Source organism: Syntrophorhabdaceae bacterium, from assembly GCA_035541755.1.
GTDB lineage: Bacteria > Desulfobacterota > Syntrophorhabdia > Syntrophorhabdales > Syntrophorhabdaceae > PNOF01.
This window is the reverse complement of the sequence record DATKMQ010000167.1, coordinates 1-57,671: the sequence shown is the minus strand read 5'-3', so window position 1 is coordinate 57,671 and position 57,671 is coordinate 1. Positions and strand designations below refer to the sequence as shown.

Genomic DNA, 57,671 nt, shown 5'->3' with positions numbered 1-57,671 from the left:
AGTCGTCGTTCTTGAAAAGCGCAAGGTCTTCGGAGGTAACACGGCGCTCGCCAGAGCCCTGTTCGCCGCCGAAAGTCCTGTACAAAAGAGGCTGCGCATCGACGCACGTAAAGAAGATCTCTTCAAGGCGAGTATGTCCTTTTCTCACTGGAAAATCAATCCGGAGATCATCCGGACTTTCATAGACAAATCGGGCGATACTATCGCCTGGCTGGAAAAGCTGGGGGTCACGTTCGAGGACGTTCCGAACGGATACTTCAACCAGGTACCGCGCGTCTACCACTTACCTAAAGGCTATGGTGCCGCTCTCATAAGAACGCTCATCGACAAGTGCGATGAGTTGGGAGTTACGCTCATGAAAGAGACACCGGCGAAGAAGATAGTTCTCAACAAGGGCGAGGGTGTTTCAGGTGTTGTCGTCGAAACCAAAGGACGGGAAATAACGATCCCGGTGAAGAGTGTCATTATCGCCACCGGGGGCTACTCCGGCAACAAAGAAATGCTCAAACGTTACTGCCCCAACTATACCGAGGACGCCCACGTACATGGTATCCCGCTTATGGGAGACGGGTTCGTGATCGCAAGACAGGCAGGGGCCGCCTCAGAGGGCTTAGGCAACCTTCTCAGCATGGGACCCTTCTATACGGGGACGTTGCAAGTCGGGATCGTTTCCGTGGAGGCGAATACCATCTGGGTGAATAAGCGCGGTGAGCGGTTTTGTGACGAATCAACCTACGTTCCTTCGGAGAGCGCTAATGCCCTCGACAGGCAGCCGGGCAAAGTTTGCTACACCATCTTTGATGAGAGCGTTAAGCAGAGCTTCATTGACGATGGGCTTATCAGGGGCCATCACCGGCTGTATCCCCCCGGAACCCGAATGGTAGATATAGACAAGCAGTTGCGAAAAGAAGTACAGGAGGGACGGGTCAGGATCGAGAACTCATGGGAAGGTATCGCGAGATGGATCGGGGCTGACCCCAAGAAGCTCTTACACGCTATTCAGGTGTACAACGACGGCTGTGCCAAAGGGTTTGACGAGCTCTTTTACAAAGACCGCAGGTATCTGCAACCGCTCGTGAGGCCACCCTACTATGCCCTCATATGTCATCAGGCTTTTCACGGGACGACCGGCGGGATCAAGATCAATGAACGCATGGAAGTGCTCGGAAAGGACGAAAAGGCTATCCCGGGACTCTTTGCTGCCGGAAATGACACGGGCGGGTGGGCCTCAGACACCTACAACTATGTGCTCACGGGTACCGCATTTGCTTATGCCGTGAATTCCGGCAGAATTGCGGGCGAACACGCCGCATTGTACATATCGCACACATAAAAACGAAAGGAGATCTCACATGGCGGATATGACAAGCTTCGATAGACTCATGGAACCGGGACGTATCGGGAGTCTTAGAACCAAGAACCGGATCATCAAGACAGCAGCGGGCTCCGGCTATGCGCTCGACGGCAATCCGACGGATGAGATGGCAGGATACTACTCGGCATTTGCCAGAGGCGGTGTCGGGCTTATCATAATCGAGAACTGTGGAGTGGAATGGCCGAGAGGCACTCATTTTATACCCAAAGGGTTCAGGTTTCATGATGACAGCTGTATCCCCTACCATAGCCGAATGGTGGATGAGATACATAAATACGACTGTCCGGTCTTTGTCCAATTCATGCACGCCGGGCCATGGCTTGAGAGATTCGAAGGCATGGGTAATCCCGAGCGGGTGGCCGTCTCCCGCATCGAAGAAAAGGACCTGCCGGGAGATGCCTGGGTGCCGGGCCACGAGCTTACGATCCCTGAGATCCATGAACTCGTAGAGGTCTTCGCCAAGGGAGCGCTGCGAGCCAAGAAAGCGGGTTATGACGGGGTGGAAATCAACGGTTCCTATTACCATTTCATCAACTGTTTTCTCTCGCGTTTCTGGAACAGGCGTCACGATGAATACGGATGCGACAGTCTGGAAAATCGGACGAGATTTTATTGCGAAGCGATTCGGGAGGCGAAGAGACTCTGTGGGAGCGATTATCCCATCGCAACCAACATTAACGCTGTGGAGTTCGGGCTCACAAATGGCACAACCCTTGAGGAGGCGGAAGGAATGGCACCGCTCATCGAAGCCGCGGGTGCAGATCTTATTCAGGTGAGGGTCACGGGCTACGGTGATTACCTGAGTATGCTCCTTCCCGAGCACCTTCTCTTCCCTGAGCCGCCGAAACACCTCGATCTCGGGCTGCTCGATCTGAGCAAGGGTGGAAAAGGGATTATTGTGCCTCTCGCGGCGGCGATTAAGCGAGGTGTTAAAGTGCCGGTCGCTTGTGCGGGCAGACTGGACCCGATGCTGGGAGAAGAGACCTTGCGGCAGGGAAAGCTTGACTTCATCGGCATGACGAGACGCCTCGTAGCAGACCCGGAGCTGCCGAACAAGGTGAAAAGCGGAAGACTCGACGACATCGTGCCCTGTGCGGGATGCGGGTACTGCGTCCACTCACGCAGGGGTGATAACCCGCAAAAATGCCGGATGAACCCCGCAGCGGGCAAGGAACGCGAGTATGCGATCACGCCTGCTGAGAAGAAGAAACGGGTGTTAGTTATCGGTGGGGGCCTCGCCGGTATGGAGGCCGCTCGTGTGGCCGCGCTCAGAGGACATGAGGTGACGCTCTGTGACAAGGCGGGAAGGCTCGGAGGACTCGTCCCTATTGCGGCTACGGTGAAGGAACGAGAGCTTGAGTCGCTTCTCAACGCGATACGTTATTATGAAGGGCAGTTGAGAAAAGCGGGTGTCGTGCTGAGACTTAGCGAATCAGCTGACCTGTCTACGATCAAGAATCTGCACCCTGATGTCGTGATTCTCGGCACGGGTGGATTGGCGGCTATCCCTGGCATACCGGGCATCGACAATCGGAAAGTGGTAAAGAGCGATAACCTCCATCGAATGCTCAAGCGTATCCTCAAGTTTGTAGGACCCGGGCTTCTCTCCAGGTTAACAAAGGTCTTTATGCCACTCGGGAAACGGGTAGTGATCATGGGCGGGGGCATCCAGGGCTGCCAGCTCGCTCATTTCCTTGTGATGCGTGGTAGACAGGTGACGATCGTGGATACAGCGGAAACCTTGGGAGATGGGCTGCCCTTCCAGACACCCCTGCGTTTTTTCATGTGGTGCGACAAGGTGGGTGTCACCAGAATGGCGGGGGTTACCTATGAGAGGATAACCGACGAAGGCCTCGTTGTAACGACCAAGGAGGGCACACGCAAGGTCCTTGAAGCCGATAGCATCATCCTGGCGTTACCGCTTTCGCCTGACAACGGCCTCTGTAAAACACTGGAAAAGGATGGAATGGTGGTATTTCAAATAGGCGACTGCAGGGAGTTCGGGCTTATGCACGGGGCGATCTCAGACGGAGCCCGTATAGGTCGTGCAATCTGACCGCGCGAGACCGAGAGAATATGGAACAAAAGTGAACAAGAAAGAGAATAAGACGGAGATGAGCCATGGATGATACTAAATACGGCAAGCATATCGTGACAGACCTGAAAGTCCCCAAAGGCTACGGGGGCCCCGAAAGTGCAGATAAATCAAGAGCAAGGCTACTTTTCCTGGACGATTCCGTTGTGAACGGCGCGTTCTATCTGTCCGCGGCATGGTATCTGAAGGAGTCGGATGCGCATGTACCTCCGCCTTCTCATACGCATGAGTACGACGAGGTCATCGCCTTTTTCGGGACAAATCCCGAGGATATACATGATCTTGGGGCAGAGGTGGAGATCTGGCTCGGAGGAGAACAGCATTTCGTCACGAAAAGCTGTCTCATTTTCGTGCCCAGGGGCTTGAGCCACTGCCCTTATTGGGTGAGACAGATCAAACGGCCGATCCTTCATTTTACGACGGCGCCTATGGGTTCGTACGTGAAAAAAGAGGAGTAGCGAAAGCGGTCTAAATCCAGCCCTCATTTTCTGCTACTAGCTTTTGCAGTTTAGTGAGGTCTGTAATAATTATGCCTCCCCTCTCGGCCGTGCCACTGATGATCCCCTGTTTCTTGAGACGTGAGAGGACCCTGATTGCGGTTTCTGTGGTTGTTCCCGCGCAGCTGGCGAGCTCTTCCCTGGTCAGAGACAGGCTGGTGCCGAATTTTCGTGCGAGCGTGAAAAGGGAGATAAGGAGTCGATGTTCTACGTCCTCTCCCAGGAGCCCGACAACCCTGTCACATTCCCTGTTGAGGCGACGCGCGAGCATTGCGATAAGCTCAAGGGCAACCGTGTGATGCTTGGATAAAAAAGCGAGATAAGGCGTTCGTCCGATCCTAAGCAGAACAACTTCGTTTAATGCCTGGGCCGACATGAAGTAGTTGTCCCCTGACACCGCTGTGGCATTCAACGTATCGCTTGGACCTGCCACGGTGAAAGTAAAATGCTTGCCTGAGAAGGTCCCTTTGTAAAGTTTTACCAGACCCTCCTGAACCGCATAAAAGAAGTCCGCGCGATCCCCTTCCTTGAAGATCGAAGCCCCCTTGTCGTAGCGCACTGAAGTTGAATAGACGATCAAATCCTTAAGCTCCGCCGGCAAGAGACCTCCAAACAGCCGGCTTCTCTTAAGCACATCCAGCCTGATTTGCTCCTGTGCTTTCATATCATATGTCTTGAGATTGTCCAAGGGTTCCCGAGAGGTATTAGATACTATAAAAATTCTTCCTTGTCAAACCGTAAAATAGCGAGTCCAGCCAACGACAAGGCTGGTCATCGGTGTTTCAGGGATGTCTTGAAAGCGACTCATGACCCATCGTCTTCAAGACCGCTTTCACCAGTTGTATCCGGAGCGTATTCGACAAGATTGTCGCGACAGGGATTCATAATAGACTTTTTTGTCGAAACGCATATCACCCTATGAGAAATCAAGGCGCGTAAACAGACGTCTTACCCGCGATATGTGACTGGCACAATGATTGCAAAAAAGGTCTACATTGTGGTAAAACCTATTCATATTTTTCCGTTATGTAACCTTGGCAACTCATATACGCCGTTACTTCGCGTTAAGCCACTCTTTAAGGGAGAGACTATGCGGTCAGATCTCACATGCCTTCGCACGAGTCCACTAAATCCAAACAGTCAGTCGGGAATCAAAGATGTGTCGCAATTTTCCCGGCAACTCGGGACGCTATTAGCCTTCCTGCTTTTGCTCTTTCTTTTGTTGCCTCTGCCGGCATCCGCGCAGGCGATCACCCCCGGGACAGAACTGACGTTAGAGCAGGCAATCGACACTGCGCTTAGGATTCAACCAAGCATACTTGCAGGGCGGTTCACGGTCAAAGCCAACGAGGCTACCATTGGGCAGGCTCAAGCAAACTACTACCCGCAGATCGCCGCATCCGGCTCCTATAGCAAGATCTACCCGGGCGCAAACAACTCGGGCATCGACACCCCGGGGAAATACGATCAATATACGAGCACTGTGGGTTTAAACCAGACAATCTTCGATTTCGGAAAGACGCCCACGCAGGTGACTATCAGCAGTTTGAACACAGAGTCGTCACGTTTCGATCTGAATAACCTTCTGGACACGGTCGTGTTTAACGTGAAGCAGGCGTTCTACAATGTGCTCCAAGCCCAAAGAAACAGGGACGTGGCCGCCGAATCGGTCAAGCAATTCCAGCAGCACCTCGATCAAGCCCAGGGTTTTTATAATGTGGGAACGAGAGCACGGATCGACGTAACGAAAGCTGAGGTCGACTTAAGCAATGCGCGACTCAACCTTATCAAGGCAGAGAATCAAATCAGGCTCTCCCGGGTCACTCTGAACAATGCCATGGGAATATCAGGTTCGCCTGAGTATACTCTTAAGGACAATCTCTTCTACGTAAAGTATGGACTTGCCTTTGAGGATGCCCTCTCCAGGGTTTACGCCCAGAGGTCCGATCTCCAGTCTCTCATAAAGAAAGGGGAGGCGGCCAAGGCATCGATTGATCTCGCCCGCAAGGGATACCTCCCGGTGCTGAGCGGAAATGCGAACTACAATTACTCCGGCACCAATTTTCCCTTGACCGACAACTGGAGCTACGGGGTAAATCTCTCCGTTCCTTTGTTTACCGGATTCTACACCAAATACCAGGTAGCCCAGGCGCAGGCCAATTACGATGCTCTCAAGGCCAACGAGCAGTCGCTTCGGCTCGACATATACTCCCAGGTGCAGCAAGGATACCTCACCCTTCGGGAAGCGGAGGAAAGAATCGGCACATCGGAGCTTACGGTGAAACAGGCCACAGAAAATGTCGATCTTGCCACGGGGAGATATCAGGCCGGTGTGGGCAGTCCCCTGGAGGTGACCGACGCGCTCGTCAACTTGAGCAATGCCCAGGTGGCGTACACGCAGGCACTCACGGATTGTAAGAATGCCCAGGCAACCATTGAAAAAGCAATAGGGGTAAGATAATGAAGAAAATAGTGATTGCAGCAGCCTGCCTCGTACTCGTCGGTATGGGTTTGTTCATCTTTCTTCGCAGCAAGGATAACGGGGTAAAATTCAAAACTGTCGCCATTCAGAGCGGCTCGCTTAAGGCCACTGTAACAGCGACCGGCACCATGAATGCCGTGACCACCGTGCTTGTGGGTACTCAGGCTTCGGGGACCATCAAACAACTCCACGTGGATTTCAACTCGAGGGTGAAGAAAGGACAGATCATAGCGGAGATCGATCCTGCAACTTTTCAAGCGCAAGTGGACCAGGCCAAGGCCAATTTGCTGGCGGCACAGGCGAACGTGGCCAAGGCAAAAGCAACGCAGACCGATTCCAAAAGGACCAGGGACCGTAACAGACAACTCTTTGCAAAGGACCTGATCGCCAGAGCGGACCTTGATACATCAGAGGCAACTTATGACTCAAACGATGCCCTGTTAAGCGCGGCTTTCGCCCAGGTATCTCAGAATGAAGCAGCCCTGCGTTACGCTGAGACCAACTTGAGATACACCAAGATCATGTCGCCCGTGGACGGCGTGGTTGTATCCAGGGCCGTGGATGTGGGGCAGACGGTTGCAGCGAGCTTTCAGACCCCCACACTTTTCACGATCGCCCAGGACCTTACGAAGATGCAGATCGATACGAACATAGATGAAGCCGACGTGGGAAAAATAAGGGTAGGCCAGAATGTGGAGTTTACGGTCGATGCGTACCCGGACAATACCTTTCGCGGCATAGTGGATCAGATACGCATAGCGCCTATTACGGTTCAGAATGTTGTCACCTACGATGTAGTGATCAAGGTGGACAACAACGATTTGAGACTCATGCCCGGCATGACGGCAAATGTTTCCGTAATCGTTGCGAGCAAGGATGGGATCCTCAAAATCCCGAACGTGGCGTTAAGGTATAGGCCATCCGAAAAAGACGGCACAACCCCGACGAAGCCTGCTAACGATAAGGCCGTGAGCAGGTCACAGGGGACGTCAGACAAAAGCGGTAAGGGTAGGGATGGGGGAAAAGGTGATGGTCGCTCTGATCCCCCACAGATGACCAAGGAAGCGAGCCAGCCCGCACAAAAAAGCTATGCAATCTATCTATTGGAAAACGGCAAGCCGAGACGGAGCATGGTAACCATAGGTATAAGCGACGGATCCATGACGGAGATTACATCGGGAGACGTGACCGAGGGGCAGCAGGTGATTGTCGAATCGGTAAGCAAGACGGCTGCCAAGACCAACGGCAACTCCACGCCTCCCCCACCGAGGTTCATCAGATAATGAAGCTCATCGAAGTAAAGAACATCTCGAAGATCTATCAGCTGGGCGATATCGAACTGAGGGCCCTGGATAAGGTTATCGTGGACATCGAGGAAAAAGAGTTCCTGGCCATAATGGGACCCTCAGGATCGGGCAAATCCACCTTCATGAATATCATCGGCTGTCTGGACATACCCACTGGCGGCCAATACCTCCTCGAAGGCATTGACGTAGGGCAATTGACACGGGATGAACTCGCCCATATACGCAACCAGAAAGTTGGTTTTGTTTTTCAGGGATTTAACCTCTTATCCAGGACCTCGGCGCTCGAGAATGTGGAACTTCCCATGTTGTACAGCGGGGTCCCCGCCAAAGACCGAAGACAGAAGGCACGCGCCGCATTAAAGACGGTGGGGCTCGAGGGCAGGGAAGACCACCATCCCAACCAGCTATCGGGAGGCCAGCAGCAGCGGGTGGCCATAGCGCGCGCCATAGTCAACGAGGTGCCCATCATCCTGGCGGACGAGCCTACAGGAAACCTGGATACCCACACAAGCATAGAAATTATGGAGCTTTTTCAAAAGCTGAACAATGAATCGGGAATCACCGTCATCCTCGTGACACATGAACCGGACATAGCCGCCTACAGCCGGCGCATCATACGGTTTCTCGACGGAAATGTGGTGAGCGACATGGCCACGGCAGACGACAAAGGCATGCGAGGTGAGGTAAGAAAATGATCAGTATTCCCTGGACCGTACAGATAGCGCTTCGTGCCCTGCGGGTGAACAAGATGCGCTCCGCCCTCACCATGCTCGGCATTATCATCGGGGTAGGGGCGGTCATCGCTATGCTCGCGGTAGGTACCGGGGCAAGCCGTCAGATATCGGAACAGATGGCATCAATGGGGAGCAACCTGCTCATCGTGCTGCCCGGCAGCCAGACGTCGGGAGGGCTCAGGATGGGCTTCGGGAGCCAGCCCACACTCACCCTCAATGATGCGGACGCTATCCAGAAAGAGTGCCCGTCAGTCCAGGACGTGGCGCCCATCCAGAACGGGGTGGCCCAGATCGTGTACGGAAACCTTAACTGGTCTACCGGTGTTTATGGAACGTCACCGGGTGTTGTGAGCGTGCGCGATTGGCCTGTGGGCTCGGGCAGGGCCTTTACCGACGAAGACATCAGAAGCGCAACCAAGGTGGCCATTCTCGGACAGACTGTTGTCGATAACCTTTTCGGCGGCATCGATCCGATCGATCAGATCATCAGGATAAAAAAGGTCCCTTTCAGGGTGATCGGCGTTATGGCGGTCAAAGGGCAGTCGGTTATGGGACAGGACCAGGATGATACGGTCTTCGTACCGGTGACCACAGCACAGAAGAAACTCTTCGGCACCGTTTTTGCCGGTTCGGTGAGACAGATCATGGTCAAGGCGAAAAGCGCCGATGACCTCGATTCGGGTGAGAAGCAGATCACAGACCTGTTAAGGCAAAGACACCACATCGGCGCAAAGAAAGATGATGATTTCTCGGTGAGAAACCTGACCCAACTCATGCAGGCTGCAGAACAGTCTACAAAGGTCATGACGCTCCTGCTCGGCGCCATTGCATCCGTGTCGCTCCTTGTGGGGGGTATCGGGATTATGAATATCATGCTCGTCTCGGTGACGGAACGGACCCGCGAAATCGGCATACGGATGGCCATCGGGGCCAAGACGTGGGACATCAGGCTTCAGTTCATCATGGAAGCCGTGATACTCTCTCTGATCGGCGGCGTGATCGGGCTTGTCGCCGGAATTACCGGGTCGGAAGTAATTTCCATGTCCGCGGGCTGGCGTACCGATGTGTCCGTTGTTTCTGCCGTGCTTGCCTTTGCGTTTTCAGGGATAGTGGGGATATTCTTCGGTTTCTATCCGGCATACAAGGCGTCGCTACTCAATCCCATAGACGCCCTGCGGTACGAATAACAGGGGTGTTAAGGAGAATGCGGTGGGTCTTTAATCGCGCGAATTGATTAGGGAGCGCCGGGTTACTTCTTTTCTAAGTGTTGAACGGCTTTTTCGGAGAGTGCTTTGAGCGTCGGACTTGAAGCGCCCTTCGATACCTCTCCGTAGAGTCTTTTGGCGTCTTCAGTCTTTCCGTTCATGTAATCGATCTTGGCGAGATAGAGCTTGGCAACGTAGTACGTTTGCCCCATATTCTTCCGGGCAACGTCATTAAAGGCAGTCTCAGCTTTTTCAATGTCTTCCTTTTTTCCATTGACCTCGTACGCATCAAACGCCTCTATACCCTGGGCGAGACGAAACTCGACCTTGTCACGCTGGCTTTTTGCGTGAAGGGCATAGGCATAGCCTGAGGCGATGGCCACAACGAGAACCACAAGCCCGATGATGCAGAGCCTTACGTTCTCGCGCATGTAACGCGCGGTTGCTTCAAAGGCCGTAGCCATCAAGTCCGGCTTTCGCGTGAGTTCCTTGTCTTTCTTTTTGACCATGGCTCGTATTTCACCACATAACGGTGCGATATGTCAATAATTACCTGTTACAGGAACGCGCGGCGGCCGTGGCCGACCCAAAGGAGCGGACCGAGTAGCTGTCTATGAGAGGGAACGATACGATGGAACAGAGGAGGGAGGCGGCCAGCACGAGATGGTACCATCTTCTCTTTCCGGGGACTTCAATCCCTTTGACAAGGTTCGTGAAGGCTGCAGTTTCAAGCCCGAAGGCTATGAAGCCGAGGTACCCGGCAAGGGGCATCTCAAAAATCTTTCCCTTTGTAAAGAAGGGAACCGTATAGACCCATTTAGACAAAGACCAGAAATTCCAGAACTCCCACAAAAAGCCGCAGATAAGACCCGCTATCGCCCACGACAATAGTTTCTCCATGCGGCCGTGCTCGAGATCCCGGCCGAAAGAGTCAAAACCCCACCGATAGTTGAGACCGTCAAGCAAGAATATGGCGAATACCCAGGCGAGACAGAAACAGTACCGGGGCAGAGCAACGGTCAGGATTAAAGCCGCGGTGCCTATTGTCAGGGCGTATAGGGCATAATGGGGAATGTGGGTCGGTTTCACGCATACTTTTCGAAAGGCACCTCCCAGAGATTGCTCAGTAAGGCAGATGGCCGGGACCACCGTGCCGAATGCAAGAAAATAACCCAGGTATCTGTATACCGGCTCGCGGGGAAGCCGGACATAGGACCAGTTATTAAGCCACAGGTTCATCAGCTCGAAGAAACACCAGTATCCCGATGAAATGACCACCGCAAAAAACAGGGACCGGTTAAGCACGAAAAACCGTTTGTATTTCAAGAAGAGTACTGTGTCGATGAAGATGATGTAGGACCACCAGGAGGTGATGTAGAAGAAATACTGAAAAGGGTCTATCCTGCGGATAAGCGTATAGAAACCCGAGAGATAGAAAGCTATGGCAAGGAGGAAAAGAAGATGTTCTTTTTTCACATACTATAGATTGCGGGAAGATCTGTCGGAGGTGGTGGCTGCTTCGGGGACTTCTTCGAAGGAGCTGTCTTTGATTCGGGTCGCCCCAATGTAAGCTTTCGCATAGTATTCAGTAGAGAGAGAATCTATTTTGACACCGATCCTTCCGTGCCCTGACGAAGAGTGAATGAAATTGTCCTCGCCGATATAGATGCCCACATGGGTTGGATATTTGGCATATCGTTTGGTTTTAAAGAAGACGAGGTCGCCGACGGCCAACGCATCCCTTGCCACCTTGGAGCCGATCTTGAATTGGTCCCTGGCACTCCGCGGGAGCTGTATATCGAATATCTCATAAATCTTTTTGACGAAGGCAGAGCAATCGAGCCCCTTCACCGTGTTTCCGCCGTATTTGTAAGGAGCACCCATAAAGCTCTTGGCCACCTTGACGAGCATGTATTTTTCATCGCCGTCCTTCCACGGTTTCAAGGGTTTATTGGTGAGTGTGACAATTTCTTCTTCGCCCTCTTCGATCATCCTGGGTATGAGAATGGCCCTGCCCGGTGAGAGCCTTTTAATACCCTTGGCGCTCTGGAGATTATTCGACTCGATGAGCTCGTCTCTGTCTACATTAAACCTTTTTGCCACCGTGTCGACGGTATCCCCTCTTTTTACCTTGTACTCGATAAATTCGCCGTCGTTCTCATTGTCGCCGACCTGGATCTCCTGAGTCTGACTCTTTTTTCCGGTATATTGTTTGTGAAGCTCTTTTTTGGCGGTTTTGTCCGGCTCGCTATCCTTCAGGAGCAAGGTTTGTCCGAGGGAGAGCTTTGCCGACCGGAGGTTGTTGAGGTTCTTGAGATCGACCACCGACACGTGGTACTTCTTCGCGATACTGTACAAATTCTCGCCCTGTCTCACCTTGTGCGTTAGTGGTGAAGCGGCTGAAATCGACGGTGTCGTCAGGTATGCCAATAAAAAAAACAAACCTATGGCGCGAATGGCTCTTCTCATAACACCCCTTGTGCTGTAAAGAGTACCTTATCAGAAGAACGAAAAACCTGTCAAGAAAAAAGTTCGGAATATTATACTTGACATACCTACAGGTGGGGGCGTAAGATGATCTATAAAGCCCCTACCATAGAGGAAATTAGGGAAGATCGAAAAAAGCGGTGGGTGATCGCCATGTTAATCGTGTTCGGGGATGAGAGCCATGACGAGAAAGAACAACGGGTTTTTGCTGTAGCTGGTCTGGTTGGAACGCAAGAAGAATGGGACGCCTTGGCAGTTAGCTGGAATCAACGCACGGGGGGGATTCCATTCCACGCGGCTGATTGCGAGTCGGGTCACAGGAATTATAAGGGCTGGCCCAAAGAAGATAGGGATTCCCTCTATGCCGATTTGGTTAATATGCTGGTTAATACCAAAATAATGTGACGAGCCGCTATATTTGATATCCAAAATTACAAAGAAGTTTTTCCCGATGAAATACAACACATTCCTTATCATCATTGTTTTCTTAACGTGATCATGGATTTCGGTGATTTAGTAAGTATATCCGTTCCACAGCAAAAGGTAAGGTTCGTTTTCGACAGAAACCCAAAAACAAACGCAAGTGCCGAGGTTTTGTATTCGTTCTTGACCGAGACCTCTGGTTGGGAAGGGGCTTCATACTTGGATAGCATTACATTTGCGTCCAGGAGTGAAGTTGGAATTCAAGCTGCTGATATCTTAGCAAGAGAGGCCATGAAGCATGCTGACAACTTATTTATTGGCCCCAAAAGGAGACCAGTTCGTAAGTCGATGAAACCATTTTCAGCAACACTTGAAACAACGGGCCGATACAAATTTCGTTGGTTTAGCAGAGAGTATTTTGAAAACACAGATGAAAAGTAGGACGTTGTGTATGATCAGTACGTTGGCTGGCTAAAGCAAAAGAATATTCGCTCCGACCACATGATGAATAGAATCTTGTTTGCAAAGAAGAATGCTTCAACGATTACAGACTTAGTAAGAGGGGAAGAAGAATGATAGCGCTAAATTCAGTGACTTGGTTATGTGATTCTACTTTCGCTTTGCAAATGAAAGGAGAGTATCGACATTATGTTTAAAGGTTTCCTTGTAAGTATCCCGTGTATCTTTCGTAATTTGTTTACCGTCAACATTATACGTAGACATAAATGGCATATAGTGATGATAGCATTGATAGCCTTCTTGACCAGTAGCGCTATAGTAATCTACCCATGCTTTGTCAAACTTTTTTTTAATCCTACCGGGCAAATATCCTCTAAATTCTTCAACGATGGATTGAATTTTGGGAAACTTGGAACCAAGGAAAGACTGTACTTCGATACTCTTGGGCCAATTTACGGGAATGGGATAAAGCCCTTCAAGTTCGGCTATAAATTTGGCTCTGAAAGTGGTAGCGGCAATATTAAAAGCATTGTGCCTTTGAGCGTTGATTGTAAGGCGATAACCGATCAAAGCCATAAAGAGAAAACCGCAAGTACCGAGCAACCAAACATCAGAAGTAGAGAGACTAAACCCGAAGATTATCATATTGTACTGTTATCTCTCATGCCAATGTTTTTAATGACCTTATATTGGGTGATTTATATGCTTTTGTCTTGTGGTACATAACTATGTTTTCTTCTCCCGTTTTAGAATCTTTGCACAAGCCTTCTCAAACCTTTCTCCTGCATCCTCGGCTTGAACAGCTTTTGCAGTCTCCAAAAAGAGGGCATGTTGCTTCTTCGCGCTCAGTTTCGGCTTTTTTCTTTTTGGCATATTTGCTCTTTCTTCCTCCCTCAGTGAGACGTCGTATAGGTCAATCGTTTACCGACAACGCCTCGCAGACAGTTGTCTGCCCTGTTAAGATCATCAACACCCCTAGCCACTCTATTATTATACCTGAAATCGAACTCAGCAAGGTATCTGTGAAGATGCTTTTCATCGCAATGATGGTATACGCCATTGATGCCTCTCTTGAGGATCGAGAAATACCCTTCAACGGTATACCTTGGAATGCTTGCGGTCAAAACCAACACTATCCAAAACAGTAGAAGTGTCGGTCATAAAATGAGCGTCCTTAGTGACCATTTTGTCTACTATCGGCCTAAGATTCTTTGCGGTGACTTTCTCAACATGATAGGACTTCACAGATCCGCCACGTTGTACAAGAGAGAATACGGGGGCCTTGTTCGCGGTATGAGAAGGTCTGTCTTTGGGGCGTTTTCCCGGCTTGTCGGAAAGCGGACCTATGCGCAACTTACCGCCTATGAAAGTTTCATCGCCTTCGACTATTCCACCAAAGGGGCCACTTGGTTCCTGATTCATAGCCATCCGTATACGGTGCGACATAAACCATGCGGTTTTAAGAGTGACATCCAGGGTTCTATGAAGCTGATTCGAACTTATACCCTTCTTCGAGGAACATACAAGATAGATTGCCTGAAGCCATTGATGCATAGGCACATGACTGTCTTCAAAGATCGTACCGACCTTTACCGTAAAAGGCTGATAGCATGCGTAGCATTTATACATGCCGATCCTATGGCTTTTACCATTCATCTTACCGATATGATCTTTATCGCCACAATGAGGACATACAGGGCCTTCAGGCCACAGTCTTTCTTCGATGAAATCATAAGCGGCTTGTTCATCACTGAAATGCTTGGAGTTTATAATTGACTGTCCCATTGTTATATCTCCTTTCTACTAAAACTATAGCACAGGGGTTTAGGTATGTCAAGTATAATATTCCGAAAAAGTTCATAAATTTGCAGGTTGTGACCGTCTTTTTGCTCGCCTGAACCTTGCGTTCAGCAAAGGTAAGACCTGCGTCACACTTAAAAAGTGAAATTAATCACATTTTTATTGATTTTACTTTGTTTATACAGATAAAATTATGACAAAAAGCCTTGGAGGTTTGTAATGGAGATCGGAAGAGAGGTCCTTTGGAACGCGGGGCCGTATGCGAGGATAATTACTTACATACTCGCCGCGATAACAATCTATCTTTTGATTATGGGCATCGTTCAGCGATACAAAATGTGGAAGATCGGGAAACCCTCGCCGATCAATTTCACCAGGGGTTTAGGAAAACGCATAGGATATTATATAGTTAACGGAATCTTCCACAAATCAATCCTCAGGGAATCCTATCCCGGCATCATGCACCTTTTTCTGTTCTGGGGATTTCTCATCCTCGCCTTCGGTACCGCTCTCGTGGCCTTTCAGGATGATTTCTTCCAACCCGTTTTCAACATCAAATACCTTATCGGAGATTTCTATCTCACGTTTTCGTTCATCCTGGAAGTTGCAGGGCTCATGGCCATCGTCGGCGTACTCTTCGCCGCATGGAGACGATATGTGAGAAAGCCGACAAGGCTCGACAGCAGAGCTGAAGACGCCCTCGTCCTTCTCTGGATTCTCGTGGTGCTTGTCACAGGGTTTCTTGTAGAAGGCGCGAGGATAGCGGCGACGCGACCGGCTTATGAAGTCTGGAGTTTTGTGGGCTGGTCCGTGGCCGGCATTTTCACGGGTTCCAAGGAGGGCATTATGGTCACGCACCGGGTGCTCTGGTACGTCCACATGATCCTTTCCTTCGGACTCATCGTCTATATCGCCTATTCAAAGCTGCTTCACATCATTACCTCCTCGCTGAACATGATGTTCAGGGGAATCACAGATGTTCCGGGAGGCTTGACCCCGAGAGGCGCGATCCAGCCTATCGCCGATTTTGAGACTGCCGAAGAATTCGGCGTGAACAGCATCGAAGGGTTCACGCGGAGCCAGATCTTCGATCTCGATGCCTGTACGAGGTGCGGCCGGTGTCAGGACCTTTGTCCCGCCTACAACACGGAAAAGCCGCTTTCTCCAAAGCAGTTGATTCAGGATTTAAAAGCCGAATGGGAGAGAAAGGCCAAGGGTGTTAAGAACGAGGAAGGCCTCATCGATAAGGTTATCCAGGAGGAGACACTCTGGTCATGCACGGCCTGTCTCGCATGTCAGGTCAACTGTCCCATTTCTATACCGACCTTTGACAAGAACATTGAGATGAGAAGATATCTCACCCTCACCCTGAGCAAGACGACCTCCGAAACAAGGCTCCTTTTCAAGAATCTCCAGCAGAAGACAGACCCCTATGGTATGGGCAAAAGACAGAGGACCGAATGGATAGCCGACCTCGGGGTGAAGAATCTCGCCGAACAAGAGGCAGAATATCTCTACTGGGTAGGGTGCGTGGCATCCCTCGACGACAGGAACAGAAAGGTCGCGAAATCATTTTCTTCGATCCTCAACAAGGCCGGCGTCTCCTTCGGCATTCTCGGTCAGGAAGAGACCTGCTGCGGCGACCCTGCCCGAAGGTGCGGGAATGAAGAGCTTTACCTCGGACTCGCGCAGGGTAATGTTGAGCTCCTCAACGAAATGGGCGTCAAGAAGATCATCACAACCTGCCCTCACTGCTATCACACCCTGAAGAATGAATATCCGCAAATAGGAGGCAATTTCGAGGTCTACCATCAGTCGGAATTCATCTGGAAGCTGGTAAAAGAAGGCAAACTCACGCTCAACCCCTCAATCGAAGGGACGATCACGTTCCACGACCCCTGCTATCTCGGGAGGGTGAACGGCGTCTTTGAAGCGCCGAGAAATGTTGTCGACAGGGTGAGCAAGGGGCCATATGTCGAAATGGGGAGAAACCATGACAGGAGTTTTTGCTGCGGCGGCGGCGGAGGCAGGATATGGATGGAAGAACACCATAAGAGGATCAACCATGCGCGGATCGACGAAGCCATTGCGCTTGAAGCCAACACCGTGGTCACGGCGTGCCCCTATTGCCTCATCATGATGGAAGATGCCATAAAAGATAAAGAAAAGACCGAAACCATGAAGGCACTCGATCTCTCGGAGATTGTTGCGAAAAGCTTCTAAAAAGGGAACGTAGACAAAAGGCACATAAAAGGATGGGTTAAGGACCCATCCTTTTATATTTTCAAAAGCCTGATTACTCTTCCAGACTAATAGCTTCTACCGGGCATTCTTCTACACAGGCACCACATTCTGTGCAGAGCTCGGGATCAACTTTTGCTGTTTCATCCACGGAGATGGCATCGGCAGGACATATCTCAGCGCAGGCGCCACATCCGGTGCAGGCATCTTGATCAACTTTAGCAGGCATCTTTCTTCCCTCCTTTCTTTTTACAATTTCCTAAACGAATCAAAGGAGAATGTCAATAAAAAAATACCAAAAATAAATATGAGGATTTCCATTGACATGCAAACCCACTTTGAATAAGATTTTTCCGTGCAAGCTATTCTGAAGTTTTTCCAGGACATGTTTCTCGACCTTTGGGACTATTTCCAGGATGTCTATCAAAGCATCCTCGTCATGGTCTTCATCATGCTCATCGGGTTTGTCTTCAGCTGGCTCGTGAAGAAGATCCTGAGCAAGCTACTCGTACTGTTCCGTTTTGATAAGTGGGCTGAGGAAGCGGGAATCATCAACTTTCTGGAAAAAGGCGGCGTGAAGACCCCACCTTCCCTGATCGTGAGCAAGATCGTATACTGGATCTTCATCGTCTTCTTTCTATCGGCCAGTCTGAATCTTGCCAGCATTTCTCAATTCTCCGACTATGCCTCTCGCATTTCAGCGGCGCTTCCCAGTATTATTGTCTCTCTCGTCATCGTTATCATCGGCATTATTTTCAGCAATTTCATCGGCAGAGTGATCTATCTGACGAGCAAGAACGCTCGAATCACTTACGGTGATTTTATTGCAAGAGGCGTGCGGATTCTCCTGATCGTCATCACGTTCGGCATCGTCTTTGAATACATGGGCCTGGGGAATAATATCGTTACCGCCAGTTTTCTCATCATGTTCGGAGGGATCATTCTGATTCTGTCCCTGGCGCTCGGCATCGGACTGAGCAATGTGGTCGGAGACCTGATCAGAGACCGGCTGAAATCAATGGGTGAAAAGAAAAAGGACAGCGAACCGTAAAATAACCGTGAGTCCGTTCGCCCGATATTAGGATACAATTTAAAGCTTCGAGCACACTCTGCGCATGGACGCGCTCAGATCCGGCTTATGCGGGGAGATAGGTATCGAACCAATCCAGAGCGAGATTGATTACCCTGTCTCTGTGCGCTGGATTGGAGAATACGTGATCTCCTCCCTTCACGATTTCTATGCCCTTAGGTTCTCTAAGATTCTCATAGATTCGTTGCCCTTCAGCGCAGGGTACAGTTTCGTCCACCTCCCCGTGAATGACGAGGGCACGGCTGACCTTTCTTGCCTCTTCAAGCACGTCATAGCGCGCAAAGTCGGTATATATGTCATCTTGAAACGGGATGCCATCAATGCTGCCATCTCCCTCTTTTTCAAGAAGATAAGGGGTCGCCCAGAGGGAGACACACCGTATCCGCGCGTCTCGCGCTGCCTTGATAAGTGCTGAGGTGGCCCCGAAACTGCTTCCGATTATTCCGATCTTTTCAGGATTGATTTTGTTGTGATGGAGCACGTAATCCGCGACGCGGCTAAGATTGTCAAGGCGGATGGTAAGCGTTGTCTGTCCGATCTTACCTCCGCTTTCGCCGCAGCCGTGGTAATCGAATCTGCACGTGGCAACGCCTGCCTCGGCGAATCTCTCGGAGAGGGCTACGTACTTTGAGCTTTCCTTTGAGCTGATAAGCCCGTGTGAGAGTATGACGCAGCGAAACTTTCCCGTGCCCTCCGGGAAAACCATGAGTCCGCTTATCTTGTTGGATACGGAGGCTAACTCAAAAGGTTCTGTGAACGTCATTCCTCCCTGAGGCTCTCCAGTATCTCTTCGAGCCGTATGAGGTTTATGACGTCTTCCTTGTTGTATTCGAGCAGAAGATTAAGCGCGTCGCGATTGCCGAAATTCTTATACTTCTCCCAGAGCCACATGGCTTTATACCCGTTCATGCCGTCCGTTTTCCGTTCAATGCCGAACATCTTTTCAAGGTCTTTGAGCCCGCCCCTGATGCCGAGCTTTTTCTTTTCCTTGAAGAGGTCTCTGGACACGCAATTTGCCTGAAGATCGATATTCAAACACTGCTTGATTCGCGGGAGATCAAACCCGTCACCGTTAAAGGTCACAATAGTCTTTACGTTGCTCAGCTGCCGTTCGATACTGCCACTCTTAATATCGTCTCCATACCACTGGAGAAAACCGTTGTTCTCGATAGACACGCCAAATACACAAATATTGCCGGCCCTATCGGTTTCTATGTCAAGATACGCCCTCACTTCACTTACTCCTTTCTGTTGAACGCTGCGAAAATTGTATCATATGGCTCATTTTAAATCTATGTCCTTAACGTTACGATGCCAATTATGCCTGCCGCGATAAAGAGACAATTCGAAAGCCAGGCGGCAAACAGGGGGGGGAAGGTCTCGCCGTAACCGAACGCAAGTGACAGAAAGTGTACACCCCAGTAGCACGCGCCGAGCATGATACCGGAGAGCACGCCCACGGACACATGCTTTGTCTTCATGTACCTGAGACCGACCGAAAAGGCGGCAAATACCATGATGAGATTGGCAAACGGAAAGGCCACCTTGTTGTAAAGGTCCACAAGATATCTCCTGATGTTGTGCCCGTCACTTTTCAGCTTCTCTATGTAGCGGGCAAGTTCCCCGTAGCCCATGTTCTCCGGATCTTTATTGGCAATTTTAAAAAACGACGGGGGCTCCTCGATTAAGTCCTTAAACTCGGCGTAGGTCTTTTTTGCAATAATCCCGTTTCCGTCGAACGTGCGCTCGGCAACATGCGTGAAATACCAGGAGCCGTCTTTGAATGTGCCCTGCTCGGCATCGTATCGTTTTTTTATGGCGAAGGTGTCGGAAAGTTCCAGGACCGTAAGTCCCTTTATCGTGTCGCTCTTTGCATCAAAATAGTCTATGTTGCATATCACGTTATTCTTTTTGAACCATATCTTATCGTTCTTGAAGAATACTTGTGATTCTCCTCCACGTATCTTTACCCTGAGTAGATAGTCAGAAGCGCCTGAAGTGAAGGGGATGATCCACTCTGAGAGTACGAACGAGAAGACTACAAGGACCATGGAAAAAGCAAGTAGCGGCTTCATGAGCGAAAGCGTACTGATGCCCGAAGTCCGCGCAATAATCATTTCATTTCCTCTGATCATGAGGATGAGCATGATGAGCATTGCAATGAGGAAGGAAAAAGGGAGAATCGCATGGACATAGAAAGGCAGCATGAGCATAAGATAGACTACACTTACCGCAAAGATCTTGATAGATGACGTAAAGATATCCATCTTATCAAAGAATTCGATGGTCAGAAACATGATGACGCCGGCAAGCTCGGCAATCAATAAGATCTTTGCCGCACTGATAATGAGATATTTATTGAGTCTTTTCAATTGAGTGCGCCCACAGATATTTTAGTCTTTGCCACACGGTGGCGTATTCTTCTTCATTTAAGTTTCTCATGAGGTAGATGCCCATTGCCGCAATGGTGAGATTGGGGAGAAAGGAAGTGAGGATCACGGGCAGGTGAATGGTCATGCCGACATTTTCCGCCACCGCCATGAGCAGGTAATAGAACAAAAAGAGCAAGAGGCTATAGAGCATGCCCGAAAGCTTGCCCTCGACCTTTCTTTTGACCCCAAGCGGGACCGTGAGAAAGATAAACGCAACAGAGGCGAAGGGCAGGGAACCCTTGACATTGTATACATCGAGCAGCGTGTCATACCGCTTGCTGTCGTTCTCCGAGTCGGCCAGGGTCTTTTTCAACTCGGCCCTGTTCATCTCGTAAGGTTTCTTTCTCAGTTCTCCCACCTTGGGGATCATCTCCGAGAGGTTCATGGAAAAGGTATAGTTGTTGAAGCTCACGTTTCTGTAAGTATCGGTCGATTTTTCCCATCGGTGAAGGTTCCCGTTTTCAAGGGCGAAGTACAGATCAAGGGTGTCCGGGTCCACATTTATATATCCTTTTTGCGCGGATATGGTCTGCTTGATCTGTTTGTCTCTCTCATCAGAAACCACGACCCCTGAAAGTATCCTTTTTTCCGTGTCGACCTTGTCCACATATATGACAATTCCCCGTATGGTATCGTTAAAGATACCCTCTTTATCTTCGACGGATATGCCTTTCTTCAATACGTCGAAGAATGTATTTCTGAAGAGTTCCCCGCTCTTGGGTAAAAGCAGGTTTGCGTTGAGGAGGGCGCAGACGGTTATGAGAGCTCCGAGCGTTGTGATCGGCACGAAAAGGCGCTTCAAATCCACGCCGCTTGCCTTGAGAATAAGGATTTCGTTTTCTGTGGAGAGTCTTCCCAACACAACAATCACAGAGAGAAGAAAGGCCATGGGGAGCGTGAATGAAAGATAGAGGGGGGTGGAGTACAGGATGAGGAGGAGAATATCGCTGATCCCTACCCCCTTGTTGATAACGAAATCGGCCATTTTGCCGAGGCGACCGAGTATGAGAATGAAGGTGAGGATGCCCATTGAAAGAAGGAGGATGGTGGCCAATTCTTTCATTATGTAGACATTGAATTTTGAAGTTGTTTTCCTCAATATTTCCATCAGGTAATGTACCATTGCTTCCCTGGGAAGTCAATGCGCGGGCGTGAGTTTAGCGGGTGGTCACTGAGGGGCTCCTCACGCGCTTAAGGGCGCAATAATCGCGCAGGATGAAAAACCGGACAGGAATGAAAATCGGCGTGGGCCGGACAGAGCCCTGCCTGTGCACTCCACTGTGTTCTTTCTTTGCATTGACAGAGACCTCAATTTTGTTTACTATCTCCGGTAACATGAAGATAGGTGTACTCTCCGACACACATCTCACCCATGTCACCGACCATTTCAGGAAGACAATGAGGACCGCGTTCCAGGATGTTCAGATGATCATTCATGCGGGCGATATAACGGCGCCCCCGGTGTATGATTATCTTTCCAACTGGGAACTTAAGGCGGTAAAAGGCAACATGGATGATTACGAACTGCAACGGCTTCTTCCGGCCAGAAGGATAGAAGAGATAGCAGGTAGAAAGATCGGCGTGATGCACGGAAACGGGTCTCCCCAGGGGATTGAGGAGAGGGTGTTCAGGGAATTTCAAGACGTAGACGTGATTATTTTCGGCCATTCTCATGTCCCTTTTATGAAAAGAAAAGGCGACGTCTTCTTATTCAATCCGGGAAGCTTCAGGGGAAGCTATTCGCATCCGGGGACCGTGGGTCTCATTACAATAGGTGAAGAGATTGCGCTTACCCATATTGAAGTTGAATAGACTTTAATAAATAGCGTCAATAGGCGATAATTAATACGTATGGAACCGGTTTACATATCATTCCTCTGGCACATGCATCAGCCCTACTACAAGAATCTCTTCACGGGAGAATACCTTCTGCCCTGGGTATTGCTGCATGGAACCAAGGACTATTACGATATGGCGGCAATAGTCAAAGAATTTCCCGCGATGAGACAGAATTTCAACCTGGTGCCCTCCCTTCTCGCGCAGCTTTTTGATTACGAGAACCTTGAGGTAAATGACTCCTATGTCTCCGTCTTCAATAAAGAGCCCAAAGATCTAACCGCCTCGGACAAAATTTTTATCCTCACCAACTTTTTCAACGCGAACTGGGACAATATGATTCGACCCTTCCCGCGATATTATGAGCTCCTGAGAAAAAGAGGGTTCTACTATCCCAAGGACGGGATGGACAAAATAGTGGGTTATTTCACCGACGAAGAATTGAGGGACATTCAGATGTTCTTCTTTCTCGCCTGGATCGACCCGACGTTCTTTGAGCTCCACGATGATTTGAAGTACTTGAAGTCCAAGGGACGACTCTTCAGCGAGGATGACAAAAAGACCCTTGTCGGCGTGCAGAAGATGATTCTGAAGAGTATTATCCCTCTTTACAGGGAACTTGCGTTAAGCGGTCAGATCGAGCTTTCAACCTCGCCATTTTATCATCCGATAATCCCTCTTCTTATCGACAGCAGGTCGGCGAAAGAGTCCATGCCGAACGTAGCGCTTCCGGATCGGCCCTTCGCAAGGCCGGACGATGCGTCCCGACAGATAGGAGACGCTCTAACTCTCTTCAAAGAAATCTTTGGAAACAAGCCACGTGGTGTCTGGCCTCCCGAGGGCTCGGTCAGCGATGATGCGCTGGCGCTCTATATGGATCACGATGTGAAATGGCTCGCCACAGATGAGGACATCCTTTTTGAAAGCTTAAACTGGGGATCACGACGGGACGGAAACGGGTTTTTGTCCAACCCCGAAATCCTTTACAAACCCTATCGGTACGAAAGAAGAGAGAAAGAGATTCAAGTGATCTTTCGGGATCAGTCCTTATCTGACCTCATATCGTTCCATTATTCGCGGATGGATGCAAAAGATGCGGCCTCAGATTGCTTAAGAAGGATAAGAACAGTTCGTGATTCCCTGCGGGGTAAAATCAGAGAGCCCTTGATCACGATAGCCATGGATGGTGAAAACGCCTGGGAGAACTACAAGAACGATGGAAGGGATTTCCTGAAGTATCTCTACGAAGGCATCCTTTCTGACTCAGGCATCGTCCCCACTACGATTTCGGACTATCTCAGTCATTGCAGGGAATTTGGCGAGCTTCATCATTGCTTTGCCGGTTCCTGGATCGGTCATAATTTTTCCATATGGATCGGCCATAGCGAGGACAACGCCGGCTGGACCGAGCTTGCCGAGACAAGGGATTTCCTGGATGCCGAAGACCCGGGTCACAGCAATGCCAAGGCGTGGGAATCGATCTATATAGCTGAAGGGAGTGATTGGTTCTGGTGGTACGGCGATGAGCATTCTTCCGAGAATGATGAGATTTTTGATTTCCTGTTCAGGGAGAACCTTTCCAATGTATACCGGTTTCTTAATAAACAGCCTCCGGAAATCTTGAGTATACCGATTATAGTGGAGGACCGTGAAACCAGACCCACAAGGGAGCCCATCAATTTCATTCATCCCCAGATAGATGGTCGTGTGACGAATTACTTCGAGTGGATAGGCGCCGGTTATCTCGAAGGAAGGGGCCACGGGGTGGCCATGCACGAGACGGTGTCACTGATAAAAGGGTGTTATTATGGATTTGATGAAAGCAATCTTTTTTTGAGACTCGATATCGACAAAACGTTTGTGAGCGACATGGCCGATCTCTCTTTTGAGATCAACATCATGGCCAGGACGGATCACAAGATTCTCTATCACCTCAAAACGGGCGTAACTGAGACCGGATTGCCCGTTCGTGCCGCGTTTACTGAAAACCTCGAAGTTATGGTACCATTTGACGCGCTCGGAGTTTCAAGGAAGGACAAATTAAACGTCTGGCTTTCCCTCAAAGTCAGGGACATGATCGTGGACAGAATTCCAAAAAGAGGATATCTCTCCATCAGCGTTCCCTCCGAGACCTTCGAAGCAGAGATGTGGTACGTCTAGACGAGACATCCCTGACTGGCTCTGACGTCACGCTTGCGAGTAAGTGAGACGGACGGCCGTTTTCATTGTTCAAATTTCGCGATTGCCTGGACTTTAGTCGGCCTCAACTACCGTTGATGCTATCCAGCCCTCTGTTCCCTCGTAGAGAACGATCCTGTACCATTTGAGATTGTTCTTGTCGATTTGTTCGGCAAAGACCGGAAGGATAGCCCCTTTCATGATGGTCCCGATTCGCTGGGAGTTCGTGTCCGGACTCAGTCTCACATTGGCCGCCTCGGTATTTACGACGACCTTACGCAGAGGGATTTCTATATTCCCTGAGCCGGATGAAGCCCCGCCTGAAGCCATCCCTGTCGCATACGCGCCTGTCTGCCCATTGTTTTGAGCATACGAATTATCCTGCGCTTCAGATTTCGGCGCTGCCGACATCTGCGAAGGCGTCTTTGCACCTGTGAGGAAGTGTCTATGGGAGTCCGGCAGGAAAAAGTGGTAGCCCGCCATACCCAGGATCACGAGTAGTGCGGCGCCTCCGGCTAAGGGATAGATCCGCATGCTCTTCTCACGCCATGTTTTTTTTACGGAGGCAAGAGGGATACTCTCTTCGATTAGTACCTTCGATACCACGCTGGTGTCGACCGTGTGCGCGGAGGCGGCATAGAGCACAAGCAGACACCGGTCGCAGATATAGTTGATGAGGCGCGGGTAACCCTTTGATGCCATGTGTATCAATCTGACCGCCCTGTCCTGGAATTCGAGGGGTCCCCTGGAGCCGGCTTTAAAGAGCCGGTAATTGATGTACGATTTCACCTCGTGGTACGTGAGCGGTCGTATGCCGTAGGTCACGGTGATCCTCTGAGCAAGGTGTCTCAAACCGGGGTCTTTCAGCCGGTCCAGAAACTCAGGCTGGGCGAAGAACACAGTGTGGAGTATCTTTCGTTTGTCAGTCTCGATGTTTGACAGAAGCCTGATGAATTCGAGCATTTCGTAGGAGAGCAGTTGCGCCTCGTCGATGATCAGAATGTTTTCTTTTCCTTTTTGAAATTCTTCAAGCAAGAAGTGTCTCAGCGTGTCGTAGAGTTCTTTCTTGGTATGCGGCTCATATTGGATTGAGAACTCCTTGAGCAACTCTTTCATAAATTCGGTTTCGTCGGTTACGGGGTTCAGGATGAGCGCTGTGTTGTAAGCCTCCCGATCGAGCGAGTTGAGAAAGATACGGGAAATGGTCGTCTTACCCGAGCCCACATCCCCGTAAATCAGTGCAAAACCCTCCTGCTGCGAGGTGAAAAATGTGAGGTAATCGAAGGCCTTCTTGTGTTCCTCTGACTCAAAATAGAATGCGGGGTCCGGCGACATGCCGAAAGGCTTTTCCGTCAAGCCGAAGTATTCAAGATACGGAATTTCCATCTGTGTACCAATATGACACATTTTTTTGTAATTTACGACACTATTTTTTTTCGCAGTTTGTACTATAATTTGGATGAAACCCCGCGGCTCCTTTAGGTTTTTATTGCAAAGACGAGCGGTGTAAGTATAATTAAACAGAAACAGGAGATGCGCGAGTGCTCTTATCGATCATTATTCCCGCTTATAACGAGATCAATTTTATTGACGCAATTATCGCAGCTGTCAGCAGCACACCGTATGATAAGGAGATTATCGTAGTGGACGACTCCTCCACAGACGGCACGCGTGAATATCTGAAAGGATTGAAACAGGAAGGCTTGAGCACGATCTTTCATGATGCAAACCAGGGAAAGGGTGCGGCTATAAGAACCGGCATTGCCCGAGCGCAGGGCGATATCATCATCATACAGGACGCCGACCTTGAATACGATCCGAGGGATTACCCAAAGCTGCTCGAGCCAATTCTCGAGGGAAAGGCCGATGTGGTTTACGGCTCGCGGTTTCTTGGCGGTCCCCATCGGGTATTCTACTTCTGGCATTACCTGGGAAACTATCTGGTTACGCTCATCTCGAACGTGTTCGCGAATCTCAATCTTACTGATATGGAAACGGGATACAAGGTGTTCACGCGCGAGGCGTTGAACGGCATTACCATAGAGTCGAACAGGTTCGGCTTTGAACCGGAGATAACCGCCAAGATCGCAAAGAAGAAGTGCCGGATTTACGAAATACCTATTTCCTACTACGGGCGAGGCTACGAAGAAGGCAAGAAGATCACCTGGCGGGATGGCATCAAGGCCTTCTTCACAATTGTAAAATATAATCTATTCCGGTAGTCATGCGAAGGAAATGTCGTGAAATAGTGAAAGGTTCTCGAAACGGTTTTACCTCCGTCGAACTCATTATTGTAATTGCGGCGCTCGCACTGCTTGCCGGTGCCGCGGTTGTGAGCATTCAGATAAGCGATCAGGACAGATCGACAATCGCGGCCGACCAGCTTATCGCCGATATCCAGTATGTACAGACGCGGGCCATGGGCACGGGCAACCAGCAAAATATAATATTTTCGACGGGTACAAGCTCTTACAGCCTGCGTGAAGGTGTGAACCTCATCGAACAGAAGAGCCTGCCGGATGGTGTCACCATAAGAAGTACTAATCTATCGGGCAATGTATTGATTTTTAATACCCTTGGGGAACCAACGTTTGGGACAGCCGGCGTCGCTTCCATCAATATTGGCAAAGGGTCGAGCCCGGACAGGGCAGTAACCATCCTCGCTGTCACAGGGATAGTGCAATGAGCAGAGGGCAAAGCAGAGGTTTTACCCTTATAGAACTCATCATTTTTATCGTGGTCGGCGCTATCATTTTGCCCGCCTCGTTTGTCGCCTTTACAAGTGCCATGAAATACTTTTCCGCGCCGGATTACTACGTTAAGGCAAGGTTTTATACCGAGCAGAAGATGGAGGAGTTGACGAGCTATACCTACACAAATATAGCGGTTCCAACTAATCCACCAAACAACGATGTACCTGAGGCCAACTACCAAAGGAACTGGACCACCAGTTTCATAGATTTATCTCTTAGTATCTCGGGCTCAGATGTGGGCTACAAGAAGATAACTGTGTCCACCATAATGCCGGATGGTTCGGTCTATGATGCCTCCACTATCGTGACAAAAAGGCCCAAAGCACCATGAACCATGAGAAATGTTTACGGTACGGTAAGGGATTTACCTTAATAGAAATCACCATAGTGATCGTGATACTGGGCATCCTGTCCGTGTTCACCTTTTCTTTCATTGACAGCGCGGTAAAAACCTACACCATTGCGAGCAAGCAACGGCTGCTTTATCAGCAGGGATCGTACATCATGGAGAGAATCTCAAGGGAGTTACGGGACGCGGAGTGGGTAACAAACTCGACATTCTATGTGAATAGCCTTTATTTTTACAGGCCCGATCTATCCGCGACTAATGTGGTGGACAAGAACCAGTATGTGTTGATACTGCGCGATAACAGCAACAACCTTTACCGGTTTTCGCGCTCTACTTCGGATCCGTTTTGGGTACCCTCGCTCTCTGCGAACAATGTGATAGGGAGGAATGTTACTCGATTCGTCGTAAATTTGACGACCAGCGGCCAGCACTTAAATGACTACGCGAACATAACGCTGGAACTGACGGACCCGCAGGACAGTACCATGAAGGTCACGATGCAGGAAACCATGTCACCGAAGAATCCGATAGGCTTAAACTGCTTCTGGTGGCCTTGGTTGTTCTGCACTCAGACATATGATTATACGAACAGATCGTTCAATGGTGATTATGAAGATATTGTTCAGTAATCGGGGGATTTCTCTGATTGTTCTCGTCATTGCTATGACATTGATAGCGGTGCTTGGCACGGCCTTTGTCTCCATGATGGGCAGCAAGCAGAAGGGTTTCTCGTATCAGGCCGACTCATACCGCGCCCTGAACCTTGCAAATGCAGGCGTCGAATACGCCATTCGCTATGTGTCTGACGGGTTAAGCGACGCCACCAATCCGAGCAACAATTTTTTCAGCAACCCAACTGGGCAGCACGATTTGAATTTTGCAGGAGGGACTTTTTCCTTCAGGTACAACCATCCGAATAACCGGATTACCGTAACGGCCAAATACCCCGCGACAAACGCTGTGGCAACAAGGACAGTAGCACTATCCAATTTTCGGCGTTACATCAATCCAATAAGCCTCGTCCCTGATGGTTCGAGCATACCAACGATTCACGGCAACAATACGGATGTCCCCACGATCTCCAACAACAGAGACACCTTCACGATATCCCGCATTGATGTATCAATAATCACAGGTGGCCCCTCCGTTTATATCAATATGATGCGAGATACAACTTTGATTTTTGACAACTCGGCCTTACCGTCACACCCTGTATGTGGTCCAACGCCAGCCTCTGGTTGCTACGATTCATCATATGGGATCTATGCTGGGAATGGAAACAAATCCGTGACGTTTTACCTGGCATCCCCGCAATCTCACGCCGAAGGGTCTATCCACACCTATACCCTCCAGTTCTCAGGCGCCCCGCCCACTGGGGTGTATACCATGCAATTCTATATTAACTTATGGAGTAATCCGTTTAAGATTACATTCTCTATTTGAAGCTGTGCGAGGAAGTCGCTCACTCCGCATTTCCTTCAATCTTCGAAACAGTGAAAAGCGTCTACGTTTCCGAAATTCAACATCCACGGAAATAGTGTGACAAACCTCATTGACAGGAATACGGCCCGTAGGATAACAAGTATAGACAGTCTTATTTCCTCCATCTTGCAAAGGTGAAGCTGACTGTCGGCGGATGGGAGAATATGGAATTACTTGAGAGGGAGCCAATGAAGACGCAAACAGGTCGGGTATTTTTCGGAGTTCTGCTTATCGGTATTCTCCTCGTGGTGGCTCAGTCGCAGGCTCTCGCGTCAATAGCTGATAGCACCGCATCGCTTGACTTAAGCCAGTTCAATATCTCCTGGGGACTTAACTGGACCACAGGCTCCCAGACTACCGGAACCAATGCGTTAGCGTCGAATAGTCTCGGAGAAAATGGGACGTTTTCAGATCTTGAGCCTGGTTGGGTCTCATCGTCAAGTGCCGTAAACATATCGAATGCATACGCGCAAGGTGCGACAGCCGCTTCTGTTTTGATCTCCTCCGTATCTCATTCAAACCTCGATGGAATCGGCTCGGCCAATAGCTCGGGCAGTGCAATGCTCACCGGTTCGTTCACGGTCACTACTGCAGGCTGGGTTTTTGTCACCATCCCCTATACCATTTCTCTGGGACTTGCCGCTTCAAACGATCCCGCGGCGGCCGCCTCAGGTGATTCAAAGGCGTGGATTTCGCTTTCAAAAGCAGGGGCGGGCGTTTCCACGGACTCTATGGAGATAACGACGACAGTTTACAATGGCAACACATTTAATCAAACCCAGTCAGCCATTTTTGGCGTGATGAAATGGTTCGATGCAGGTGAAACAGGCACGTTCACGGCGGAGACTTCCACTCAGGCGAGCGCTTCCGAGGTACCTCTGCCCGCAGCACTGGGGCTTTTTGCCCCAGGGCTTGCATGCCTTTTTGGGCTACGTAAAAGACCGTGCAAGGAGCGAACCGGCGTTTAGCTTAACCGTTGTGTTGTGGTATCCGATCTTCCGCTTATTACGCCTCGAAATCTTGAGTGATTGACTGATCACGGCCCTGCCGGTTAAGTGTCGGACTACGACCCCGGGAAAATCTATAAATCTTAATTACGGCGCGTTATGTCCAATCACGGCTTATTCGTTCACCATCGCCTGTTCTCCGGGCGCCATTTTGTTATTGACATGTTTCAATGAAACCATATAGAATTACGTATAAATATGGGAATTCTCTGTGGATATATGAGAATCTTAAATAGCTACTTTCAGAAAGTTTCTCAAATATCCATAAATATTGAATTTTATAGTTCTACCAGGGGTTGCAAAGGGAGAGCAGGGGTAAACTCTACGAATGCCCTCGCCCCCAAAGGATAAGCCGATTTGGATATATTAGGCGTCGATATCGGGACGGTCAGCATCAAGTATGTGAGATGCAAAGGAACCGCGGGCAAAAGTATCATTGCATCTCAGGGTGACTATCCCTATAAGGGCGATTTTGAAGACCTCGAGTTAATACTTGCCGATATCCGGACCAAAGAAGGTGCCGACGTCGAAGCGGTTGTGGGCCTCTCCTCTCCCGATATTATCAAAAAAACGTTTACTATTCCCCGCCTTCCAAAGAAGGAGCAGAAGGATGCAATGGATTGGGCATCGGCCAAGGCCCTCTCATCCTCACTGGACGGAATGGTGTATGAATACCTCATGCTCGGCCAGATCGAAGAAAAAGGCGTCATGAAAGATGAGGTCCTCTTTGTCGGCGCTCAAAAGGGTTGGATTGAACGTATCGCTTCAACTTTTCAGAGGGCGGGCTTTCCAGAAGTTACCCTCATTACCGATATTGCTTTTGGCTACGTCTATGCACTTGGAGAGATCGGCGACAAATCGGTTGCCGTTATCGACGTGGGAGGAAAACGGACCGGCCTTTACATCGCCAACGGTCGAAGACTCATGTTTGCGAGAGAGATATTAACGGCGTCCGAGAGTTTTTCCGATGCCTTGATGAGCGGCGGTCCGGAACTGAGCTTTGATCAGGCTGAGCGCTACAAACGTGAAAAGGGCTTCGACGAGGAATTCTCCGAGATCATGAAAATCCCTTTTGAGCGCCTTGCCGGTGAAGTCCAAAGGACATTCAGCGTATATAACCAGAGATATCCGGAAAAGCCCATTACGGGCGTATACGTAACGGGGCGGGGCGCAAAAATACCACGGTTCTTTGATAAACTCGAAGAGACGCTTGTGGAGCAGGTAAATTACCTGGAAACGATCCAGGGCATCGAAGACAAATACATACCCGCACACACCCTGTGCATGAATCTGGAGGTGTTACCCAACCTTTTACCGGAAGGTGCAAGAAAGAGAGAGCAGGACAGACTCATGAGACGCTCTATATCCATGGCGACCATCGCCATTGCGGGAATCCTCTTTCTCGTTTCTCTCTATATGTGGGGCGCTTCACGAAACGTTGATACGCGAATAAACATGGAGCGAAAGACGCTTGAAACTATGAAGCGGGGCTTGAGCACATTAGGTACGAGGGCGAGCAACGTGCTCGACACGTCCGATATAACATTTATCAGGAACGAGATTCAGAGGAAAGATCTTACCTTCATCACCCTCATGAAGTATCTCTCATCGCGGATTCCGGGCGACGTCTATTTGAAATCCATCGAGTTTGGCGGTGATATCCAGTCCGACGTGCCCTCGTCAGCGCAAAAGACGCAGAATACCCCCTCATCCGTGCAGCCGGCCCAGGGGGCCCTCTTAAGCTCTACAAGCCAGCCGCTCAAGAGAACACCTGTCGGCGATTATTATCCGCTCACGCTCAGAGGGTTTATTTTCGGAGAGCCTGATGCACTTGAATTGAGTCTATTTAATCTCGTCTTGTCTCTCAAACAATCAGGTTTCATTGATCATGTGGAAATAGTCGCAAAAGAAAACGGCAGGATGAAGGGAAGGCCCATCACGGAATTCATAATCGCGGCGAGGTGCATGAAGCATGAACTTTAGAAGTCTCTATGTCTGGTTCTTATTGCCCGTGCTCATCATCATAGCGTGGGTTGTCCTCGTCTATGTGCCGGTGAATTCATCTGCCAGGAGCAAGGAAGGCAAATTGACCGCGATAAGGAATGAAAGGCAGACAGTGGAGCGGGATATGAAGGACCTCGTGAGCGAGGCGAGCTCCCAGAAGAGTCTACAGGTGTCGTACGACGAGTTCATGAGCCAGGCGCCTGCCATAGACAGGATGCCCGAATACATGAAAAATGTTACGAGATCGGCAAGAGACAGAGGAATGGCCGTTGTGAGTTTGAGCGGCTACTATAGCTCCCTTGATGTATCCCAGAAAGGAGGGCTCGTAAATCCGACCTTCGAGATGGGACTTAAGGGAGGGTTTCTCGAGATGGGCCGTTTCCTCGAGGAGCTTTCAAACAAACCGGCCTTTAAGGGGATCGAGGCTGCGCGTATCGGTTACGATGAAAAGGAGTATCCTCAGGTAACGGGGAGATTTGTTATCGACTTTAAGGCGCTCACAGGAAGAAAGGGTGAAAGTAAGTAAACCGGTTTTGATTTTTGCGATTGTCGTATTGGTTATTTCAGGATATATCTTTTTCTTCACCGGAAAGAAAAAGACGACGGTTCCTGCGCCGGCTGTCCGGCCCGCTTCCGGACAGGCGCAGGCCACACCAGGGCAGACGACCACGCCACCGCCACTCTCTTCCGTACAAACATCATCAGCGCAGTCCACAATGAAACCAAATCAGCCTGAGGTCGCACCCCCGGCGCTTAAGCCCGATTTTGATAAACTGAAAGTGGGGTGGGCCAGAAACCCGTTTGTATTGCCTCAGCTTAAAGAAGAAAGAAGCAAGGAGACCACGCCTGCCGCCAGATTGTTCGCTATTCTTGAAAAGGGAAAGGATAGGGTCGCCATCATCGATCACGAAATCGTGAGAAAAGGCGACATGGTCGGGAACGAAAAGGTCCTGGAGATCGAGAGCGACAAGGTCATCCTCATTCGCAATGGCGTCAAAAGAGTTCTCGATCTCGTGACCTTCGAAGATCAGACCCCGGAAGAACCCAAAACAAAGGCAATGGAGAAGGGCAAATGAGAAAACTATGGATCTATGCGGCGATGGTTTGTTTCTTGTGCTCCTGCGCCCATGTTCAGCAGGCGAAGGAGAAAAGTCCCACGGTTAAACCCCCTGAGATACCGAGCCCGGTCTCTTTCCAGATAGAAAAAGAAAAAAGGACGGAGACGCCCAGGGTGGAGGAGGTCTTCTCTTTCTCGCTCCGGGAGGCCGACGTCAAAGACATTCTCAGGGCCATTGGGAAACAGGCAAATTACAATGTGGTTGTGGAGCCTGACGTGAAAGGCACGGCCACGGTGGACTTGAAGGATGTCACCCTTGTCAAGGCGCTTGAGTATATCCTTGAGCCATTGAGCTTTACGTACAAAATTGAGAACAGAACGATCTACGTTTCCAGGCCGAAAGTGGAAACCAGGATGTTCAGCCTGAATTATATAGCCCTTAAGAAGACCGGAACGAGCAATGTTTACGCCACCCCGGGGACGATCGGAGGCACAACCACCACAACAGGCGTTGCCACTACGACAAGCAGCACATACGGCTCCCAGGTGTCAGTAAGGAGTGAAACAGATTCCGACATATGGAAAAGCCTGGAAGATAACATAAAAGGTCTGCTTTCTAAAGACGGTAAATTCGTGGTGAACAAGCAGGCCATGATGATAATCGTTACGGATTACCCCCGGATCCTGAAAGATATTGACACATTTCTCAAAGCGGCCGAAGGGGTCATCCATCGTCAGGTTATGATAGAGGCAAAGATTGTTGAAGTTTTGCTTAATGATTCTTCACGCCAGGGGGTAAACTGGAAGATGGTTGAAGGACGAATCGGAGAGTTCAACTTCAGAGGGCAGCAGGCGTTACTCAATCAGTTCTCGGATCCCGCGCTCAGTACCACCACGGCGGTCTCCGGCACTCCCTTTTTCCGTATCTTTGCCGGAAATGGAAACCTGGATATTAACAACACCTTCATCGATCTTTTGAAGATCTTCGGCAAAGTGGAAACGATCTCCAGCCCCAAAATATCGACACTCAATAATCAGCGGGCCATCATCAAGGTTACGACTCAGGATGTGTACTTCGATGTGCAGCAGACCGCCGTCACGGGCAGTGCGAACCCTACCATCACGTACACACCGAGATTCATCGATGAAGGACTCACCCTTGATGTCACGCCCCAGATAGACGATAAGGGAAATATCACCCTCAACATACATCCCATTATGTCCGAAAGGACAGGCGATGTCGTCGCGCCCGGGGGTGTCACCACAGTGCCTATACTTAACGTTCGAGAAGTCGATACGATCGTGAAGGTAAAAGAAGGAGAGACCGTAGTCATCGGCGGGCTTATCAAGAGCATCAAGTCGAATACCGACACGGGCACCAAGGGGCTCATGTCGATCCCTGTTATCGGGCAATTCTTCAAGGTGAATGAAACAAGCGATACAAAAAGTGAATTGGTCGTGTTCTTGACCCCGCGCGTTATTTACGAGGAAATCAACTGATGAGTGTGATTCAGGATGCCCTGAAAAGGGCAGAGGAGGATAGGAAGAAGAAGGGCCGGGAAGCCTCTTACCCGGCGCTTCATAACGCCGGAAAATCGAGAATTCCTCTGTATATCGTTGCTCTTCTCGTGTGCGTGGCGGCTGTCGTCATGTATTTGTACACGTCACATTCTCGGAGGTTAAAGCCTGTAGATAGGCCCGTGGCTGCCTCAGCTGCCGCAAAGCCGATTAAGGCTGAGGCCCCTTCCTCCACCGCGCCGCAGATGCTGCAACCTGTTCAAAAGGCGAAAGGAAAGGCGGGTGAGCACGCGACAACGATTGTGGCGTCAATAAAGCCGGTGGGAGAGCCACCGGTCTTAATGAAGCCTCATAAAAGATCTCTTCCCGGCGCCGCCGAAGCAGAGATTCTTAAGACGCGTAGCACGGCTATTTCTCCGTCCCCGGCAAAAAAAGAAAAGACTATGGAGCAGGATGAAAAGCAGGTCACGACGAGCGATCCGGTAAGAGCAGTCGAAAGAAAGGCCGATGAAGGGGCCGTCGATGTCCTGTATAATGAGGCGTTAAATGCGCAGGAATCGGGCAGATTAAGACAGGCCAAGGACCTGTACAAACAAATACTGGTGAAGCAACCCGACCATACCGAAGCCCTCAATAATCTTGGCGTCATAGCTATCCAGGAAGACAACCGGGCCGAGGCGCTCTTTTATTTTAAGAAAATACTTGAATCCCACAGCGATTATCCCAAGGCATATAACAATATCGGGCTTATCGTCATGAGGGATCAAGAGGGCAAACTCGCCGAGGAATATTTCAGAAAAGCCATCGCACTGGAGCCTGACAGCGTGGAGCCCTATCTCAATCTTTCCGCCCTTCTAAGAAGTCAGGGACGGCTCCAGGATGCCTCAAAGCTTCTTGAGATACCCCTTAGTAAGAAGATCAAGGAACCCAATCTGTTCCTGTCATATGCGGTGATCAAAGACAGGCTCGGTCAATACGAAGAGGCGGCGCGGTACTACAGACAATACCTTTCGTCGGTGAAATCGCCGGGTGCAAGAAAAGACGTTCTGGAAAGATTGAGATATATAGAGAAGACAGGGCAGTAGGGTAAACGGATGCGCACACTCACGGCGGGCTGACTGTGATGAGGTCTTGAATGGCAGGCAAACGGAAACGCTTGGGCGAATTGCTCCTGGATGCAGAGAAGATCACAGAAAAGGATCTGCTCAGGGCCCTGACCGAGCAGAAGAAATATGGCGATAAGCTCGGAAAGATCATCGTGCGACTGGGACTTCTTTCCGAAAAGGAAATTATAGAAACGGTGAGCAGACAACTGAGTATCCCCATCGTCAATCTCAATGAGTTGTCCATACCCGAGGACGTGCTGAAACTTGTTTCGGCCGATACGGCCAAGCATTCCATGGCGATACCGGTGATGAGACGTCATAATGTCTTAAAGCTTGCCATGGTAGACCCTCTCGACATAGACGCTATGGATAACGTGGCCCGCATCGTGAAGATGGAGATAGAGCCACTCATTGTCACCGAGGATGATCTCAGGCTCGCGCTCGAAAAATACTATGGATTAAAGACCATCGTTGAAGAGACCCTTGACAGAATCAGGCAGCAGGAAGTTACGTTCGTCAAAGATGAACAGGAAGACCTGGACCAGGATGAACGTATATCGGTGGATCTGGCAGAGGAAGAGCCCGTTGTTCGTTTCGTCAACAGCCTTCTGGCGCAAGCATTGACCGATAATGCGAGCGATATTCACGTTGAACCCTCGAAGAACCAGATGCGCATCAGGATGAGGGTTGATGGAAAATTGAGGGAGATACCGAGCCCGGAAAAGAAGATGTTTCTGCCCATCGTGTCGAGGATCAAGATACTTGCCGGTATAGATATCGCAAAGACGAGAACTCCCCAGGACGGGCGGTTCAATATACGTGATGTTAGCAAAGAGGTCGGCCTCAGGGTTTCTACATTTCCTACCATTCACGGGGAAAAGGTGGTGCTCCGCCTCCTTGATAAGAGCACCGCGCTTTATGGTATAGACAATCTCGGTTTGCTCCGCGATGACAAAGAGAAAATCAAGAATGTGTTGAAAAGGCCTTATGGTTTTATCCTTTCAACCGGACCCACCGGAAGCGGTAAATCGAGTACCCTGTATGCCATCCTGAATTACATCAATTCTTCCGAGAAGAATATTATCACCATAGAAGATCCGGTCGAGTATACGCTGGAAGGTCTTGCCCAGGCCCAGGTGAACCCCAGGGCCGGACTCACCTTCGAGAGCGGTCTCAGGTCCATCTTAAGACAGGACCCTGATGTGATTATGGTCGGCGAGATAAGGGACAGAGAGACGGCCAATATCGCCGTCCACTCGGCGCTTACCGGTCACCTCGTGCTGTCTACGCTTCACACTAACGACGCTCCGAGCGCAGTCATGAGGTTGGTCGAAATGGGTATTGAGCCTTTTCTCGTCACTTCCTCGGTATCGTGCGTGATCGGGCAGAGGTTGATCAGGAGGATCTGTCCGGAGTGCAAGGAGTCCTACTATCCGACACCTTCGATCCACAAGACCTTTCAGATCAAAGATGACGTGCTCCTGTATAGAGGAAAAGGGTGCCCCGCCTGTAAATACAAAGGATACAGAGGACGGACCGGCATTTTCGAAGTGCTCATTATCGATGACGAGCTCAGGGATTTGATTGTCAACAAGGTACCCAGTGAAGTACTAAAGAAGAAGGCGCGAGAAAAAGGCATGAGGGTGATGAGAGACGACGCGGTAATGAAGGTGCTTTTCGGCGTTACAACCATAGAAGAGGCCCTCAACGTGGTGCAGGAGGATTAGGAAGCGTGAACCTCATAAGCGAATGCGGCGATACCAGACGAGGACGAGAATACGCAGGGGTACAGAAAGGGCTCAGTATTCCACGATGATTGGGAAGAGACAGGGATTAGGAAATAAGGTGTAACGACCATATCATGACCACATTCGCATATAGAGCACGGGATGACAGGGGCCTTCTGATTACGGGAAACCTGGAGGCAAACAGTCGGAGAGAAGCCATGCTTCAGCTCGATAATATGGGACTCTTCCCTCTTGATGCCAAGGAACAGAAAAGTGCTGGATTCGCAGTCGATGCCTTTCTGCTTCGCTTTCAAAGAGTCAAGCACGACGACCTTATATTCTTCACCCGTCAGCTCCAGACGGTTATTCGCGCCGGCATTCCCATGGTGTCCGGTCTTAAGGCCCTGGAAGAGCAAACAAATAACGAACGGCTGAAGGTGGCCATCAGGGAGGTCACTCAGGATATTGACCGGGGCCAGACTTTTTCTGATGCCCTGGCCAGGCACAGGGGCATATTTTCCGAGCTCTATATAGGCATGGTACGGGCCGGCGAGCTAAGCGGCAACCTCGATGAAGTACTGGAGCGACTTTCCGGTGTACTCGAATTTCAGATGAAGACAAAGGAGATGCTCAAGTCTGCCATGCGATACCCCGTATTCGTGGTCGTGACCCTTGCGATCGCCTTTGTCATTCTTGTCAACGTGGTGGTGCCTAAGTTCGCGCCTATTTTCAGAAGCGCCAAGCTGGATCTTCCGCTCCCCACTCAAATCCTGCTTCTCATAAACGACATTTTTCAGAAATATACCATGACGGCCATCATTACGGCCCTTGCGCTCATCACAGCCTTCGTCTTCTATAAGAGGACGGCCGCAGGCACCTATGCGATCGACCGGCTAAAACTGTCGGTGCCTCTCATTGGCGACATAGTCCTGAAGATCTGTATGGGCCGGTTCGCTTTTATCCTGGAGAATCTGGTACGCGCCGGTATCCCGATAATCAAGACCCTCGACATTGTTTCCCGATCAGTTGGCAATGAATACGTGGCGGAGAAGGTTCGGGATATCGCGGTCAGCATTGAAAAGGGCAGAGGCATTTCAAGACCTCTGAAAGACGCGAAGATATTTCCACCCCTTGTAATTCATCTCGTTGCAACGGGCGAGGAGACGGGTTCTCTGGAAGAGATGCTGCGCGAGGTATCGGTCCATTACGACAGAGAAGTCACCTACTCGGTCAACCGGCTTTCAGCATGGATCGAGCCGATTCTTACGGCAGGTCTGGCGTGTATGGTGTTGTTTCTCGCACTCGCCATTTTCATGCCATGGTGGGACATGATGCGCGCGATACGGGGAGGGTGATAGCATATGTTTGGAAAACGCAAGTATGCCGGGGAACCAAACGGTGAGGGAAATAGAAATCTCATGAAATCGGGCAAGAAAGGATTTTTCAGAGACCCGAGTAACCTCAATTATAATCTGAGGACTATCGTCCCTGTTATTGTTTTGCTCACAAGTCTTCTTTCGCTTGCCATCGGCTCCAACATACTGGCGCCGGTGAAGACGCGGATGCTATGGGTATGGATTGGGACCGCATGTCTCTTCTCGGGCTTTTGCTCTTTCATTATTATGAGGGCCATGACTCAACCGATAAGTGATCTGGTGCGAAAGGCGGAGCAGTACGTTAAGCTCGAGGAGATGAGGAAGAAGAGAGGCAAGATGATCGAGGTCTATAGCGTCATTGACCGGCTCATAGAATATATACGACTCAAGGCAGACGAAAGTGAAAAAAACGTTCTTTTGAGCGGTATTGAAAACCTTGATTACATCATACCTCTCGGATATATGTCGCTCATGGTTGCCCATGAGGTGAGAAATCCCCTTGCCACCATTACAGGTATGAGCGAACTTTTGAAGCAGAAAGCGACTGATGAGTCGCAGAGACAGTACCTCGACACCATGCTCAACGCGGCGCGGAAGATAGATATCTTTACCACAGAACTGCTCGATCTTAACGACAATGAACTGATGGTTGAAGAGTTCGATCTCAACGATGTTGTTGACGAGGCCATCCGCAGCCTGTCCCAGGAGATGCAAGGCCTCACCTGCACGTTTGAGAAGGAGCGCAAATTCCTCTGCACTTTAGACAGAACCAAGATGTATCAGGTTATCTTCAACATCCTTAAGAATGCTTCCTATTATGAAAAAGAGAACGGCCTTATTAGCGTAAGGATTCGGGAGGAAAAAGGGGATCTCTTCATCTCGATTTATAACCGGCATTCGAAGATTGATGAGGAGAATTTGCGGTCTCTCTTCAAGCCGTTCTTCACCAAAAGGAAGGGCGGGAAGGGTTTCGGTCTCTTTATCGCCATGAGGAACATAAAATTGCACGGAGGAGACATAAGGGTTGAGAGCGGTGATGAAGGCACCACGTTTATCATTGAACTGCCGCTTGAGAGACACGTGAACACGAACGGTGGAGAGGCCGTTAAGGAGCGTCCATGAAACAAAACCACCCGTTTACGTCAACTGAAAGGAGATGTACAGCGCTTCCATGCTCGAAGGAACGGATTGACTTCTTACGGAATTCTGGTAATATTGAAAAAAAAGGACCCAGGACAAGACTATGCATGAACACGTAGTGATTATCGAAGATGACCCCGGTGTAAGATTTTTTCTGGAAGAGGCGTTAAAGGGGGAAGAATACTCAGTGCGCTCTTTCACCTCCTATGAAGAGGCGATCCCTGCGATCGATGCGGCTACAGACCTCGTTATTATGGATATAAGCCTTCCGGGTATGGACGGACTCTCGGCCACGAGCGACCTGAAGCAGAAAAGCGATGTGCCCATCCTCATTATTACGGCGTACGGAACCAAGAAGAACGCTCTTGAGGCCATAAAAAGGGGCGCCACCGATTTTTTTATAAAGCCGATCCTTCTCGACGAATTGAAGGTCATTTTGAAGAGGGTCCTCGGCATGCGAAAGCTCAAGAAGGAAGTAGAGTTCTTGAGAGAGAAGGAGTTCGAAGGCCACATATTTCACGGCGTTGTAGGAAAATCGGAGCAGATGAAGACCATCTTCAAGGAGATCAAAAAGGTTGCCGACAAAGGGTTACCGGTGCTTGTTACCGGTGAGACGGGGGTGGGTAAAGAGGAAGCGGCGAAACTTATACACCTGTTATCCAGGCGACCGGGCGAATTTGTTGTGGTCAACTGTGCCTCCATACCGGACAACCTGCTTGAGAGCGAGCTCTTCGGATATGAAAAGGGTGCGTTTACCGGCGCCATTCAACAGAAACAGGGCAAATTCGAGGCGGCCGACAGAGGAACGATCGTGCTCGACGAAATAGGGGAGATGACCCCGTACCTTCAGGCAAAGCTGCTGAGGGCCGTGGAAAAGCAGGAGGTTGAGCACCTCGGTTCAACCAAAACGTATAAGGTCGATATACGGGTTGTCTCCACCACGAACCGCGTGATGGAGACCCAGATAAAAGAGGGCAAATTCAGGGAAGACCTGTACTTTCGTCTGGCCCAGATACATATAGTGATACCGCCCCTGCGGGAAAGACGCGAGGACATAGCGGTTCTCATCGATTATGTGCTGCACAATCTCGAAAAAGACAAGGGTAAAATTATGTCTGTTTCGGATGAGGCGCGAGGCATCCTGCTCGAATATGCGTGGCCAGGCAATGTGCGGGAGTTGATTGGCATCATGAGAAGGGCGGTGATCATGTGTGAGGGCGAGGTGATAAGTGTTGATGATCTTCCGCTTCATTTGAGGGGCGGTTATTCACTTGCGAGTCAGACCACATATTCGGACAAATCGCTGGATGATGCGATTTCGGAACTGGAAAAGAGCATGATAATCGATGCCCTGAAGAAAACACAGGGATCACAGGCAAAAGCGGCAAAGATTTTGGGCATTTCTGAACGGAGCATGTGGTACAGGGTAAAGAAATATGAGATCGATATGGGCGTGAGATGAGGCTCTCCTACAATTTTTGTAGTAAGCTACAAAAATTTGTTGCTATTTTGAATTACAAAACGTAATATAGTTGACAGATGGTTGAGACGATATATAGAACCAATTTCGTAGATGTTAATTGTATCTTATTGTTTTTTATAGCTGTTATAGTTTATTTTGAATTGTGGCAAGGAGATCATAAACGGCTTGAGGGCGGGTATCTCTCATGAACTGTTTAGGGTATAAAGTTTGCATACTGAAGGGGAGAGGTGGACGAATATGGGCAAAAGACGAGAGGAGGGATACACCTTGAGGTCGTTCAGGAATACCATCGGGAATAGCAAGGGCTTTACCTTGATAGAGTTGATCATCGTCATCATTATCATCGGTATATTGGCCGCCGTTGCAATACCGAAATATCTGGAGATTAAACAGGACGCCGGTGATGCCACCGCCAAAGGTATTTTGAGCGCGTTGAGAGGGTCGAGCGCCATACTATTTGCCCAGTACAACATAAAGGGAACCACCACGCCCTATACAATGGGCGATATAATCGGCGCTGCAAGCATCCAGGGGGTGACCCTCGCGGGCACCGACGGGAGCAGCGTGCAGGTGCAGATACCGGGGGCGGCAACGTATACCATGTCGATCAATGTGACAGCGACCTTACCCACAACCCCCGCTTCTATCGCATGTGCGTCAGTTTCGGGCGATACCACAAATAGGTGCACCACCTGGTGACGTGGTGATCGAAAATTACTGGTGCCTTGCGCAGTCTTTACAAATCCGTTCGACTCAGCAAAGAGCTCCTCGATCACGCGCGTAACCTATTTCTGCCGATTATCGGCTTCAGCGGTTTAGTTCTCCTCTATTTCTATCCTTTTTTATCGTCAAAGAACATTTTCAGCGAAAGGGACCTTGCCCCGTTCTTCATACCCCCCAAGATCCTCTGGGTCGATCTCGTCAAGAGTTTCATATTTCCCTTTTGGAACCCTTATAACTACTCGGGTATCCCTTTATTTGCCACATTACAACCCGGCGTATTCTATCCACCTCATCTGATCTACTTCCTCCTCCCCTTCAATGTTGCCTGGAACTGGCTTATCATACTTCATTTCTTGTTCACGGGGGTGGGGTTCTACGCCTTCTTGCGCTATATCAAAATTTCCCGATTGTCGGCTTTTCTCGGCGGCACGGTTTTGATACTGTCGGGATATCTCGTCTCGGTCCATAACCTTCTTCCTCATCTTTTTGCTGTGGCCTGGTTTTCTCCAATACTCCTGTTCTTCCTCAAACACGTGGAGACGAAGAGAAAGAAATACGCAGTCGTTTCCGGCATATTCCTCGTTTTTCAATTTTGCGCTGGCGCCCCCGAGATAGTGCTGTTGACGGTCATCGTTCTGTGCTTCATATCTTTTTTTCCGAAACTGTTCGTGCTGGAAAGTGGCCCATCCCGGCTCGACGGGGTAAAGGCCCTATGGATCACGCTTCTCGTGTGCGTCCTTCTTGCCGGGGCCCAATGGGTGCCCTTCTATGAACTCAAGACCCAGAGTATACGCGCTTCCGGATTGCCGTATCAGGACGTGGTTACCTGGTCTTTTGGCTGGAAGGATTTCATTCAATTCTTTCTGCCTGATGTCTTTGGTTACCTTCAAACGATGGAAAAATATTGGCAAAATCAGTCATGGCTGAAGACCGTTTACGTCGGACTCATGCCCATCTGTTTTTCCGTCCTCTTTTTTTTGGGTCGGGACAAGCGCAGGATATTCTTTGCGTTCATAATGCTTATTTCTCTGATACTGGCCCTTGGTGGCAACACTCCGCTCTACAAGCTATTGTGCAGAATTCCACCTTTCAACGCGATTCGTTATCCGGTAAAATTTCTCTTTCTGCTGTTCTTCGGCATCTCTGTGAGCACGGCCTTCGGCCTGGACCGACTGAGAACGTATTTCGAGAATAGAGACAGAAAGATAGAGTGCACGGTCCAGGTATCGCTCTATGTAGGCTTGGTTTTTGCTATCCTGTGGGGCTATTGCAGTTTTTACGGCGCCTCTGTGGAAAATTTCCTGCTGGCGCACGGGTTCAAGCCGCCTCTGTACAACGAGATATGGTTTAACCTGCACAATCTGAAACGGTTTCTGCTGTTCTCTTTCCTGTTTTGCCTGGCGCTTTTTCTTTACTTGAAAAGCGAAAAAGGCGGGTTTCGAAAGATTCTCCTCTCTTTTGTTCTCTGCGTGAGTATTGCGGACCTATTTCTTGCGAATTACGGGTTCTTCAGCTCTGTTCCGTGGAAATGGTTTGTAGCAAAAGAGGGTGTTGTTAAAGAGATCCCTGCCCCCGTCGGCACTGAAAGGTATTTCGTTACCGTTAAAACCGAGTATCAGTTCCAGAATGTGGTATTGGGCAAGAACAGTATGAGTTCTCCCTATGCATCGATGTACGGCCTGTACGCTATCGGCGGATCGGAAGTCATGCGGGTTCAAAGTCAGGATACTTTCTTACGTATGTTTTCGTGCTTTAAGAATGTAGTGGAAGCGGAGAGGCTCCTTGACATGGGGGGTATTAAGTACGTGATCATTTCCTACGAGGTGGACAACAAGGATTTCAAACTGATTGCAAAAGAGGGCATGGGCGACCAGGCGGCCTACCTTTATGAATACGAGAGGTATCCTGGAAGATTCCTGCTCTTTGATAAGGTCAGAAAGGTGGATACCACTGAAGATACAGTAAAGACAATGGTAGAGAGCAAAGACATTGATTTCAGAAAGACACTCGTTATAACGGATAAGCATATTCCATATCTCACAGCAGAACAACCGCTTCAGGGGGAAATGACGCTTGTCTCGTACGAGCCCAACAAGTCGATCATCACATGTGATACGAATCAGGATGCCTTTCTCTACGTGAGCGATACCTATTATCCGGGGTGGAGGGCCTATGTGGACGGCAAAGAAACCAGGATATACCGCGCAAATCTTGCCTTCAGGGCCGTTCAGGTGCCCAAAGGCAGACATACCGTCGTCTTCAGATACGTCCCTACGTCCTTCTACGTGGGGCTTTGCCTCACCTTCCTCGGCATACTGCTGTGTATCTGTCTGGTGAGGAAAGACGGAAAATCCAGAGCTTAAGACGAGTAAACGGGATCTGCTCGAAGGAGAGGCGTCTTAGGATTTGTTCCTCTTCTTTGCGTGGGCTTGAGGGTAGAACGATGCTGCTTATTATTCGTAGAGATATTCCACGAGCATCCAGTCCGATATACGGAGCCGGTGGCTCATCATCTGAGCGAGTTTTGAATAGAGTGAGACGCCGAGCTTAGGATGATCGGCGAGAATCAATTCGAAGTTTTCCTTTGTGAGCACGAGGACAGTCGTCTCTTCGGCGGCACCCGCTGAAGCCGATCGGGGTAGACCGTCTATGATGCTCATTTCGCCGAAGGTTCGTCCCGGACCTATTTCGCAAATCGTTTTCACGGTCTTCTTTGAGTCTCCCTTGGCGATTCTTACGAGCCCATCCGAAATGAAGCACATATATGGTTCTATGGCACCCTCGTTGAATATGGGTTCCTCTTTTGCAGCTTTTCCTACGTAGAGGTATTGGGCGAATTTCTCCAGGTCTTCCGGGCTCAAGCCGCTTCCCCACTGCGATTTCTCAAGCATTGCCATCTTTTCCTGGACGGACGATATCACATGGTGGAGCATGTCTTCCTCCCGGATGCCTCTTTCTCGTTCTGAACTTTGTCCAAATATAATAACTTGTTATTCGGGTTTTTGCAATTTCTTTAGCGCAACATTGGCTGCGATAAGGATAGGGTCCCAAACAGTGGCAAAGGGCGGGGCATAGCCCAGATCAAGCCTTGCCACATCCTCTATACTCATCCTGTTGTAGAGGCAGGCAGCAAGTGTATCGATACGGTGGGCCACCCCCTCAACGCCCGCCATCTGTGCGCCGAGGAGTCTGCCTGTCTCTGCTTCGACCACATATGTGACGGTGAGCGCCTTTCCCGCGGGATAGGCGCTACTTCGCGACGTTCCCTGAATGGTGGATACAAAATAATGATATCCTTCATGGTCCGCCTCTAGTGGCGAAAGGCCGGTCCGGGCCACCTCCAGGTCAAATATCTTGGTAACGGCGGTTCCGACGATGCCCTCAAAGATGTGCCGCGCGCCGGCGGCATTTTCTCCGGCAATCCTGCCCTGCTTATTGGCCGTGGTGCCGAGCGGGATGTAGACTTTCTTACCCGTTACGAGGTGCGTGGCTTCGGCGCAATCGCCTGCGGCAAGGATATCCGGCACATTGGTACGGAGAAATTCGTCAACGGTTATGGCTCCGCCTGCGCCCAGCATCACGCCTGCAGCCCGTGCCACGGCTGTGTTGGGACGTGTCCCAATGGCCAGGATCACGATATCGGCGTCGCAAGGTCCCTTATCCGTGATGACCCTCGTGACGGCCTCATCCTTTCCTTCAAAGCCTTCAACGGAAACCCCTTTGCGGAGCGTCACCCCTTCCGAGCGGAGCTTATCCTCGACTATGCCGGTGACGCTTGAGTCCATGTTTCCGAGCACTCGGTCCATCTTTTCAATGACTGTAATATCAAGACCGCGCTTCTTGAGCGATTCGCACATTTCCATGCCGATATAACCGCCGCCCACGATGACCGCTTTCATAATATTTTTCCTTACGCCCGTACGGTTTTCGGCTGTACGTTCGGGTGCTGAATCCGAGGAAGACGTCCACCGGTCAATAAATCTTTTAATCTCCATGCCGTCATTTAGAGTCCTGACGCTGAAAATATGCTTGAGGTCAATGCCTGGAAGCGGCGGTTTGACGGGCAATCCGCCCGTGGCAATAACAAGTTTGTCATAGGAGACGGTTTTTGTTTCATTTGCGTTAAGATCTGTTACGACGACCTGTTTTTGTGCGGGATCTATCCGTAAGGCCTCATGGCGTGTGAGCACCGTGATGCCCCGCTCCTGGGTTGCCTTCTCGGGAGTGAGTGAGATCAGGCTCACTATGTCCTTCACGTCGTCCGAAATGTAATAGGGGAGACTGCATACCCCGTAGGATATAAAATGATCCTTTTCAAGAACGTACGATTCGTCCTGTGGCTTCATCCTCTTAAAGCTACTGGCAGCGCTCATTCCGGCCGCCACCCCGCCTATCACAACGAGACGTTCTTTCGAGGACATACACCGGCCTCCCTGTTCTTAGGATCAAGGCTCTTCGCCCATATGTCATCTTTATTATAACGACTGGCGGGGCCTTATGGCAACCATCAACTGGTCCCGCACCTGCGGTTGTTCTTTGACATCCTGAACAAAAAGGAGTAAAAAATACATGGATGTTCCACGACGTGGACCGGATGAATGGCCGGCGTCACAGATCACGGGCTAAAGGATAACGTATCAATGCTCGGCCTGTTTGGAGAGTGGACAGACCCGCCCATTGAGGATCGATGCGGGGCGGGGCAGACGATTCGGCTATAAAAACCCTTTGTTCATAGCAGGCGTATTCAAACCAAGGAGGACCCATGGATCCCAAGGAAAAAATCATCTTCGCCCTCGATGTGGACCATTTCGAGGAAGCCCAGAAACTTGTTATGGAATTCAAAGATCACGTGGGTATGTTCAAAGTCGGCAAGCAGCTTTTTACCCACTGCGGTCCGAAAATCGTAGATTTCATCAACATGAAGAGCTCCAGGGTGTTTCTTGATCTCAAGTACCACGATATTCCGAACACCGTGGCCAAGGCGGTGATCGAGGCGGCGAAACTCGGGGTGGAACTGGTCAACGTACACGCGTCAGGCGGATTCACAATGATGAAAGAGGCGCGAGCGGCACTTAATAAGGCGGTTCACACTCAGGGGCTTCATAAGCCGAAGATCATCGGCGTTACGGTACTCACGAGCCTTGACGGTGAGGAACTCAAGCGGATCGGTTTTGAGATGCCCGTTATTGAACTGACGAAAAGACTTACGCTGCTTGTCAAAGAAGCTGGCCTTGACGGCGTTGTAGCCGGCGGGGGCGAAATCGAGATGATACGCGAGACATGCGGAAAAGATTTTATCATCGTGACGCCCGGGGTTAGGATCGACGGTAAAAAAGATGACCAAAAACGTACCATAACACCCAAGGAAGCTATCGAGAAAGGGGCCACCTATATCGTCCTCGGTAGAGCGGTGAGAGACAGCGCAAATCCTCAGGATCTCCTGAGAGCGATCTGTAAGGATATAAAAGATGCCGCTTCTCACCAATAAAAACACGATCCTTGAAGTGATGAAAGAGCATCCGGGGCAGGTCAAAAAGCTCTGGGTTGAACAGGGGTTTGAAAGGGTGCTCAACGAATGCATCATAGAGGCGAAAGCCCGTGGTATCCAATTCCGCGTCCTTGCCAGAGATGCGTTTTTGAACAGGTTCAAAGGCCTTAAATCCCATATTTGTCTGGAAAGAGACGAATTTTCGTACAAGGATCCCGACGAACTTCTCAATGATCTGAAGGGCCGAAAGAACCCGTTTTTGTGTGCATTTGATGGCGTGCAGGACCCGCAGAACCTCGGAAATATCGTCCGCAGTTCAGCCTGTCTTGATTTAGAGGCGCTGATCATTCCCAAAGACAGGGCCTGCACAGTTACCGATACTGTTATTGAGATTGCGCGGGGCGCGCTGGAGCATGTGGCTATCGCGCGCGTTACCAATCTTGCGCGATATCTCGATACGCTCAAGAAACAGGGTTTTTTTTGCTACGGCCTCGATGAGCACGGTGAATCGTCCATCTGGGAAATAGACCTGACGGGGCCTGTCTGTCTCGTTCTTGGCGGAGAAGAGGGCTTAAGAAGACTGACCAGGGACACGTGCGATGCCCTTATCAAGATTCCCACCAACCCCTCCTTTCCCTCGTTAAATGTTGCTACATGTTTCGCGCTTTCTGCGTACGAAGTCAAAAGACAAAGAGAGACAGTACGCAGCAGGTAGGTTTCACCACCGCGCAATCTCGGAGTACCTCTGCAACCTCCTGGCAAAAGCTATGGGAGACGCTTTCACTATGCTTTATTAAGAGTGACGCGCGTTCGCTTGGCAAAGCGGCCGGCGAACAAAAATCTTGAAGGAGAAGCGGGATACGTGCTACACTCGACTACCACCATCTTAAGTTTGAGCACAATTTGCTCCATTAACAAGGCAAGGGGGTTAGTGGGCGTAAAAGGATAGCGGTAGATCGCTATCAGAAATTCAAAATATGGAGGAAGGGAACATGAAACAAATCAAAAGAGGTTTGATGCTCTTCATCGCTGCCTGTATTATAGCTATTATTCTTCCCGGTATTGGGGCCGCACAGCAGGGCAAGCCAATCGAATTGACCTATGGCACGCCTTACGGTGTTGAGCACACTTACAGCATCGTGGATCAGAAATGGATGGCGAAGATTGAAAAGGAGACGAACGGACGGGTAAAGTTCAAACCGTACTGGGGCGGAGCGGTGATCGGCGGCCGGGACGCTGTGGAGGAATTACAACAAGGCGCGATTGACATAGCGCTTATTAATCCTTCGACGTCGAAGAGCGGTTTCCAGATCACCAAGGCAAGTTACATATTTTTTTACGGGGTCAACGATCTCGCCGTGGGAGAAAAGGTTTTCAAGGAGATGCTCGTTAAATTCCCGGAGATCGAAAGAGAATACAAGGATATGAAAGTACTTTGCTGGGGTGGGTCCATGAATCAACTCATTACCAGGAAACCGGTTCGCAAGATTGCCGACCTCAGGGGCATGCGGATAAAGGTGGTCGGCGACGTGTCCAACGCCCTCAAGGAACTGGGGGTAGAGGGCGTCTCTATGTCTAATTCGGAAGTCTACGTGGGTCTTCAGAAGGGCATCCTCGACGGACTCATCACGCCCATAGAAACACTGGAATCCTTAAGATTCGCCGAGGTCGCAAAGTACGCGACGATGATCAACTTCTATCGCACGCATAGCGGCATGAGGATGATGAATCTCAAGAAGTTCAACAGCCTCCCCCCGGACATCAGGAAAGTCTTCGAAAATAACATAGAATACTACGGCCAGGAGACGGAAGCGGAGGTTGCGAGAACCAACCAGCACGCCATGGATGCGGGAAAGAAACTCGGCGTTGAGTTCATACCGATTTCTAAAGAGGAGATGGCCAAATTCTACGCGCCTGTAAGGGACATGGCACAGAGGGAAGCCCAGGGCTTAGACGCCAAAGGCCTCCCCGGCACAAAGATACTTAATGAAGCGCAGCGCCTCATTCAGCTATACAGCAAGTAAGGCCATAACGAGAACTGAAGATAACGAACAGGTAGGGGTGCTCTTCTCCTACCTGTTTCATTTGAGTCGACGTGTGAAGCAGACAGCGGGATCGTGGGTGCAGGGGCTTGTCAAAGACAACTTCATGTGCCCGTCTTCGCTCTCCTCTGTACGCGCATGAACGCGCCCGCGTATAGACGCATCCCTTGCATTCGTTCTATTTATTGATTATTGTAATGGTGTGATTTGCCGTGAAGACGGACATGTGATCACATATGCTAAGCCCTATCAGTAGAATATTCGAGCGGCAAGATATAAGAAGATTTATTTCTGAAAGCTGGTCGAACAGCTGGCCGATGACCCTCATTATGTTCTTCGAGTTTCTCATCGGCCTCACCGATATCTATATTGCAGGCAGGATCGGAAAAGATATCCAGGCGGCTTACGGATTTGTCATTCAGATGTATTTCGTCTTCATCATCATTGCCAACGCCCTCACAGCCGGAACCGTCTCCGTGATTTCACGGCTTTTCACCTCCGGCGATAAAGGCGCCCTCGATGACGCCGTCTATTCTACAACTCTTACAGCGGTTGTCTCGGGGGTAATCTTCGGCGCCGCGGGCATCGGCCTCACCCCTTTCTTGATCAATCTTGTAAATATTCCGAGGCAGCTCAAGCCCATTGCCATCCCCCTGGGAGAGATATATGCGGCTGGTCTTCTATTTCACTACATCGTGATTAACACGAATGGAATTTTGAGGGCCTGCAAACGGGTCCGCATCTCGCTCAAAACAATGTCCGTGGTCTGTGCCGTCAACATCGGACTCAATTTTTTTCTCGTCTTTCATACGAAGATCGGTTATCAGGGCATAGCCCTGTCCACAGCCATCAGCGTCTTTGTAGGCAGTATACTCAATCTGCGCTCCATAATGCCTTTTTTAGCGGGTATCAGGCGCTTCTCTGCGGAGGCTACCCGCGCCATTATTACGATCGGTTGGCCCTTTGCGCTGTCCCAGATTCTCTGGCAGCTCCATTCCATGGCGCTCTATCTCATCTTAAGTGCTCTGCCGCGCGATAGCGTCGAGACCCTTGCGGCTTTTGCCGCCGGACTCAGGATTGAATCAGCCATTTTTCTTCCGGCTATGGCGTTCAATATGGCCAATGCAGTTATTGCCGGGAACCTCATCGGGGAAAACAAGAGAGAAGATGCCTTCAGGGCGGGTATCATTACAGCCGTCATGGGCGTGATTATTGTGGCTTGCCTTACACTGGGGGTTATCATGGGAGCCAGGCAGATAGCCCCCGCCATTTCAAAGAATCCCGTCGTTGTTGCCCAGTGCATAAAGTATATCTATATCAGCATGATCAGCGAACCCTTCATGGCCTTCTGGATGGTCCTGGGTGGAGCTCTAAGCGGAGCCGGCGACACCAAGGGAATTATGCTCATTGTCTCATCTACCGTGTGGCTTATCCGGATTCCCCTGTGTTACCTGTGGGTAGTTGTGCTCGGTTTTGATGCAACGTCGGTATGGTGGACTATGAACCTTTCGCAGTTCATGACTGCAATGTTCATGGTGCACAGGTACTGGCAGAAGAGGTGGCTTGGGGCCGTAACTCAAACCAGCGGAGGGCGATGAGGCGCCTATGCGGTTGCGAGAGGCTAACCGTCGGAAGCGAGCAATACGAGGCAATCAGAAATTAACTTTGAATTTAAATCTCCAGCCGTCGTCACGTGTCTGGAACGAGGTGGTCTCGTTGTGCTCGATAAGAAATCCTTTGCCCAGGCCTATTTCACTGTAAGGAGACAGTTTGTAACCGAGAGAGACCTCAGTTTTGTTTTCCTTGGCGGTTTCCTTCTTCATAAGATTACTCGAGTCGAGGCTTTCTATTTTGTGCACGGCAAGGTTTGGCGTATCAGCAGCACCGTTTTCGGGCTTGCTTCCGGTCGCCTTATCGTCCATGAATTCTATATTGTAGACCTTCTGATCGGGCGAGACGTTTGCGTTCCCCGATGTCGGCTTTAATCGCACAAAGCTAATCTTCTCCGCGGTTACAGCCTTGTCGAGCGCCTTGTCATTCGAATCGCTATAGCTCTGAAATTCCTGCTTAATGGTAGCCGGGGCGCTATTGGGTGTGGTGCCCGTGCTCTGTGGATCAGTTAAGGCGGGCGCGGCTGCATAAAGAGGGCAGACCGCCACGAATGCCGATAGGGAAGAGACGATAATAGCACATACCAAAAAAAGAGTGTACTTTCGCCTAATCATACATAATATTATAAGCATTATGTTGAAAAAAAGCAAAACATCTTGTATGCTAAATATCCTGCAATGAACCCAATATGGTTTTACAGCACGAACAATCGGGATGAAAAGGTCAACTTCGAGGCGGCCCTGCTCAAAGGGATGGCGTCAAATTACGGCCTTTACATGGTGGCGAGGGACGATATACCGGTCATCCCGAGTGAGCGGATTCGCGCGATGCGACCTATGTCCTACGCAGAGATTGCCTACGAGGTCCTTCACCCCTTTCTCGGAGGGGAAATACCGTCCGAGAAGTTGAGGGCCCTGTTGGAGGACGCGTACCGTTACGAGACGATTCCTACGCAGATTGAGCACGTGACGGGCAGGACATATATCATGTGGCTCACCAAAGGACCCACATATTCCTTCAAAGATTACGCCGCTCGTTTCTTCGGGAGGGCGCTTGATTATTTTCTCAGCAGAAAGAGCCTGAAGCGCGTAGTCGTCGTGGCTACGAGCGGGGACACAGGCGGCGCGGTCGCGGATGCCCTCCACGGTCTAGAGAACATCGACAACATTGTCTTCTATCCAAAAGGGTCTATCAGTGACGGTCAAAGGCGACAGATGACAACCCTTGGCGATAATGTCCACGCATTTGAAATAGATGGTGATTTCGATGTCTGTCAGGCCCTGGCAAAGAATATCCTCGCAGATAAAGAGCTCGCCCTTGAGATCTTTGACGATGAAGAGCGATTCACATCGGCAAATTCCATAAGTATTGGCAGACTTCTCCCTCAGGCGGTCTACCCTTTTTACGCATATTCTAAGATTGATGCCGCGGATGAATCGTTTATCGCCAGCGTGCCGTCGGGCAATTTCGGCAACATGATGGGTACGGTAGTTGCGCGGCAGATGGGACTTCCCGTTGAGAAGATCGTGTGCGGTGTCAACGAGAACACGGAGTTTCCCGAGTTTCTTGAATCAGGCACGTACTCCGTGCGGCCTTCTGTTAAATCGCCGTCCTCAGCAATGATTGTGTCGCACCCGAGTAACCTTGCGCGCCTCATTGATTTTTACGGCGGCCACATGTACGATGAGCGGGACACGGCAACAGGGAATGTTATGAGGCCGGGTGTCATCGACCGAGCGCCGGATATGGCTGCCATGCGAAAAGACATCGTTTCCATCGGCGTCACCAATCCACTCCACTACGTAACCATGAAATATGTGTACGACACGTACGGGATCATCCTTGATCCTCATGGCGCCGTGGGCTACAAGGCGTTGGACATCTTCTTACAGAACATGCATGACAAACCGGCGGTCATATATGAAACGGCCGATCCGGGAAAATTCCCTGAAGATGTTGAAAAGGCCATCGGCCTCACGCCTAAGCTCCCCCGGGGCATGAAGGATCAGGCCGCCACGAAGGAACGGGTATACCGTGTAGAGTCCCGCCCGTTGCGTACCGAGGAAGGATTCGCGCTCTCGGCGTCCCAGATCGAAGAGGCGAAAAAAACGATACGCGCGATTTACAGGAAACCATGAGGATTGTAAGAGGGTTCTTCTTCATTCTTCTTTTCATATTCGCCCTGTCTTGCAGGTTAGCCTATGCGAACGACATCGAGGCTGAAGAGCTCAAGAAGATGATGAGCCGGGACACGAAACTCGTGGTTGTGGACACGCGGACCGAGTATGAGTATTCACTCGGCCATATCCCAGGGGCGATCAACATTTCACAAGAAAAATTCCGTATGCTCGATGCCCTCCTGCCCAAAGAGAAAGACAGGCCTCTTGTTTTCTATTGCAGAGGCGTGGGCTGAATGCCGAGTGCGGAGGCTGCGTTCGCAGCCAGAAACATCGGGTATTCGAATGTGATGGTGCTTTACGGCGGCTATCCCGAGTGGGTGAGGAGAGGGTACGAAATTGAACGGTAGCCTTGATAGATGTTCTTAGCGCTTCGGCGCCTAATAAATCTTTCCCACATAGAAGTCTTAAAGATAATGAGCAGTCAATAGTCGGCCACGTACATGATCTTGCCGTACAGTATCTGACGCTATTTTTCAATTTCCCCTTGATCTTATGAACCCCGATGTATATATTTATAAATGAAAACTGTTTTCATTTAGATGGTGAAATGAACAGAGACGCCGATTTTTCCACCTTATTGAGAAACTATCATTTGAAGGCAACGCCCAAACGACTTGCCATACTTGATGTTCTCGCCCATGATCCGACTTATCTGAGTCCTGAAGACGTGTGGAAACGGCTCAAAGGCCTGTTTAAGAATATCGGTTTACCTACCGTATATCGGAATCTTGAATATCTCTCCAATGCGGGCATTATTATAAAGGTCGTTCACCCGGACCGGAAGCTCTATTACTATTACTGCCATAATGCCGACCACCACCATCACTTTGTCTGCACAGCCTGCAAGAAGGTTGAGGACCTGACCTTTTGCGGTATGGAAGACATTGAGCAGGAGGTTACACAAAGGCTTAAAGGCAGGGTAGTTTCACACTTTCTCCAGGTCTTCGGTTACTGCAGGGAGTGCTGTTCGGGTTCCGCGCTGCAACGCAGGAGCGGCTCATGAAGACAAAAAGGGCATGTACAATCGGCCTGTTGTGCGCCGCATTCCTCCTTTGTTTCTGTCATAGCCGTGAGAGCGAGAACCTTCAAGGTAAGAAACCCCCGGTGGTTGTGGCCACGCTCTTTACAGTCTATGACTTTGCAAGGCATATCGCCGACGGCAGGGCCAACGTGACGCTGCTTCTACCTCCCGGTGTTGAAGCGCACAGCTTCGAACCGAAACCGGGCGACATGCTGAAGATTGCCGACGCCGACCTATTCCTTTACACAGGCAAATACATGGAGCCCTGGGTGGAGAGTGTTCTTCGCGGGGCAGACAATAAGAAGCTCCTCGTCGTCGATACGAGCAGCGGTATTACTCTCATGCAGGACAGCCAGGAGTTTGGGGAGCGCCACAGTCCGGATGCCTATGATCCTCACATCTGGCTTGATTTTACCAATGCACAGAAGATGGTCGACAACATTCTCAAGGGACTTGTGCAGATTGATCCGGAAAACGGGGATTTCTACACACAGAACGCGGGGGCATATAAAGCCCAACTTGAGGACATGGATAAAGAGTATAAAGATGGTCTTTCGAACTGCAAAAGGGACACGTTTGTCCATGGCGGCCACTTTGCCTTTAACTACCTGGCGCATCGCTATCACTTGCACTATGTCTCCGCCTATGCAGGCTCTCCCAATGCTGAACCCTCGCCGAAAAAGATGATTGAACTGAAGAAGATGATTGAGCGTGACAATGTCCGCTATATCTATTATGAGGAGCTCATCACGCCGAGGGTGGCAGAAGTTCTCGCAAGAGAGACGGGGGTGAAGCTTCTTAAACTCTCCGGGGCCCACAATATCTCCAAAGAAGAGCTCGCCGACGGAAAGACCTTCATCGACCTCATGAAAGAAAACCTGAAAAATCTGGAGGTGGGGCTTCAGTGTCGGTAGATCCGGTTTCTTCAGAGCATCTTCATTTTCAGTACAATGGCATTGAGATATTGACGGACATCTCGTTTCAGATACGCACGGGCGACTACGTTGGTGTGGTGGGACCGAACGGTTCGGGAAAAACAACGCTCATAAAGATTGTCCTCGGTTTTCTCAAGCCTACCAAGGGAAAGATATCGCTTTTCGGACAAGCTCCTCAGGACTTCAATAACTGGGAGAAGGTCGGATATTTGCCCCAGAAGGCGCAGGATTTCAATCCTCATTTTCCCGCTACCGTGAGAGAAATCGTTTCCCTGGGACTCCTTTCGAAGAAAGGCTTTCCCAAGAGGATAGGCCAGAGGGATGACGAGGCCGTCAACGATGTACTTTCTCTCATGGATATCACAAACATTCAGGAGAAACTCATCGGCGAGCTCTCGGGAGGTCAGCAGCAGAGGGTCCTCATAGCCAAGGCAATGGTTGCCGGACCCGAGCTTCTCATACTTGACGAACCCACTACAGCGCTCGATCCCGAAGCCAGGGAAACGTTCTTTAATACGCTCACCGAGCTCAATGATAAGAAAAAGATAACCATTATCATGATTACGCACGATATCGGGACCATTGGGAAGCACGCCACAGAACTCCTCTACCTCGACAAGCAGGTGATCTTTTACGGTACCTTCGATACTTTCTGCGCGTCGCATGAGATGGCGAGTTACTTCGGCGAGTATTCGCAGCACGTCATATGCCACCGGCATGATTAGGGAGCAGGGATTAGACGCCGGATGAAGAGCACGGGTTCTAAGACAAGCGGAGATTGCAGGTTCGAGAAAGAGGGCGCAATAAAAGAACTGGAGGCATTTAGATGACGGGCTTAACGGACCTTTTGAGCCACGGTTTTATTCAGAGGGCGCTCATCGCCGGGTGCTTCATTGCCATTCTCTGTTCAACGTTGGGGATTTTTCTTGTCCTCAAGCGTTTGTCTTTGATCGGCGACGGTCTTGCGCACGTGACATTCGGAAGCGTGGCCGTGGGGCTTCTTCTCAGAACGCACCCCTTCTATACGGCGGTCCCCATTGTAATGGCGAGCGCTTTGGGCATCCTCAAACTTATGGAAAAGGCCCGTATCTATGGGGATGCAGCGATCGGTATTGTATCGTCCGTGGGCATAGCCGGCGGGATTATACTGGCGAGCGCAGCCGGGGGGTTCAACGTGGATCTTTTCAGCTATCTCTTCGGGAACATACTGGCTATAAGTCCCGCCGAAGTGATCGTCTCCATAGCGCTCTCCCTTGCGCTCCTGTGCGTCGTTTTCTTCTATTACCACGAGCTCCTTTCAATTACCTTCGACGAAGAATCGGCTAAAGCCACAGGGATCAGGACAGATCGGATCAACAAGGTCCTTGTGCTTCTCATCGCACTGACTGTGGTGCTTGCCATGAGGGTCATGGGAATCATGCTCGTTTCCGCCCTTCTCATCCTGCCCCCGGCCACGGCCCTTCAGGTGGCAAGAGGATTCAAAACAACGATAATCATTTCGTCTCTATCCGGCGTCCTTGCGGTGATATCCGGTATATTTGCCGCCTTTCTGCTGGATTTGCCGGCAGGAGGGGCCATCGTCGGCGTTGCCTTTGGTCTCTTCCTGGCCGTCTTCGTTGCCGTACGGGTAAAAGCCCATTATGATTTATCTTAAGGGAGGCTATCGCATTGACAGTTGAGATAGGTGGGTACTATGTTCTTAATATGTATAACGGGACCTACAAATTTACGCCCAAAACGTTGACAACTCTGGATTCCGACATTATATTTTCTAAGGCCCCAAAAAATAGCAGGAGGATACGTGTATGGCAAAAAAAGTCATAGGGATAGACCTTGGAACGACGAACTCTGTAGTAGCCATTATGGAAGGAGGAGAACCAAAGGTTATTATAAATGAGGAAGGAAGCAGGCTTACACCGAGCGTGGTTGCTTTTACCAAAGAAGGAGAAGTGCTCGTTGGCCAAACCGCTAAAAGGCAGGCCATTACCAACCCTGAGAATACAATCTTTTCTATCAAAAGATTTGTGG

57 protein-coding genes and 1 pseudogene (1 of these 58 running past the window's edge) are annotated in these 57,671 nt (G+C 50.0%); 42 read left to right on the top strand and 16 right to left on the bottom strand.

All coding sequences use genetic code 11. The features are described from left to right. The 3 genes from VMT62_16235 to VMT62_16225 all read left to right on the top strand — a co-directional run. Positions 1-1,333, top strand: partial view of an FAD-dependent oxidoreductase gene (locus tag VMT62_16235; GenBank protein HVN97979.1) — the 3' portion only. 110 nt of this gene lie to the left of the window's left edge; the window shows 1,333 of its 1,443 coding nt (coding positions 111-1,443); the start codon falls outside the window, past its left edge; it ends in the stop codon at positions 1,331-1,333. Between the two features lie 19 nt (positions 1,334-1,352). Next, positions 1,353-3,431, top strand: a complete 2,079-nt coding sequence (locus VMT62_16230; GenBank protein HVN97978.1) for an FAD-dependent oxidoreductase — start codon at positions 1,353-1,355, stop codon at positions 3,429-3,431. A 65-nt stretch (positions 3,432-3,496) separates the two neighbouring features. After that, positions 3,497-3,928 (top strand): hypothetical protein, encoded by a 432-nt coding sequence (locus tag VMT62_16225; GenBank protein HVN97977.1) that lies wholly within the window; start codon positions 3,497-3,499, stop codon positions 3,926-3,928. 10 nt (positions 3,929-3,938) lie between these two features. Here VMT62_16225 and VMT62_16220 read toward each other — a convergent pair whose 3' ends face one another. Further along, positions 3,939-4,631 (bottom strand): Crp/Fnr family transcriptional regulator, encoded by a 693-nt coding sequence (locus tag VMT62_16220; GenBank protein ID HVN97976.1) that lies wholly within the window; start codon positions 4,629-4,631, stop codon positions 3,939-3,941. 426 nt (positions 4,632-5,057) lie between these two features. Here VMT62_16220 and VMT62_16215 point away from each other — a divergent pair, with 426 nt between their 5' ends. From VMT62_16215 to VMT62_16200, 4 genes are read left to right on the top strand one after another with little or no spacing between them, the layout of a single operon-like run. Next, positions 5,058-6,428 (top strand): TolC family protein, encoded by a 1,371-nt coding sequence (locus VMT62_16215; GenBank protein ID HVN97975.1) that lies wholly within the window; start codon positions 5,058-5,060, stop codon positions 6,426-6,428. Beyond that, on the top strand, positions 6,428-7,732 hold the full coding sequence (locus VMT62_16210; protein HVN97974.1) for an efflux RND transporter periplasmic adaptor subunit: 1,305 nt from the start codon (positions 6,428-6,430) through the stop codon (positions 7,730-7,732). The genes VMT62_16215 and VMT62_16210 overlap by 1 nt, the downstream gene beginning before the upstream one ends. Then, entirely contained in the window at positions 7,732-8,451 is a 720-nt protein-coding gene (locus VMT62_16205; protein ID HVN97973.1) for an ABC transporter ATP-binding protein, read from the top strand. The genes VMT62_16210 and VMT62_16205 overlap by 1 nt, the downstream gene beginning before the upstream one ends. Next, positions 8,448-9,677 (top strand): ABC transporter permease, encoded by a 1,230-nt coding sequence (locus VMT62_16200; protein HVN97972.1) that lies wholly within the window; start codon positions 8,448-8,450, stop codon positions 9,675-9,677. The genes VMT62_16205 and VMT62_16200 overlap by 4 nt, the downstream gene beginning before the upstream one ends. Positions 9,678-9,739: 62 nt before the next feature. Here the strand turns inward: VMT62_16200 and VMT62_16195 are convergent, their stop codons facing one another. From VMT62_16195 to VMT62_16185, 3 genes are read right to left on the bottom strand one after another with little or no spacing between them, the layout of a single operon-like run. Then, positions 9,740-10,204 carry a tetratricopeptide repeat protein gene (locus VMT62_16195; protein HVN97971.1) on the bottom strand — a complete coding sequence of 155 codons (465 nt, stop codon included), beginning with the start codon at positions 10,202-10,204 and terminating at the stop codon, positions 9,740-9,742. Positions 10,205-10,244: 40 nt separating this feature from the next. Then, positions 10,245-11,171 (bottom strand): hypothetical protein, encoded by a 927-nt coding sequence (locus VMT62_16190; GenBank protein HVN97970.1) that lies wholly within the window; start codon positions 11,169-11,171, stop codon positions 10,245-10,247. A 3-nt stretch (positions 11,172-11,174) separates the two neighbouring features. Next, complete coding sequence (locus tag VMT62_16185) at positions 11,175-12,164, bottom strand: NlpC/P60 family protein (protein HVN97969.1); 990 nt, start codon at positions 12,162-12,164, stop codon at positions 11,175-11,177. 105 nt (positions 12,165-12,269) lie between these two features. Here VMT62_16185 and VMT62_16180 point away from each other — a divergent pair, with 105 nt between their 5' ends. Further along, the gene (locus VMT62_16180) at positions 12,270-12,587 is read left to right on the top strand and encodes a hypothetical protein (protein HVN97968.1); all 318 of its coding nucleotides are present in this window, start codon (positions 12,270-12,272) and stop codon (positions 12,585-12,587) included. 93 nt (positions 12,588-12,680) lie between these two features. Further along, entirely contained in the window at positions 12,681-13,046 is a 366-nt protein-coding gene (locus VMT62_16175) for a hypothetical protein (GenBank protein HVN97967.1), read from the top strand. Positions 13,047-13,214: 168 nt separating this feature from the next. On the opposite strand, the gene VMT62_16170 is transcribed toward VMT62_16175, so the two are convergent. From VMT62_16170 to VMT62_16160, 3 genes and pseudogenes are all read right to left on the bottom strand, one after another. Next, positions 13,215-13,709 (bottom strand): hypothetical protein, encoded by a 495-nt coding sequence (locus VMT62_16170; protein ID HVN97966.1) that lies wholly within the window; start codon positions 13,707-13,709, stop codon positions 13,215-13,217. Between the two features lie 81 nt (positions 13,710-13,790). After that, complete coding sequence (locus VMT62_16165) at positions 13,791-13,937, bottom strand: hypothetical protein (GenBank protein HVN97965.1); 147 nt, start codon at positions 13,935-13,937, stop codon at positions 13,791-13,793. Between the two features lie 20 nt (positions 13,938-13,957). After that, positions 13,958-14,849 (bottom strand): annotated as a pseudogene (locus tag VMT62_16160) (IS1595 family transposase). Positions 14,850-15,083: 234 nt separating this feature from the next. Between VMT62_16160 and VMT62_16155 the strand changes: the two are divergent. Next, entirely contained in the window at positions 15,084-17,087 is a 2,004-nt protein-coding gene (locus VMT62_16155) for a heterodisulfide reductase-related iron-sulfur binding cluster (GenBank protein HVN97964.1), read from the top strand. A gap of 73 nt (positions 17,088-17,160) precedes the next feature. Here VMT62_16155 and VMT62_16150 read toward each other — a convergent pair whose 3' ends face one another. After that, entirely contained in the window at positions 17,161-17,334 is a 174-nt protein-coding gene (locus VMT62_16150; protein HVN97963.1) for a 4Fe-4S binding protein, read from the bottom strand. 126 nt (positions 17,335-17,460) lie between these two features. Here VMT62_16150 and VMT62_16145 point away from each other — a divergent pair, with 126 nt between their 5' ends. Next, a complete protein-coding gene (locus tag VMT62_16145) occupies positions 17,461-18,156 on the top strand; it encodes a hypothetical protein (GenBank protein ID HVN97962.1) in 696 nt (231 codons plus the stop codon). Between the two features lie 85 nt (positions 18,157-18,241). Here the strand turns inward: VMT62_16145 and VMT62_16140 are convergent, their stop codons facing one another. From VMT62_16140 to VMT62_16125, 4 genes are read right to left on the bottom strand one after another with little or no spacing between them, the layout of a single operon-like run. Then, a complete protein-coding gene (locus VMT62_16140; GenBank protein HVN97961.1) occupies positions 18,242-18,958 on the bottom strand; it encodes an alpha/beta fold hydrolase in 717 nt (238 codons plus the stop codon). Next, on the bottom strand, positions 18,955-19,428 hold the full coding sequence (locus VMT62_16135; GenBank protein HVN97960.1) for a ribonuclease H-like domain-containing protein: 474 nt from the start codon (positions 19,426-19,428) through the stop codon (positions 18,955-18,957). The genes VMT62_16140 and VMT62_16135 overlap by 4 nt, the downstream gene beginning before the upstream one ends. Positions 19,429-19,487: 59 nt before the next feature. Continuing rightward, complete coding sequence (locus tag VMT62_16130) at positions 19,488-20,567, bottom strand: LptF/LptG family permease (protein HVN97959.1); 1,080 nt, start codon at positions 20,565-20,567, stop codon at positions 19,488-19,490. After that, positions 20,551-21,750: an LptF/LptG family permease gene (locus VMT62_16125; GenBank protein HVN97958.1), complete on the bottom strand. Its 1,200-nt coding sequence runs from the start codon at positions 21,748-21,750 to the stop codon at positions 20,551-20,553. The genes VMT62_16130 and VMT62_16125 overlap by 17 nt, the downstream gene beginning before the upstream one ends. 212 nt (positions 21,751-21,962) lie before the next feature. On the opposite strand from VMT62_16125, the gene VMT62_16120 reads away from it, so the two are divergent. Both VMT62_16120 and VMT62_16115 read left to right on the top strand, forming a co-directional pair. Continuing rightward, positions 21,963-22,439 (top strand): metallophosphoesterase, encoded by a 477-nt coding sequence (locus VMT62_16120; protein HVN97957.1) that lies wholly within the window; start codon positions 21,963-21,965, stop codon positions 22,437-22,439. Between the two features lie 39 nt (positions 22,440-22,478). Beyond that, complete coding sequence (locus tag VMT62_16115) at positions 22,479-24,623, top strand: glycoside hydrolase family 57 protein (protein ID HVN97956.1); 2,145 nt, start codon at positions 22,479-22,481, stop codon at positions 24,621-24,623. A gap of 93 nt (positions 24,624-24,716) precedes the next feature. Here the strand turns inward: VMT62_16115 and VMT62_16110 are convergent, their stop codons facing one another. Beyond that, positions 24,717-26,027 carry an AAA family ATPase gene (locus tag VMT62_16110; protein ID HVN97955.1) on the bottom strand — a complete coding sequence of 437 codons (1,311 nt, stop codon included), beginning with the start codon at positions 26,025-26,027 and terminating at the stop codon, positions 24,717-24,719. Positions 26,028-26,182: 155 nt separating this feature from the next. On the opposite strand from VMT62_16110, the gene VMT62_16105 reads away from it, so the two are divergent. From VMT62_16105 to VMT62_16025, 17 genes are all read left to right on the top strand, one after another. Beyond that, a complete protein-coding gene (locus VMT62_16105) occupies positions 26,183-26,863 on the top strand; it encodes a glycosyltransferase family 2 protein (GenBank protein ID HVN97954.1) in 681 nt (226 codons plus the stop codon). A 26-nt stretch (positions 26,864-26,889) separates the two neighbouring features. Further along, positions 26,890-27,327, top strand: coding sequence for a hypothetical protein (locus tag VMT62_16100; GenBank protein ID HVN97953.1), 438 nt, complete (start codon positions 26,890-26,892; stop codon positions 27,325-27,327). After that, on the top strand, positions 27,324-27,725 hold the full coding sequence (locus tag VMT62_16095) for a prepilin-type N-terminal cleavage/methylation domain-containing protein (protein ID HVN97952.1): 402 nt from the start codon (positions 27,324-27,326) through the stop codon (positions 27,723-27,725). Before VMT62_16100 ends, VMT62_16095 begins: the two co-directional genes overlap by 4 nt. Then, positions 27,722-28,372 (top strand): type II secretion system protein, encoded by a 651-nt coding sequence (locus VMT62_16090; protein HVN97951.1) that lies wholly within the window; start codon positions 27,722-27,724, stop codon positions 28,370-28,372. Before VMT62_16095 ends, VMT62_16090 begins: the two co-directional genes overlap by 4 nt. Further along, complete coding sequence (locus VMT62_16085) at positions 28,353-29,186, top strand: hypothetical protein (GenBank protein ID HVN97950.1); 834 nt, start codon at positions 28,353-28,355, stop codon at positions 29,184-29,186. Before VMT62_16090 ends, VMT62_16085 begins: the two co-directional genes overlap by 20 nt. Before the next feature lie 227 nt (positions 29,187-29,413). Beyond that, positions 29,414-30,193, top strand: coding sequence for a hypothetical protein (locus VMT62_16080; protein ID HVN97949.1), 780 nt, complete (start codon positions 29,414-29,416; stop codon positions 30,191-30,193). 396 nt (positions 30,194-30,589) lie between these two features. Then, entirely contained in the window at positions 30,590-32,215 is a 1,626-nt protein-coding gene (gene pilM / locus VMT62_16075; GenBank protein ID HVN97948.1) for a pilus assembly protein PilM, read from the top strand. After that, a complete protein-coding gene (locus VMT62_16070) occupies positions 32,205-32,762 on the top strand; it encodes a hypothetical protein (protein HVN97947.1) in 558 nt (185 codons plus the stop codon). The genes pilM and VMT62_16070 overlap by 11 nt, the downstream gene beginning before the upstream one ends. Then, complete coding sequence (locus VMT62_16065) at positions 32,749-33,312, top strand: hypothetical protein (protein HVN97946.1); 564 nt, start codon at positions 32,749-32,751, stop codon at positions 33,310-33,312. The genes VMT62_16070 and VMT62_16065 overlap by 14 nt, the downstream gene beginning before the upstream one ends. Beyond that, positions 33,309-34,793 carry a secretin N-terminal domain-containing protein gene (locus VMT62_16060; GenBank protein ID HVN97945.1) on the top strand — a complete coding sequence of 495 codons (1,485 nt, stop codon included), beginning with the start codon at positions 33,309-33,311 and terminating at the stop codon, positions 34,791-34,793. Before VMT62_16065 ends, VMT62_16060 begins: the two co-directional genes overlap by 4 nt. Beyond that, a complete protein-coding gene (locus VMT62_16055; protein HVN97944.1) occupies positions 34,793-35,896 on the top strand; it encodes a tetratricopeptide repeat protein in 1,104 nt (367 codons plus the stop codon). The genes VMT62_16060 and VMT62_16055 overlap by 1 nt, the downstream gene beginning before the upstream one ends. Before the next feature lie 50 nt (positions 35,897-35,946). After that, positions 35,947-37,644, top strand: a complete 1,698-nt coding sequence (locus VMT62_16050; GenBank protein HVN97943.1) for an ATPase, T2SS/T4P/T4SS family — start codon at positions 35,947-35,949, stop codon at positions 37,642-37,644. Positions 37,645-37,778: 134 nt separating this feature from the next. Then, the gene (locus VMT62_16045) at positions 37,779-38,999 is read left to right on the top strand and encodes a type II secretion system F family protein (GenBank protein HVN97942.1); all 1,221 of its coding nucleotides are present in this window, start codon (positions 37,779-37,781) and stop codon (positions 38,997-38,999) included. A 6-nt stretch (positions 39,000-39,005) separates the two neighbouring features. Continuing rightward, positions 39,006-40,142 (top strand): HAMP domain-containing sensor histidine kinase, encoded by a 1,137-nt coding sequence (locus tag VMT62_16040; protein ID HVN97941.1) that lies wholly within the window; start codon positions 39,006-39,008, stop codon positions 40,140-40,142. A 121-nt stretch (positions 40,143-40,263) separates the two neighbouring features. Further along, positions 40,264-41,622 (top strand): sigma-54 dependent transcriptional regulator, encoded by a 1,359-nt coding sequence (locus VMT62_16035; GenBank protein ID HVN97940.1) that lies wholly within the window; start codon positions 40,264-40,266, stop codon positions 41,620-41,622. A gap of 258 nt (positions 41,623-41,880) precedes the next feature. Next, positions 41,881-42,342: a prepilin-type N-terminal cleavage/methylation domain-containing protein gene (locus VMT62_16030; protein ID HVN97939.1), complete on the top strand. Its 462-nt coding sequence runs from the start codon at positions 41,881-41,883 to the stop codon at positions 42,340-42,342. 26 nt (positions 42,343-42,368) lie between these two features. After that, the gene (locus tag VMT62_16025) at positions 42,369-44,729 is read left to right on the top strand and encodes a YfhO family protein (protein ID HVN97938.1); all 2,361 of its coding nucleotides are present in this window, start codon (positions 42,369-42,371) and stop codon (positions 44,727-44,729) included. Between the two features lie 90 nt (positions 44,730-44,819). On the opposite strand, the gene VMT62_16020 is transcribed toward VMT62_16025, so the two are convergent. Together VMT62_16020 and VMT62_16015 are read right to left on the bottom strand one after the other, a co-directional pair. Continuing rightward, positions 44,820-45,299, bottom strand: coding sequence for a cyclic nucleotide-binding domain-containing protein (locus tag VMT62_16020; protein HVN97937.1), 480 nt, complete (start codon positions 45,297-45,299; stop codon positions 44,820-44,822). Between the two features lie 57 nt (positions 45,300-45,356). Then, the gene (locus VMT62_16015) at positions 45,357-46,787 is read right to left on the bottom strand and encodes an FAD-dependent oxidoreductase (protein ID HVN97936.1); all 1,431 of its coding nucleotides are present in this window, start codon (positions 46,785-46,787) and stop codon (positions 45,357-45,359) included. Positions 46,788-47,128: 341 nt separating this feature from the next. Here VMT62_16015 and pyrF point away from each other — a divergent pair, with 341 nt between their 5' ends. The 4 genes from pyrF to VMT62_15995 all read left to right on the top strand — a co-directional run bounded on the left by pyrF (position 47,129) and on the right by VMT62_15995 (position 51,494). Continuing rightward, positions 47,129-47,854 carry an orotidine-5'-phosphate decarboxylase gene (gene pyrF / locus VMT62_16010; protein HVN97935.1) on the top strand — a complete coding sequence of 242 codons (726 nt, stop codon included), beginning with the start codon at positions 47,129-47,131 and terminating at the stop codon, positions 47,852-47,854. Continuing rightward, complete coding sequence (locus VMT62_16005; protein HVN97934.1) at positions 47,835-48,569, top strand: RNA methyltransferase; 735 nt, start codon at positions 47,835-47,837, stop codon at positions 48,567-48,569. The genes pyrF and VMT62_16005 overlap by 20 nt, the downstream gene beginning before the upstream one ends. Before the next feature lie 277 nt (positions 48,570-48,846). After that, a complete protein-coding gene (dctP, locus tag VMT62_16000) occupies positions 48,847-49,878 on the top strand; it encodes a TRAP transporter substrate-binding protein DctP (GenBank protein HVN97933.1) in 1,032 nt (343 codons plus the stop codon). 335 nt (positions 49,879-50,213) lie between these two features. Then, positions 50,214-51,494 carry an MATE family efflux transporter gene (locus VMT62_15995; GenBank protein ID HVN97932.1) on the top strand — a complete coding sequence of 427 codons (1,281 nt, stop codon included), beginning with the start codon at positions 50,214-50,216 and terminating at the stop codon, positions 51,492-51,494. A 54-nt stretch (positions 51,495-51,548) separates the two neighbouring features. Here the strand turns inward: VMT62_15995 and VMT62_15990 are convergent, their stop codons facing one another. Further along, a complete protein-coding gene (locus VMT62_15990) occupies positions 51,549-52,121 on the bottom strand; it encodes a hypothetical protein (GenBank protein HVN97931.1) in 573 nt (190 codons plus the stop codon). Positions 52,122-52,184: 63 nt separating this feature from the next. Between VMT62_15990 and thrC the strand changes: the two genes are divergently transcribed. The 8 genes from thrC to VMT62_15950 all read left to right on the top strand — a co-directional run. Next, the gene (gene thrC / locus VMT62_15985) at positions 52,185-53,645 is read left to right on the top strand and encodes a threonine synthase (protein ID HVN97930.1); all 1,461 of its coding nucleotides are present in this window, start codon (positions 52,185-52,187) and stop codon (positions 53,643-53,645) included. Next, positions 53,642-53,920, top strand: coding sequence for a rhodanese-like domain-containing protein (locus tag VMT62_15980; GenBank protein ID HVN97929.1), 279 nt, complete (start codon positions 53,642-53,644; stop codon positions 53,918-53,920). Before thrC ends, VMT62_15980 begins: the two co-directional genes overlap by 4 nt. After that, on the top strand, positions 53,921-54,034 hold the full coding sequence (locus tag VMT62_15975) for a rhodanese-like domain-containing protein (protein ID HVN97928.1): 114 nt from the start codon (positions 53,921-53,923) through the stop codon (positions 54,032-54,034). Positions 54,035-54,234: 200 nt separating this feature from the next. Beyond that, entirely contained in the window at positions 54,235-54,690 is a 456-nt protein-coding gene (locus VMT62_15970) for a transcriptional repressor (GenBank protein ID HVN97927.1), read from the top strand. Further along, on the top strand, positions 54,687-55,622 hold the full coding sequence (locus VMT62_15965) for a metal ABC transporter substrate-binding protein (protein ID HVN97926.1): 936 nt from the start codon (positions 54,687-54,689) through the stop codon (positions 55,620-55,622). Before VMT62_15970 ends, VMT62_15965 begins: the two co-directional genes overlap by 4 nt. Continuing rightward, positions 55,613-56,368, top strand: a complete 756-nt coding sequence (locus tag VMT62_15960; protein HVN97925.1) for an ABC transporter ATP-binding protein — start codon at positions 55,613-55,615, stop codon at positions 56,366-56,368. Before VMT62_15965 ends, VMT62_15960 begins: the two co-directional genes overlap by 10 nt. Before the next feature lie 101 nt (positions 56,369-56,469). Continuing rightward, positions 56,470-57,297, top strand: a complete 828-nt coding sequence (locus tag VMT62_15955) for a metal ABC transporter permease (GenBank protein HVN97924.1) — start codon at positions 56,470-56,472, stop codon at positions 57,295-57,297. 151 nt (positions 57,298-57,448) lie between these two features. Next, positions 57,449-57,671 (top strand): Hsp70 family protein (locus VMT62_15950; GenBank protein HVN97923.1); only part of this gene is annotated, 223 nt, incomplete at its 3' end.

Coding starts and splice junctions, on each gene's coding strand:
- VMT62_16175 (HVN97967.1), top strand. CDS start 12,681: ATGGATTTCGGTGATTTAGTAAGTATATCCGTTCCACAGCAAAAGGTA.
- VMT62_16090 (HVN97951.1), top strand. CDS start 27,722: ATGAACCATGAGAAATGTTTACGGTACGGTAAGGGATTTACCTTAATA.
- VMT62_16055 (HVN97944.1), top strand. CDS start 34,793: ATGAGTGTGATTCAGGATGCCCTGAAAAGGGCAGAGGAGGATAGGAAG.
- VMT62_16110 (HVN97955.1), bottom strand. CDS start 26,027: ATGGAAATTCCGTATCTTGAATACTTCGGCTTGACGGAAAAGCCTTTC.
- VMT62_16015 (HVN97936.1), bottom strand. CDS start 46,787: ATGTCCTCGAAAGAACGTCTCGTTGTGATAGGCGGGGTGGCGGCCGGA.
- VMT62_16140 (HVN97961.1), bottom strand. CDS start 18,958: ATGACGTTCACAGAACCTTTTGAGTTAGCCTCCGTATCCAACAAGATA.
- VMT62_16120 (HVN97957.1), top strand. CDS start 21,963: ATGAAGATAGGTGTACTCTCCGACACACATCTCACCCATGTCACCGAC.
- VMT62_16020 (HVN97937.1), bottom strand. CDS start 45,299: ATGCTCCACCATGTGATATCGTCCGTCCAGGAAAAGATGGCAATGCTT.
- VMT62_16155 (HVN97964.1), top strand. CDS start 15,084: ATGGAGATCGGAAGAGAGGTCCTTTGGAACGCGGGGCCGTATGCGAGG.
- VMT62_16200 (HVN97972.1), top strand. CDS start 8,448: ATGATCAGTATTCCCTGGACCGTACAGATAGCGCTTCGTGCCCTGCGG.
- VMT62_16050 (HVN97943.1), top strand. CDS start 35,947: ATGGCAGGCAAACGGAAACGCTTGGGCGAATTGCTCCTGGATGCAGAG.
- pyrF (HVN97935.1), top strand. CDS start 47,129: ATGGATCCCAAGGAAAAAATCATCTTCGCCCTCGATGTGGACCATTTC.
- VMT62_16185 (HVN97969.1), bottom strand. CDS start 12,164: ATGAGAAGAGCCATTCGCGCCATAGGTTTGTTTTTTTTATTGGCATAC.
- VMT62_16150 (HVN97963.1), bottom strand. CDS start 17,334: ATGCCTGCTAAAGTTGATCAAGATGCCTGCACCGGATGTGGCGCCTGC.
- VMT62_16095 (HVN97952.1), top strand. CDS start 27,324: ATGAGCAGAGGGCAAAGCAGAGGTTTTACCCTTATAGAACTCATCATT.
- VMT62_15975 (HVN97928.1), top strand. CDS start 53,921: ATGCCGAGTGCGGAGGCTGCGTTCGCAGCCAGAAACATCGGGTATTCG.
- VMT62_15990 (HVN97931.1), bottom strand. CDS start 52,121: ATGATTAGGCGAAAGTACACTCTTTTTTTGGTATGTGCTATTATCGTC.
- VMT62_16060 (HVN97945.1), top strand. CDS start 33,309: ATGAGAAAACTATGGATCTATGCGGCGATGGTTTGTTTCTTGTGCTCC.
- VMT62_15980 (HVN97929.1), top strand. CDS start 53,642: ATGAGGATTGTAAGAGGGTTCTTCTTCATTCTTCTTTTCATATTCGCC.
- VMT62_16115 (HVN97956.1), top strand. CDS start 22,479: ATGGAACCGGTTTACATATCATTCCTCTGGCACATGCATCAGCCCTAC.
- VMT62_16225 (HVN97977.1), top strand. CDS start 3,497: ATGGATGATACTAAATACGGCAAGCATATCGTGACAGACCTGAAAGTC.
- VMT62_16230 (HVN97978.1), top strand. CDS start 1,353: ATGGCGGATATGACAAGCTTCGATAGACTCATGGAACCGGGACGTATC.
- VMT62_16045 (HVN97942.1), top strand. CDS start 37,779: ATGACCACATTCGCATATAGAGCACGGGATGACAGGGGCCTTCTGATT.
- VMT62_16040 (HVN97941.1), top strand. CDS start 39,006: ATGTTTGGAAAACGCAAGTATGCCGGGGAACCAAACGGTGAGGGAAAT.
- VMT62_16210 (HVN97974.1), top strand. CDS start 6,428: ATGAAGAAAATAGTGATTGCAGCAGCCTGCCTCGTACTCGTCGGTATG.
- dctP (HVN97933.1), top strand. CDS start 48,847: ATGAAACAAATCAAAAGAGGTTTGATGCTCTTCATCGCTGCCTGTATT.
- VMT62_16085 (HVN97950.1), top strand. CDS start 28,353: ATGAAGATATTGTTCAGTAATCGGGGGATTTCTCTGATTGTTCTCGTC.
- VMT62_15955 (HVN97924.1), top strand. CDS start 56,470: ATGACGGGCTTAACGGACCTTTTGAGCCACGGTTTTATTCAGAGGGCG.
- VMT62_16005 (HVN97934.1), top strand. CDS start 47,835: ATGCCGCTTCTCACCAATAAAAACACGATCCTTGAAGTGATGAAAGAG.
- VMT62_16125 (HVN97958.1), bottom strand. CDS start 21,750: ATGGTACATTACCTGATGGAAATATTGAGGAAAACAACTTCAAAATTC.
- VMT62_16170 (HVN97966.1), bottom strand. CDS start 13,709: ATGATAATCTTCGGGTTTAGTCTCTCTACTTCTGATGTTTGGTTGCTC.
- VMT62_15995 (HVN97932.1), top strand. CDS start 50,214: ATGACCCTCATTATGTTCTTCGAGTTTCTCATCGGCCTCACCGATATC.
- VMT62_16220 (HVN97976.1), bottom strand. CDS start 4,631: ATGAAAGCACAGGAGCAAATCAGGCTGGATGTGCTTAAGAGAAGCCGG.
- VMT62_16030 (HVN97939.1), top strand. CDS start 41,881: ATGGGCAAAAGACGAGAGGAGGGATACACCTTGAGGTCGTTCAGGAAT.
- VMT62_15970 (HVN97927.1), top strand. CDS start 54,235: ATGAACAGAGACGCCGATTTTTCCACCTTATTGAGAAACTATCATTTG.
- VMT62_16195 (HVN97971.1), bottom strand. CDS start 10,204: ATGGTCAAAAAGAAAGACAAGGAACTCACGCGAAAGCCGGACTTGATG.
- VMT62_16180 (HVN97968.1), top strand. CDS start 12,270: ATGATCTATAAAGCCCCTACCATAGAGGAAATTAGGGAAGATCGAAAA.
- VMT62_16070 (HVN97947.1), top strand. CDS start 32,205: ATGAACTTTAGAAGTCTCTATGTCTGGTTCTTATTGCCCGTGCTCATC.
- thrC (HVN97930.1), top strand. CDS start 52,185: ATGAACCCAATATGGTTTTACAGCACGAACAATCGGGATGAAAAGGTC.
- VMT62_15965 (HVN97926.1), top strand. CDS start 54,687: ATGAAGACAAAAAGGGCATGTACAATCGGCCTGTTGTGCGCCGCATTC.
- VMT62_16035 (HVN97940.1), top strand. CDS start 40,264: ATGCATGAACACGTAGTGATTATCGAAGATGACCCCGGTGTAAGATTT.
- VMT62_16080 (HVN97949.1), top strand. CDS start 29,414: ATGAAGACGCAAACAGGTCGGGTATTTTTCGGAGTTCTGCTTATCGGT.
- VMT62_16205 (HVN97973.1), top strand. CDS start 7,732: ATGAAGCTCATCGAAGTAAAGAACATCTCGAAGATCTATCAGCTGGGC.
- VMT62_16165 (HVN97965.1), bottom strand. CDS start 13,937: ATGCCAAAAAGAAAAAAGCCGAAACTGAGCGCGAAGAAGCAACATGCC.
- VMT62_16215 (HVN97975.1), top strand. CDS start 5,058: ATGCGGTCAGATCTCACATGCCTTCGCACGAGTCCACTAAATCCAAAC.